This is a genomic window from Bartonella sp. TT110JLCBS (assembly GCF_042193405.1).
Taxonomy (GTDB): domain Bacteria; phylum Pseudomonadota; class Alphaproteobacteria; order Rhizobiales; family Rhizobiaceae; genus Bartonella.
The window spans coordinates 1-57,671 of the sequence record NZ_JBHILT010000005.1 but is presented as its reverse complement, the minus strand read 5'-3'; the positions used below and the strand labels follow the sequence as shown (position 1 = coordinate 57,671).

Below are 57,671 nucleotides of genomic sequence, written 5' to 3'. Positions count from 1 at the left end.
CAGCTGCATGTTTTTGAAGATTATCCCAAATATTGAGTTTTTGAAGCATGCGTATTGCAGGCATCATAAGAGCAGTTGTTCGTAACTCATCTGTATGAGCAGGGGGCCCAACAAGAAAAACAGAAAGCCCCTCATGTGCAAGACTCAGCGCAGCTAACATTCCGACAGGACCTGCACCAATAACAGCAATATCTTTATGCTCGTTCTTTTCAAAGATCACAACTGTTTGAACCTTTCTCCATTGATAAAATATTTTAATATTTCCAAATGATCACTCTCTTTTTATTATATGAAGCTCTTCTATTATTATAGTATGTAATAAATAATGCGATATAAAAAAGTAACCTTTTTATGATTTTTTATGCCGGATTATATCATCGGTAAAAAATGGCGTATTAATAGATGGATGAAGACTTTAAAAATGAGGATAAGAAAACCTTGAAACGTAAACTAACAAAGAAAATCAAAACAAATGCTAAATTATTACGCCATAAAAAAGTAACAATGCCACAAGCAAAGGCCTTTTCCGTTCATTTACTAACAGCTTCGGGATCATTTTTAGCATTTCTTTCTCTTATATCAGCCTCTCAAAAAGAATGGACAGCTATGTTCTGTTGGCTTGGGCTTGCCCTTCTCGTTGATGGTATAGATGGACCAATTGCACGCAAACTTGATGTTAAATACGTTCTTCCAACATGGTCTGGAGAGCTGTTAGATAATATTATTGATTACGTGACTTATGTTTTAATTCCTGCCTTTGCACTCTATCAAAGTGGTTTCATGGGGGTAGGGTTATCATTTTCATTGAGTGCAATTATTGTTATTTCATCTGCTATTTATTATGCAGATACTAGTATGAAAACCAAAGAAAACTTTTTTAAAGGATTTCCTGTTGTTTGGAATATGATGGTTTTTACGCTTTTTGTCGTCAGACCAGGAGAGTGGATTACTTTTATCATTATTGTTTTATCGGCGATTATATCTTTTTTACCAATTTATTTTATCCATCCAGTAAGAGTTCTTCGTTTACGTAGAGTTAATTTTCCCATTTTTCTCTTATGGTGTGTTTTTGGTGTTTCTGCCTTCTTTTATCAACTAGAAGCTCCAAATTGGGTTAAAATAGGAATCTCGGTAACAGGAATTTATATATATTGTATTGGCGCAATCATGCAAATATTTCCTCAACTTGGGGCAAAAAATATAAAAAAAACAATAAAATAGTTGTTTTTAAAAGGGTGTAAGATGCAAATTGACTTTGGAGCAGGTGATGATATTTCTTTTACGAAAGAAGGATGTGCTGGTATTATAAAGCTCACGCGTCCTTCAGCATTAAACGCTCTTAATCAACGAATGGTTTCAGCTTTAAAAAAAGCTCTCAGAACATGGGAAACAGATGATAATGTTTTTTGTGTCTTAATTGAAGGGGAGGGACGTGCTTTTTGTGCTGGTGGAGATGTTGTAGAAATCTATCATATGGGGAAAAGTGCCTCTGCTTGTCAATACTTTAGGGAGGAATATAGCTTGAATGCTTATATCAAACATTTTTCAAAGCCCTACATTTCTTTCTTAAACGGTATTTGGATGGGAGGAGGGGTAGGTATTTCTCTCTATGGTTCGCATCGAATTGTTACAGAAAATACAGTTTTTGCTATGCCAGAAGGTGCGATTGGCTTTTTCCCAGATGTAGGTGCAAGTTTTTTCTTACCATCTCTTCCCAATCATTTTGGCATCTATCTTGCATTAACGGGCGCACGCATAAAGTGGGGAGATTGTTTAAATTTAGGATTAGCAACACATGCCGTTCCTGAAATTGAATTCGATATGATTAGAAAAGCTGTTATTGAGCAAGGAGACCCCACTTTAGCTTTAAACGAGCAAGCAATTACAAAAGACTATGAAACGAGTCATGAAATACGTTATATTATTAACAGTTGTTTTAGTGCCCACAGCTTAGAAGAATGTCTTGAGTTGCTACATAAAAAAAGCAATGAAGATGTTTTATTTGCTAAAGAATGTTATGATATTTTGCAGTCACGTTCTCCGACAAGTTTAAAAGTTATCTGGAAACAAATGAAACAAAATTCATCTCAAACGTTGGAAAATTGTATGAAAATTGAAAACCGCATAGCGCATCATATGATTCATTCACATGATTTTTATGAAGGTATACGTGCTATGTTAATCGATAAAGATAAAAGACCTCAATGGCAGCCAGATAAACTTTCAAATGTGACAGATGAAATGGTAGATTCTTACTTCCAACCTGTTGAACAAGAGTTATTATTGTGAAAAATAATTCTCACAAACAGATTTCAAAAATCAATTTAATCTATAACTGTTACTTACGGTTTTTGGCACTTATTTGCTTAGTCCTAGGTATTTTTTATTGGATACGCCTTGTGGGGGTCTTTCCAGGTATTTTATGGCGTTTTGACCTTATGCCTTGGCAGTGGCAATTTGCATCAGCTATATTGGCCATTCTCTATCCTATTGCTTTAATTGGTCTTTGGATGTATTCACTATGGGGCATTATTTTATGGTGTGTTGCCGCATTGATTGAAACAATAGCAATATATTATTCCGATTTTATTTATCAGCCTTTTGTACCATTATTTCATGGAATATTATTTTTAGCTTTTATTATCTTACAAATTATGATGATTTTTTTAAAAAAAGTAAAAAAATAAAAAACCATAAAGATTTTTCAATCTTAAAAAGTCATCAAAAAGTTTTTTAAGTAATAAGTAAAAGATATTCACTTCAATTGCCAAACTTCTACTCTTTCTAAAAAAAGTTCCATAATATATATTATGCGATAATATGATACAATTTACTTTTTACTTTTAAAATAAAATTTGGTCTTTAAGGAATATTCCTTAAAGACCAAAAATAGTGATAACGAAATTACGTATAATAAAATAAGGAAAATTATTGCATTATTTTACAACGTTTCATACGTGCAAGATCACTCAAAACAGCATTACGATTGTTTAAAGCCGAAATTTCATTACTTTCACTGGATTTAGTATCCATAAAAAACAAAGCAGGTACAAATACAACACTTGCCGCTGCTAAAGCCACGTTTTTATTTCTTGCTTTAGAACGCTCTGCAATTGTATCATTAATCTGACGTTTATTAGCAAAAAACTCCCGTTGAATATCGGCACAACTCATTGATCCGTCATGTAATGTTGTCGTTGCAATATTTTTTTCTAAACGCCCCCCACATGCTGTCAAGGAAACCGCTAAAACCACAATACATACACCCCGCTTAAAATTCTTATACATAAAAGCCTCATTTTTGACATAAAAAACACTAAATATGTCAAAAATGAAATAAAATAAAGGATAAATTTAAAAGTATTTTATTTAACTTAAAATATTGCGCATAATAAGCTTATGCATCTGTTTCAAAAGTTAGACCTTGATATGCAGGTTTTACATAGGATGGGACGTAATTTATAACCTTATTGTAATCCAGTGATCTGTCCATATGTGTGAGTATTGCTTGTTTTGGCTTTAAATATTCTATCCACTGTAATGCTTGATCAACAGAAAAATGACTCGGATGGGATTTAAATTGAAGAGCTTCAATGATGAGAACATCCAAATCCATTAATTTGGATAAAGTTTTTTCAGGAAATTCACTAACATCTGTACAATAGGCAACATTCCCAATCCGAAAACCTAAGGAGTGAATGTTTCCGTGGTGTTGTAAATGTGTATTGATGCTTATTGCTCCCCCCTGCCCTTGAATAATAAATTGGCTATCTTCATTGATAAGATGCTCTTTTAAAATGGGAGAATAAGATGAATCTTTTGGTGTTTGAAAACAATATCCGAAAGCGTTTTTGAGATGTTCTAGTGTAAATCTGTCGGCATAGATATCTATTAAACATTTTTGTGCAAGTGCATAGCTGCGTAAATCATCAATACCGTGGATATGGTCAGCATGAGAATGCGTGTAAAGAGCAGCATCAAGATGGTTCACATGCGCATCGATCATTTGTGAGCGAAAATCTGGACCCGTATCAATAACGATCGTTGTTTTGTCTCCTGATGGTTTAATACGTTCAACTAATAAAGAACTTCTGTAGCGTTTATTTTTAGGGTTATTCGGATCACATGTTCCCCAATCACCATTGGGGCGGGGCACTCCTGGAGAGGGACCACAGCCTAATATTGTAAATCGGTACTGATCACACATATCTTTTGCCTTATTTCATTTTGCTAAATAAACGAAAAGCGTTACGGGTTGTTATTTGGGCTGTTTCTTCAATACTTAAGCCAATTGTTTCAGCCAAAACAGCTGCCGTATAGCATACAAAAGATGGTTCATTTGTTTTGCCCCGATGGGGACTAGGTGCTAAGAATGGAGCATCTGTTTCCACTAACAAATGCTCATGGGGTACAATTTTTGCTATTTCACGGATTTCAAGTGCGTTTTTAAAAGTAAGAATACCTGAAAAAGAAATATAACCACCAAGTTCAATTCCTGCACGAGCAAGTTGCATTCCAGACGAATAACAATGAAGGATAAAGGGAAAAGCTCCTTCTTTTATCTGTTCACGTAATATTTTCTCCATATCATCATCTGCATTGCGTGAATGGATAACAAGAGGAATCTGTGTTTCTCGAGCAGCAATGATATGTTCTTGAAAAACTTTCTTTTGCTCTTCTGGTGTAGAATAATCATAATGATAATCAAGTCCCCCCTCCCCAAATGCAACAATTTTAGGGTGACTCGAAAGCTGTATAAGCTCTTTGGCTGTAATATTTTGCTCTTCATGCGCATGATTGGGGTGTGTACCAACAGAACAAAAGACTTGATCATAATTTTGCGCAATGGCTAACAGCTTATCTAATTTATGAACATGGGTTGAAATTGTTATCATACGTTTAACGTCAGCATCTAAAGCACGCTGGATAACATTATCCAAATCCTGTGAAAAATCTTCAAAATCAAGATGACAATGCGTATCAATCAACATGATGAATATCTTCTTTCTTCAAGATATAACGAGGAAAAATCGGTTCTGGTGGTGGAAGATCAAGTCCTTCTTGAATTTTTGAATGGCTTATATGATACAACAACCGATCATCTTCAGCAATCGCAAGGCTATCAAGAAGTTTTGCTGCTGATTGGGGTATGAAAGGCAAAAGCATTATTCCTATTCGCCGCAAGATTTCTACAGTTATATAAAGAACTGTAGAAAATCGCTCTGGATCATTCTTACGTAAACTCCAAGGTTGTTCATTGGCAAAATAGCGATTGGCATCTGCTACAATTGAAAAAATAGCTGAAAGTGCTAAATGCATACTATAAGAAGACATTGCTTGATGTATAGTTTCAAGCACTTGAAGAGATTGTTCTAAAAGCTGTTTATCTTGAACTAAAAATGAAGCTGGTAGCGGAACTTTTGCATCACAATTTTTGGCAATCATAGATAAAGAGCGCTGTGCTAAATTACCAAGATCATTAGCAAGATCAGCATTAATACGGTTCACAAGACTTTCATGGCTATAACTACCATCTTGTCCAAATGGTACTTCACGGAGAAGAAAATAACGGACCTGATCAAGACCATAATGATCAACCATTTCAAAAGGATCAACGACATTTCCAACAGATTTTGACATTTTTGCACCACGATTAAGTAAAAAACCATGGGCAAAAATATTCTGAGGCAAATCAATCCCAGCAGACATTAAAAATGCCGGCCAATAGACTGCATGAAAACGAATAATATCCTTACCAATAATATGCGTATTAGCAGGCCAAAAATCACGTTTTGTTGAATTTTCATTGAAAAAACCAATTGCTGATAAATAATTCGTAAGCGCATCAACCCAGACATACATTACGTGCTTTGGATTATCAGGAACAGCAATGCCCCAATTAAAACTTGTGCGTGAAATAGAGATATCTTTTAATCCCGATTTGATAAAACTTATAATTTCATTACGCCGCTCAAGTGGCAAAATAAAATCAGGATATTTTTCATAATATTCAAGAAGAGCCTTTTCATAACGAGAAAGTCTAAAAAAATAACTTTCTTCTTCATTCCATTCAACTGGAGAGCCTAATTCCTTCTCGCGACGGATGTTGTCTGCTCCAACTTCTGTATCTTTCTCTTCATAATAGGCTTCTTGGCGAACCGAATACCAACCCGTATAACGGTCGAGATAAATATCGCCATTTGTCTCCATCTTTTTCCAAATTTCTTGACAAGCTTGATAATGGCGCTCTTCTGTCGTACGGATAAAATCATCGTTAGAACAATTTAATACTGCAAGCATTTTTTGAAACACAGCACTATTACGATCTGCAAGTTGCTGAGGTGTCATGCCCAATGCTGCTGCCGTTTGTTGCATCTTTAGACCATGCTCATCGGTACCAGAAAGAAAAAATACATTTTTTCCGTTTAATCGTTGAAAGCGGGCTAAAACATCACTTGCAATGGCACTATAGGCATGCCCAATATGTGGAGCACCATTAGGATAAAAAATAGGAGTTGTTATGTAATATGTGTCACGCATGTCATACTCATTGTAAAACGCCATAAATAAAAGATACAATGACATAACGTCTGTTCATCACATTGTCACGGAAAAACTAATCCTCGTGAATGATCTTATGAACTCTAAAAAGCACGTTAATCACAAACTGCTTCTTATCGAGATTAAACACTTGCACTTCCTCTATTTCTTGATGAATCTCTTGCCACTTTTGCGCATATTTTTTTGAGAGAAATAAATCTCCTTTTTCAATGAGCATGATAGCTTTTTTTTGAATTTTATCAAGAATTTCATTACAAAATTGTTGAAATTGGAATATGGAAGAAGCAGATGAAAATGTTTGTGCAAGAGTGTGTACAATCGTTGCATCACAAACAGGTTTTTCTAAGAGAGCATCTATCGTTTTAATAATTTCAAGACCGCCGTGGCAAATAAGTAAAGCAGCTTTTCGAGGACTGCCTTTGGATTTTTTAATAATCGTTTTCATAGTTTTCTCATCAGGTAAATCCTGATGGGCGAAAATATGTGTAATGACTTTTTTCATTTCATCGTTATTCAACGGACGAAAAGAAATTTTTTGACATCGTGAATGGATTGTTGGAAGCAATTTTCCTAAAGAGTGCGCGATAATAATAAATAACGTTTTTGTAGGGGGTTCTTCAAGTATTTTGAGAATTGCATTTGCTGCATTTCTATTCATATCATCTGCAGAATCAATAATAACAATACGCCATCCATTGTCTTGCGATGTTCGGCTTAAAAAATGCATAATATCACGGATATCATCAACGAGTATTCCTGTTTTAAACTTTTGCGTTTTTACATCAAATCGACGTGAAATATACAAAAGACCAGGGTGACTTCCTTGTGTAATTTGGCGCCATGAGGTAGAATAAGGATCGGGTTTCAAGAAAGAACTCTGTTGAAAACTTAAAATATTCCAAGCAAGATGAAAGGCTAATGTAGCCTTTCCAATCCCATATTCTCCTTCAAATAATAATGCATGATGCAAACGCTCTTCTTTAAGCATTTGTGTCAAAAAATGACGAATATCCTCATGACCAAAGATAACATTGTTCTGGGATGGTGATAAAATTGTATCAATATCATCATATTGGTGTAAGATATTTACGTTACTCATGAAAGCTGATCCAACAATACCTGATGACAAATATTTTTTATTTGATGAGCAATAGCTTCCACTGAGCCAGTGGCATCAATGATTCGAAATCTATGGGGTTCTTGTTTGGCCAGTTGAAGAAAAGCTTGACGCCTTTGTTCTTGAATTTCCAACTGATCTTTTTCAAAATAATCAATTTCTTCTGTTTTTTTTCTTCGCAAATTTGCACGCTTCATACCCCATATTGCTGGCATATCTAATAAAAATGTTAAATGAGGCATGATATCATTGAGTGCAACATACTCTAAAACAGAAAGAACAGAAGAACTGACTCTATTATTGAGTCCTTGATAAACGCGTGTAGAATCAATAAAGCGGTCACATAAAACGATTTTACCTTTTTGCAAAGAAGGTGCGATAACTTCATGAAAATGGTCAGCGCGTGCCGCTGTAAACAAAACAGCTTCAATCAATGGTCCATACTGTTGTATCTTCCCTGACAATAAAATATGTCGGATTGCTTCTGCTCCTGCCGTTCCTCCTGGTTCTCGTGTTGTAACAACATCATAACCTTTGTGAGAGAGATACTCAGCAAGCAAAGAAATCTGTACTGTTTTTCCTACTCCCTCCCCTCCTTCGAATGTAATAAAATAACCTGACACGTATGACCTTAACCTTATTAGCGCGTAACTATAAATATTTCCGTAACCATCCAATTGTTATTTCATAGAATGCATTTTTTACTTTTGCAAAGAAGCTTCCTTCCTGAACATTCATTCCGGCAAAAACTGGTTTTTCCAGAAGAACCTTTTTATCTTCTAAAATTTGAATAACGCCAACTGATTGCCCAGAAATGATGGGAGCTTTCAATGGACCATGATATTTAATTTTTGCTTTAACATTTACTTTTTTTTCATTTGAAAGCATAAAACTTATTGGTGTTTTAACAATGAGTGGAACAAAATTTTGCTTACCACCATAAACAGAAGCACGACCAACCGTTTCTTCTTTTGTGAAAATCGTTTTGAGATCAAATGCCGTCATTCCCCATTGAAGAATGCGTTCTATTTTTTTTGTATATTTTTTTCCATCTTGCAAACCATTGATTGCTAAAAAAAGACGTCGATGATTTTTAGAAATGGTAGCAACCATTGAAAAACCTTCTTTTTTACTGTAGCCAAAACCAAATCCTTCTACACCAATTTCCTTAGAAATAAGAGGGTTTTTGTTACGTTGAAAAATATTATTCCACGTAAAATGAGGTTCACGATAAAGTGCATAATAATCTGGATATTCCTGAGTAATGTAACGTGCTAATATAATCATATCATGCACTGTTACAAATTGTCCCTCTTCGGGAAGCCCTGTTGCATTAACAAAATGACTCTGAGATAATCCAATCATTTTAGCGCGCTGATTCATCAACTTTGCGAAATGAGCTTCATCTCCTGATATGCCTTCAGCAAGAATAATAGCAGAATCATTTCCATTGACAATAATTAAACCACGCAACAGATCAGAAACACTGATTTCTGTTTTTATTTTTGCAAACATAGTGGTTGTACCAGAAGGTGCTCCACCCTTGCGCCAAGCATTTTCACTGACCTTAAATTTCTGCGTACTTGTTAATAATCCTTTTTTTAATTGATGAAATACAACTTCTGCTGTCATCAATTTTACTAATGAAGCAGGAAAAAAAGGAATAGCACTTTGTTTTTCATAGAGTACTGTCTCTGTATCATCATCGAGTAATAACAATTGGGATGCGGGAGTTTGAAAATCTTGCGCTCTCCCCCACGTATTAAATGCCAATACTCCCCATAATATCAATAAGATCCTTAATGCTGTATACATAGCCGCTCCTCCCATCTAAAGATCAGCTTAAAGAACCTACTATATAGGAAAAAACTTTTTGATTTCTGCAAATTAAGAAATTATTTACAACTCACAAAAAGATTTTATTTTCATTTAGCGTTAGAAAAAATAATATGACACGCTTTTTATCTTCCATGTAGGTTCAGTTTAACATTTTAAAGTATGAGAGACAAAAGATTTTTTCCTATTTTTATTGATAGTGTTTTGATTTGTTTTGATAAATTATCATTTTAAAATTGAAGCTAACTCAAAATACTATAAGATTCTCTCATCCCCTCCTCTCATATTGAATTCATTAAAAATCGCTTGCTTACGCGTCATAAGCAAGGTTGGTATATGCGTAAAAATTATTAAAGAAGAGAGTAAAATATTTCTTATAAACCTCTCAAATGTTAAGGATTATCGTAAAATATTGGGGGAAAAGTGTATGTTGGTGTCTGTTTATATCTTCATAAGTGTAAAGATAGTGATACCTAAAGGTTTTATAATGACACCATTCATGGGCATTGTTGTAAAATAAACTTAAGAGTATTGAGGATATATCTCCTTAAAATAAGTGCTTGAATGGGCAATGCAAGTGTATTTTTTTTTGAAGCGCTCTACTTTACATGGGGCACTTTAACCCCATTTAAAGAACGTGATAAACAAAAGTATGAGACTGTGCATAATCTCTATCATAAAATATTGCTGTAGGTGTTTTAGAAAGCTGTAAAACCGAATCAAAAGGAAATATTCTTTAACTTTTTAAGCTTTTTATTCTTCCCAAATTAAATTGTATAGCTGTTCGCTTTAAGATGAAAGCTTTACAATAAATCCGCAACTTTTTATCATTTTTTATTTGAAAATTATATTGATTAAAAACCAATGCATTTTTTCTTAAAACAGTTGTAGCCAATTTGCTTTTGTCTTCTTGTTTAGTTTATTTATAGAAGCAACTTGATCGAATGGTACCGGCTTATCAACCATGATAGGACCAACTTCTGGCAATTTCACTGCAACAGTTTTATTGCGTTGTTCCTGTTCAACAGTAGCTGTTTTAGCTAATTCTTTTTTGTTTCCTGTATTGCGCTGCTCTTTTAATAAAACAGTTTCTCTTTTTTTCGCAACATTTTCCGATGCTAATGAATATGGGGCAGCATTTCCAGGAGTATAAGAGGCCATTAAATATGCACCATCATAATAGCCAACAGGTGCTTCAGCAATATATTCTACTTTAACATCTGCGACCCCCCTATCGACATAACCAAGTATTGTTGCAGCTTGCCTTGATAAATCAATGATTCTGTCTTTCATAAAAGGTCCACGATCATTCACTCTAACAATGATTGAAGACCCATTTTTCAAATTAGTAACACGAGCATAGCTAGGTAAAGGCATTGTAGGATGAGCGGCAGTCAAAAGATTCATGTCATAAATTTCACCATTGGCAGTTAAACGCCCATGAAAGTCTGAACCATACCATGAGGCTTCGCCAACACGTTTATAAGTCGGATCATTTTGAGGATAATACCACTTTCCTTTTATTTGATAAGGTTTACCAACAATCGCTCGCCCACGCTTTTTTTCTTCCGATTGATTCTTCTTATTAGATACTTGTTGAGGTAGTACAGAAGTGTTTACGTTAATTGGTTTATTATGATAAGAATCTTTTATTGAAAACTGCATAGTTTGGCTTGCGCAACAAGACACCAATGTCTGAGAAATGACTATCATAGAAAATAATTGAAGTGTTGGTTTAATCATAAAAGTAAATTTCTTTTTTCTATTTGAAGGCATCTATTCAGTCCACTTATTTCTGTTAAGCACTACTGTAAAAACCACGTCACGTTTTTTTGTACGCAACGGAAGAGTTTACGCTTTTAAATGATTCCCCTCGCGCATATACCACTCTTGAATTGCCCCTTTTATCAAGAAATTAACACATTGTTAACCTTTTTATGATTTTCATAAGAAATAAATGTACTATAGTTGATGTTAAAAAGATTAAAAATTAAATAAATCAATATCTTATAGAAAAGTTCTTTCATAATATAAGTGTGAATAAGTGGTGATTTTAGCAACTGTTTTTCGAATTATGTAATGCAGTGGATATTAAAAAACACCCTCTGATTAAGAAAATTAGAAACCACATGTGCTGCTAACGCAGATACAACCCTATCGTAAGCTTAATGCTCTTTTCTGTTGGACAGAAGACAGCATAGCATCGCTTTATTCCAAAACAGCTGATAGAAAATGACAGGCTATAGAATCAATAAAAAACTTTAAAAAGAATCAAAACAAGAAAGATTTTTAAATTTTTGATAGCCTATTGATACTAATTTAAAGTTGGTGAGCGCGCAGGGATTCGAACCCTGGACCTACTGATTAAAAGTCAGTTGCTCTACCAGCTGAGCTACGCGCTCTCATACAAGCTATCTAGTTTGCACACTATCTAATTTGCAGAAAGTGAAGGGAACATACGGTTGACTTTTCATTTGGTCAACACCTTTTGAAGAAAAATATTATTATTTTCTTCAGTTATCAATAATTTTTCGTTTTCGCCCCTTTACTTCATCATTGTATAAGTACTCTTTAATCTTCTTTTTGAAGTTTCAATAAAGGAAAAATTTCACTGCAAAATATTGCATAGATTCGAAGCGTTAAAATTATGAGAAATACCCCTCTTCCCTTCACATGGGGTGTTGAGCATAATGGATAGAGAAGGAAAAATACTTTTTACTATAATATTATTTTATATCTTTATATTTTAGTGTTCAATATTTCAAATATGAATACAGCTTTATAAGATATATATTGATTTATAATAATTTATCATTTTCTCACTTGAGTGAGACGTCTCAAATACTGTAAGCTTCTCTTATTTCAAATCTTTTTTATATTGAAACAATAAAAAGCATTTTCTTGACCGATAAAAGTGAGAGAATAAAACTATAAAAAAATAAAAATGCCTTTTATGTCTCTTTTCAATAACCAAAAATTATCGCAACATTAGGATTCATGAAAATAGTATATAGCGGTTAACACGTTAGACTTGAAAATGGAACAATAAGCAACAATGGCACTTTGAGAGTATGATTTTTATTCATGCATAATGAATATATAACGAAAGCCAATTTATCCTATAAAATAAAGTAGATATGAAGCAAAAATTTAGTCTCATTGAAAATATCCCGAATGACTATAAATTGTGCTCACTATTAGAGCTGTAGATAATTTTACTAAGAATAAAAAAGCAGAAATAATATGCAGTATGCAAAATGATTTTAAGTGTTTTGAATATATATAATGCCTTCTAGTTAACTTTTTTATATAAAAAATTACAAAATACGTAGATATATTTTTAGAAGAAAAGGATAATACTAATCACAAAATTTAGTGTTGGATAATTCAGTCAGAACTATAAAGTATATTTATACATTATTTAATATTAATGTAGATATACAGTATATAAATAATAATTTAAATATATCTATAAATAAACATATTGATTTATTAAACGATAAGATCAAAAACAAAGAAAATAATTTTGATTTGGCGATAAAAATTGTAAAAGTGTTATATATATTTTTTTTACTTTACACATTTTTTATTATTTTGATTGGAATGTTGAATGCTAACATGTAAACAATATGAATTACTCTTGTTTATTCATAACCATATAAAAGAAACTGGTGTTCCTCCTTCTTTTGAAGAAATGAAAAATGCATTAGAACTTTCTTCAAAGTCTGGTATTCATAAGCTTATTATAGCCTTAGAACAACGAGGTTTTATACGTCGTTTGCCCAATCGGGCTCGTGCAATGGAGGTGATTCGGCTTCCCGAGAAAATAACATTTAGTCTTTCTTTAGCACGTAAAATTTCTCCCAGTATGATAGAAAAAAATAAAAGAGAAATATCAAAAAGTTTGAGTCACTTTGATGAAGAAGAAAAAAAAAATATCACCATTCCTATTATGGGACGTATTTCTGCGAGCGTACCCGCCTCTGCTATACTGCAACAAATAAACAGCCTTTCTCTCCCACTCGATATGGTTAATACAGGTGAGCACTACGCATTAGAAGTGAAAGATGATTCTATGATGGAGGCTGGTATCCTTGATAAAGATACGATCATTGTGAAACGTCAAAATACAGCAATAACAGGTGAAATCATTGTTGCGTTTATTGATAAAAAAGAAGCCACATTAAAACGTTATCGACGCAAAGGAGCTTCTATTGCATTAGAAGCCGCAAATCCTCATTATGAAGTACGGACATACGAATCCGACCGTGTAGAAATACAAGGCAAACTTACCGGACTTATTCGCAAATATTAAAAAATAAACCTTATAGTACGCGATAGATATCGCAATAAGAAGCTGTTGAGTATTTTTTTATTGTGTCACATGCAATTGACTTCTTCTCCACAGCCAAAGAAGTCCCCAATTCGGTTTATAAACAATCCAGATCCTTATCAAGCGGGTTTCTACTTTCCCTTCCCTCCATGTCCTTCACTTACACCAAGCTTGACAAGTAAGCTTTAAAATATTCACCACGTACTTTGTAAAAGAACTTGAATGCTTTGAAGGAAGCAGCCTTATATCCTCCTCCTCAATGACAGAGTTTTACGATATAATAGGAAAAAATTGTATGCATGCATAAAAACACATAAAATTTTGTAGAAAAAAATCAAATAACTTTGTAACAGATTGTATTGCATAGGTATAAAAATAAAGAACATTATTTTTAAGTTAGTAAAAGCGTAACTCAATCATTGATAGTAATTGTAGGATCATCATGGTCGCACCTCGTATTAGTTTTGTCTCCCTCGGATGCCCAAAAGCACTTGTTGATTCTGAGCGAATTATTACAAGCCTTCGCTCTGAAGGGTATGAAATTTCACGTCAACATCAAGGGGCTGATGTCGTTATTGTGAATACCTGTGGTTTTCTTGACTCTGCTAGAAAAGAATCACTCGCTAATATTGATGAAGCTCTCAAAAAAAATGGAAAAGTTATTGTAACAGGGTGTCTTGGTGCTGATCCTGATGTTATTCGCCAAGCATACCCTAATGTATTGGCCATTACAGGACCACAAGCTTATGAAACTGTTATAGAAGCTGTTCATACGGCAATTCCTCCCGTTCATGATCCTTTTCTTGATTTAGTTCCTCCCCAAGGTATTCGTTTAACACCTCGCCATTACGCCTACTTAAAGATTTCTGAAGGATGCTCTAACCGGTGTAGTTTTTGTATCATCCCTACACTGCGTGGTGATCTCACTTCACGCCCCATCAGCGATGTTCTTCGCGAAGCTGAAAAACTTGTACAAGCAGGTGTAAAAGAACTTTTGGTTATTTCACAAGATACGAGTGCTTATGGCATTGATCTTAAATATCTCGAGAATTCTTGGAAAGATCGCACAATCAAAACGAAATTTTTTGACCTTTGTCGCGAACTGGGCGATATGGGAATTTGGGTACGTATGCATTACGTTTATCCTTATCCCCATGTTGATGAAGTTATCGAGCTTATGGCTGCAAAAAAAATTCTCCCTTATCTGGATATACCTTTTCAGCATGCATCACCAATTGTTTTGCGTCATATGAAGCGTCCCGCACTTATGGAAAAAACAAACAGAAGAATTGAAAAATGGCGGAAAATATGTCCAGATCTTACTTTGCGATCAACGTTTATTGTTGGTTTTCCTGGTGAAACGAATGAAGATTTTAATATACTCCTAGAATGGCTAGAAGAAGCAAAAATTGAACGAGCTGGGTGCTTTAAATATGAAGAAGTAAAAGGAGCCGTTGCAAATAATTTGGGATTAGAAAATATTCCTGAAGACGTAAAAGAAAACCGCTGGCATCGTTTTATGGCAAAACAACAACAAATTTCTACGCATCTTTTAAAGAAAAAAATTGGAAAAAGACTCCAAGTGCTTATCGATGAAAGTCAAGGAAAAATTGCTAAAGGGCGTAGTCAATACGATGCTCCAGAAATAGATGGTGTTGTCCATATATCATCACGACGTCCACTGCGTGTGGGTGAATTTGTCACCGTTAAAATCGAACAATCGGATGCTTATGACCTTTATGGTATCGCCGTTTAAAAACTTAACCCCTTCTAGGTTCTAAATGACGAAGACTCCTATCAGAGTCGGTTTATAAAAAAGTGACTTCTCACAATAAAGCCCGATCACTTATGTGACTCACTTCATGAGAATTTACCGGAAGTCCTTACCCTGAATATTCGCTATACATTCTAAAAGTGTAATAAAATTTATATATTCTCTTAGTATACTACTCTAAATGATAGTGTTTTATGGTACAACAGGATAAGATAACATTCATACGGCTCTCTTCATCTTTAATTAAAGAATAAACCGGATAGTCACACTATTTTTCCGTTTTTAATATTTCGATAGTCATTGGTTCGTGAAAGAAGGCTTTTTTCAATTGTGTTTTCTACACACAAGAATTCCACTTGTTATATGCAAGGGAATGTTTATAGATGTAATATAAGAGAATTTGAACTAAAATATTTTATAGCTAAATTGCAAAACAATAAATTATCGTATTGTCTATGCTGCTGAGGAAGATATGGAAAATTTTTCTCAAGCAATGCAATTCCCGATTATTCTTATAAATCAATATATTGATTTATAAGAATAATTTGCTTTTTTGCATGTTGAATGAGAGTCCCGAATATCGTAAGATTCTCTCATTTCAGACCTGTTTACATTGAATCAATCAAAATCATTCGTTTGTACGTTACAAGCGGGATGAATGTGTGGATAAAAATTATTAAAGAAAGAACTAAAAATGGTTTTTATGAATCGTCTTAAGTGCCAAGGGTGTAGTGACCCACGAGCTGGCAAAGTGTGTTGATGATGCTGGCTTACTCCTTAATAAACGTAAAGATGGAGGGCTTTATGGATTTCATGGTATCGCCTTCACAGATGCCATCATGAAGTGGGCTTGGGTGCTCTTTGAGAGATGTCTCTTTAAGGAAGCGTCTTATTAAAATCTTTGAACTTATTTTTAGAGTATCTAATTTTTATTAACACGCTTTAAAGTCAAAGAATTTCTTATCAAGCAAATGACTTGGGCGTACATTTGTTAAAGCGCGAATCATCGTATCTTTACGTCCTGGCATTTGTCTTTCAATGTTTTTCAGCATTTCTTTCATTGCATTACGTTGTAAGCCATCTTGACTACCGCAAAGATTACAAGGAATAATTGGGAATTTCATTGCTTGAGAAAATTTTTCCATATCTTCTTCAGCAGCATAGACAAGAGGACGTAATACAAAAAGATCACCTTCATCATTTTTAAGTTTACCAGGCATAGCGGCTAATCGTCCACCATGAAACAAATTCATGAAAAACGTTTCCAAAACATCATCACGATGATGACCTAAAACTAATGCAGAACATCCCTCTTCACGGGCAATACGATAGAGATTACCACGTCGTAATCGAGAACAAAGTGAACAATATGTCTGCGACTCTGCCAATTTATCTGTAACAATGGAATAAGTATCCTGATATTCAATACGATATGGAACTTTATAAGAACTTAAAAAGTCTGGCAGAATATGCTTAGGAAATCCTGGTTGCCCTTGATCAAGATTACAGGCAAGAATTTCAACGGATAAAAGACCACGCCACTTTAAATCTAAAAGAAGCGCTAATAAACCATAAGAGTCTTTTCCGCCCGATAAAGCGACAAGCCATTTTTTTCCCGTAGAGAGCATAGAAAAATCATCCAAAGCCTGCCGCATATGACGCAAAAGCCGTTTGCGCAATTTATTAAATTCTACGCTTGAAGGAGCAACCCGAAATATTGGATGACAATCATCTGCTTCTCTTTCCAAAAGATCATCTCTCTCTTTGTTTTCCTCTATTGTCTGATATTCAACTGAAACATCATTCATAATACCATATCCTGCACAAGTAATAGCTCGTTTTGCAAAGACAGAAACAAATATAAAGTAAACTTACAGTTATGTTTTTTGAATTTATAAAAATTAGATACATAAAAAAGAAATGGAACTATATAAGTTTATCGCTATAAAACATAGCAATAAACTTAATATAGAACCATTCACAAAAAATACTTGTTAACTCCAAAGATTACAAAAAACACAATATTTTAAGTTATAACCATATGAAGAGAGAAACAATTTTTCTCATAAAAAAATTATCGAGAATAAAATTCAACAACCAAATTAGGTTCCATTTGCACAGCATAAGGAACATCTGCAAAAGCAGGAATACGTGTAAAGGTTGCTTTCATCTGTTTATGATCTGCTTCAATATAATCAGGGACATCACGTTCTGCCAATTGTACAGATTCTAAAACTAAAACAAGTTGTTTTGATTTTTCCCGAACCTCAATAACATCACCGGGCTTACAACGATAAGATTGAATATTTGTGCGCCGCCCATTTACGTTAACATGACCGTGATTGATAAATTGGCGAGAAGCGAAAATCGTAGGTACAAATTTTGCACGATAGACAACAGCATCCAAACGTGACTCTAACAGACCAATAAGATTTTCACCAGTATCACCCCGTCGACGAGCAGCTTCTTCATAAGTTTTATGAAATTGTTTTTCTGAAATATCTCCATAAAACCCTTTCAGCTTTTGTTTAGCGCGCAACTGCACCCCATAGTCAGAAAGTTTTCCTTTACGACGCTGTCCATGTTGACCTGGACCATAATCACGACGATTGACGGGAGATTTTGGACGACCCCAAATATTTTCTCCCATACGACGGTCAATTTTATACTTTGTTGTTTCGCGTTTACTCATCGCATTTCCTTTAAAATAAAACACGAGATCTTAAGACCCCAAGGAAACGCGCCCTCCTCTGCCTTTAAACACTAAAGACTGACAGAATACCTTAACATATCAATATGCGAAGTTATCCACGGGACACGTCAATTAATGCCATTTTCTTGAAAGAAAAAGCTGAAATAGCTTTATTGATCTTGTATCCCAAAGTCAACTCTTTTCATGATTTTTAAGCCAAATCCTTTTAACAAGCGCTCCGTTGAAGAAGTGACATTTTTTGATGTTAGCAACACAAAATCTTGATATTTCTTTACAGATTGCTGATGTATTTTTTCCGACAATGGTAATAATGATCTGGTATGTTTAGCGATAGCTTTTGCTGGATTAATCCATTTAACGGACCATAAAGCTTGTTCACGAAAGAAGTTAATCAAAAAAGGATAATGTGTGCAGGCTAAAACAATAATATCAGTATATTTGCCATTTTTTTCTACAAAACATGGCAAGATTTCTTTCTTTATCTCTTCCGCATCGATAGATTTTCCCCGTAAATAATCTTCAGCAAATCCAGCCAGCTTTTTACTTCCCACAAGCTGAACATGACACTGTCCAGCAAAAGAGTTAATTAATTCATTTGTATAAGCACGTTTAACTGTTCCTGGAGTCGCTAATACGGAAATAAAACCAGATTTTGTTTGTTCTGCAGCTGATTTAATTGCAGGAACCGTTCCTACAAAAGGGACATGAGGAAAATTCTGTCGTAAATCTGCTATCATCAGTGTAGAAACAGTGTTGCAAGCAATCACACATAAAGCAGGATTGTAGCGTGTCAAAAGATTTGTAAAAATCTTCAAAATATGGTCTTTCAAAACATTTTCTTCCCAATTGCCATAAGGGAATCCCGCATCATCAGCCACGTAAATAAATTGCTTTTCAGGGATAAGGACACGCACTTCCCTTAAAACAGTTAAACCACCAATACCACTATCAAAAAAAAGAACAGGCCGTTCATCCATTAGTTTTCACACTTGTTTTTAATTTTTTTACGATCACGTTCTTCAGGTGCTCTACTCCCCCGTGGATATTGTGGCGAAAAATGATCTAAAGAAGATATAATGCCTCGCAATAAACGAACCTCAGGTTCACTAAAGTTAGCGCGCGTAAAAACAGAGCGCAAATTTGCAAGCATTACTTCTTTGCGTTCTGGGGGTCTAAAATACCCACGGATATTCAAAGCCTCTTCTAACTGAGATAAAAAACCATGAAATATTGTTTTATTTGCAGGTTCCATCTCTGCGGCACGAAATGCCGTATCGCTGACATTTTCTAGACCTGTTTTCATCCATTCGTAAGACATTAAAAGAACCGCTTGCGCAATATTAAGTGACGCAAAAGCAGGATTAACTGGAAAAGTAATAATTTCATCAACAAGGCTGATTTCATCATTTTCTAGTCCCCATCTCTCTCTTCCAAAGACAATACCTGTTTTATGTCCGATACTTTCACGCTGACGTAATACGCTTGCTGCTTCGACAGCACTTTTTACAGTTTTGAAACCACATCTTTCACGTGCTGTTGTGGCAAAAACATAGTGTAAATCTGCAATTGAATCACGCAATGTGTTAAAAATCACAGCGTTGTTAATGACATGATCAGCTTTACTTGCAGCAGCTCTAGCTTTTTCATTTGGAAACATTTCTCGAGGATTAACTAATCGAAGCTTAGAAAGCCCAAAATTCGCCATTGCCCTTGCGACCATACCAATGTTTTCAGGAAGCTGCGGTTCAACTAAAATAATAATGGGACCATTTGTTAAATTTTCACGATTCCTATTCGTTCCAGCCATCAATTTTACCTAGTTTCACTTAAACTATCTCCCTCTCCACTATTTTTACGAAACCTTTTTCACAATACCCTAATGCTTGTTTAATAATAAATTATAGACAATGTTATCTTTTTATTCAAAAATAATCGCTTCTAAACCTAATAATAAATTTTAAAAGCCATTAAAGTGAACGATGGAATTTATAACAATTTATATAAGATATCGTAGTGTTTTTTACATCAATTTTATCTTTTTTAATAGGAACAGCCACTATAAATCATAATCTCAGTTGAATTATGAAATCATAAATCCTAAAAAAGGGATATGCACTTTATTCCCAAACTTTTTCCTGCAAAGCTTATCCGTCGTTATAAACGTTTCCTTGCGGATGTTCAACAAGATGATCAGCATGTCCTCACCGTGTCTGTACCTAATACAGGATCAATGCTTGGATTAACAGCTTCCAACTCTAATATTTGGCTTTCTTATCATAACAACATCAAACGAAAATATGCCTATCAATTAGAAATTGTTGAAGCCGATAATACTTTGGTTGGCATTAATACCGCTGTACCCAATAAACTTGCACTAGAAGCAATTCAAAATGGATTACTACCAGAATTAAGTGGGTATAAAACAATCTTAAAAGAACAACGCTATGGGATACAATCACGAATTGACTTTCTTTTACGTGATAACATTCTTCCTGATTGTTACCTAGAAGTTAAAAATGTTCATTTTATTCGTCAAAAAGGATTAGCAGAATTTCCTGATACCGTGACAAAACGTGGTGCACGTCATCTTGAAGAACTCATAGGAGTCGTACAACAAGGAAAACGAGCTGCGATGCTTTATATTATTCAAAGAGAAGATTGCGCCGCTTTTACAATCTGTCATGATCTTGATCCACTCTATGGACGTAAGTTTGATTTAGCATTAAAATCAGGGGTAGAATGTTATGCTGTAAAGTGTCATGTAAGTGTAGAAGGCATTTTTCCGATTCAGAGAGTACAAATAGAAAATAGAAGAAACAATGACTGAGTATATCGAATATAATAAAATCCCTTTAAAATTTAATGGAAAAATCCGCATTTTCGATGATTATGCTTTTGCTAAAATGCGTGAAGTTGGTCGTATTGCTGCAGAATGCCTTGATGCGCTTACAGATATTATTAAGCCGGGCGTTACTACGCAAGAAATAGATGATTTTGTATTTATTTTTGGTGCTAAGCGAGGAGCACTTCCTGCTGATCTCAATTATCATGGATACAGCCATTCATGCTGTACATCTATCAATCACGTTGTCTGCCATGGCATTCCCAATAAAAGACCTTTGCAAGAAGGTGATATTGTAAATGTTGATGTAACCTTTATCCTTGATGGTTGGCATGGAGATTCAAGTCGAATGTATCCTGTTGGAAAAATTAGACGTGCCGCAGAACGCTTACTAAAAATAACCTATGAAAGTCTTATGAAAGGTATCGCTGTCGTTAAGCCTGGAGCAACGACGGGCGATATTGGTGCAGCCATTCAACAGTATGCAGAATCTGAACGCTGTTCAATTGTGAGAGACTTTTGCGGACATGGTATCGGCCAGCTTTTTCATGATGCTCCCAATATCCTCCATTATGGAAACCCTGGAGAAGGAGTCGAATTAAAACAAGGTATGATGTTTACAATTGAGCCTATGATTAACCTTGGTAAACCACAAGTTAAGATTTTATCTGATGGTTGGACTGCCGTTACCCGTGATCGCTCTCTGACCGCACAATATGAACATACGATCGGTGTTACAAATGAAGGGTATGAAATATTTACACAATCTCCTAAAAATATTTTTTATATTCCAAATTCGCATACCTAACGCACTGTAGAGACTTTATGACTAAAAAATTAAATCAAAAGGAAGATACTCAAAGTAATCACTTTGCATTAACATCGAGTTCTCCACTCACCCCAATATCAGAAAGAAAAAATGAAGAGCCTAAGAAAAATGCACAGCTCCATAAACATTATCAAGGACATCGTGAGCGTCTTCGGAAACGTTATTTAAAGTCAAAAGGAAATGCAATTGAAGATTATGAATATCTTGAATTATTACTTTTTCGCACAATCCCCCGCGCAAACACAAAACCCATAGCTAAAAATTTGATAGCGCGTTTTGGTTCATTAGCTGATGTGTTAGGAGCTGATATTCACCGACTTCAAGAAGTTCAAGGATGTGGTCCCGCAACTGCAATCGATTTAAAAATTATTTCAGATGTTGCTGGGCGTCTTGCTCGTGCGCAATTGTTTAAACGCGATATTTTTTCATCATGGGATAAAGTGTTAGCTTATTGTAAAGCCGTTATGGCTCACGAAACCCGTGAACAATTTCGTATTTTATTTCTTGATAAGAAAAACGGCTTGCTTGCTGATGAGGTGCAACAAACTGGAACCATTGATCATACCCCTGTTTATCCTCGTGAAGTTATTTCTCGAGCTTTAGAGTTATCCGCATCAGGACTTATCTTAGTCCACAATCACCCTTCTGGCGATTCCACCCCCTCTGATGCAGATATAACAATGACATATAGATTAAAAGACGCAGCAAATGCATTAGGCATTATTATCCATGACCATCTTATTATTGCACGAAATAACCATACAAGCTTTAAAGCGTTAAAACTTATATAAATCTTATGGGATAAAAAAGACTTTATTCAATGATAAATAACGAATCAATTTTCTAAATCAATATCTAATATAGCCATTGAGAAATTATAGGATAGCTCATTTTCATCTTCATCTCGATAGATAATGCCTAAAAACTCATCTCCCATATAAACCTCACAAGAATCACTCTTTTTAGGCCGTGCTCTGACTTGCAATGCTGAGTTTTGGAATATATTTTTAAAATAATTATCAAGTTTTTTTATTTCATCAGCATTCACTATGCTCTCCTGTTTTTTGAAACGATTAAAATAATTGCGTGTCGCGCAAATAAGACACTCTTATGATTCTGTAAAGTCAGTAAAAAAGCATAATCTGAATATTTACTTAATGTTACATATATTTACAACGTTCTTTATACATTCATAAAGAACGTTTACAAAAAGAGTCTATCATTATTAAATATACCCGTATAGATTAAAAAATGGCAAAAAAACTGTATATTTTTAATAATTTTACTTTATCTCCAATTTTAGAATCTGTATTTAGAATGCATATTCGTAAGAATAAATTGATCAATAATTTATAATTTTGTTCCTTTTATAAAAAATACAAATAAGAATATTTTTTTATTTAAAACTACATTTTTTAGCAAAAAATATTTATTACATCATTCAAAAATAATTCTTTTTAATAAACTTTAAAGTATAATTATCTAATCTTAGAATAATTACATCTCTGAAAAATATACAAAATAAGCTAATAAGAGTTTATTTTTCTTTTCATTCTTTATAAAAACTTATGTCATAAAAGAAATATTTTTAAATAAGTTTTTTTAATTTATACGAGATAAAAATATTGGGTATTTCTGTAAATTCTAAAAGCTATGAAGAATTCTTATTTTATAGGATAACGAGAAAGAAAATCGATAACACCTTTTTTATAAACTTTATCGCCTACCGCAAGCATATGATCTCGACCAGGAATTGATAAAGCTTCACCACAAGGCAGCAAGGCTGCCAATGGCTCTGCAGCGCCGCCAATTTCATCTAATGAACCAACGGCAACAAGTGCTGGTTGTTTGATTTTGTAAACTTCAGATGCCGTTAGCTCCTGTTTTGATGTGATAATACACGCAGCCAAAGCACGTCTATCGCTTTTCGTTTGATCTGCAAATTTACGGAACATTAAACCACGCGTATTGGTAATGGTAGAAATATCTTCTGCTAAAAGAGCCTCAGCAACAGGCTCCCAATTTCCCGCTCCTGTTACCATGCCAATACCTAAACCACCAAAAATAACGCTGTTCACATACGTTGGATGCAAAAGAGCCATAAAAGCACTAATACGAGCCCCCATAGAATATCCCATAACATGGGCTTTAGATAACTCTAAATGCTGTAGTAACTTTACTGCATCTCCAGCCATAGCTTGAGGTGTATAAAAGACAGGATCATAACTTTTAACTGAATCTCCGTGACCGCGATTATCAAGAGCAATAACACGATATCCTGCTTCAGTGAGAATACGAAACCAACCCGTTGCATACCAATTCACCCGTGCAGAAGATCCAAAACCATGGATCAACAAAATAGGTGCACCTTGCCCTTCTTCTCGATAAGCAAATCGCAAACCATCATATTCAAAAAAATGAATATCTTCAGCTGTCATTTTTTATTGCACTCTCCACAAAGTACAGGATGAATAACACGTTGCCCTTTTTGTATCTGTTTTTCAGAAACTTCACCAGCATTAATCTCAAGTGCAAAAGCTGCAGGAACTTCAGATGAAATGATGTTTGTTGAAAATGGAGAAGTATTTTCAATAATTGATACAATAATTCCCTCAGAGTTTAAGAAAATCATATCTAAAGGTAAAGGCGTATTTGCCATCCACATAAAAATTTTCTGCTCATCTCCCGATTGAGAACTTTTTAGCTGCTTAAAGAGCATTGCACGATCGCGTGGAAAATCAGTTCGATACATTAAACCAGCTTCTGCTTGAGATGGCGTAAAAGCAATCTCTACCTTATAAGAAACTGTACCTTGCTTTGTATGTATTTCTAAAGGAATTGGATGCACAGGAATCTCTATGGGCTCCTTTGCTACAACAACACGCATATTTAACATAAAAAGCATCACCAATAAAACAATATGCCCCTTTTTAAAAGGCTTTAACATTCTTGTCTCCACCACAGAAAAATTTTAAATTTTGTTTCTAAAATAAAAAGTACCAGAGTTTAAAAGTCAAAAAACAAGAGGATTGCTTCCTTGTTATTTTCTAGTTTCTTTCAACGTAATATGCGCCATTTTCTTCATTTGGTTTATGGATTCACGAGAGCCATATTTTCTTTAAAAATCTACTTCTATAGCAATTTATGAAATAATAACCTTTAAAAATATAGAAAACATACTGATTTCACTCGCGAAATTTAATGCGTAGCTAAAGGAATACCTATATCCGGATAAATCTCTGCTGTCATTAAACCTTTTTCTCCTTTACCAAAACGTACAAGAACAACTTGACCCGAACGAAGCTCTGCTAGACCAAAACGGCGCAATGTTTCCATATGAATGAAAATATCTTCTGTCCCTTGCCCACGGCTAAGAAAACCGTATCCTTTGTCACGATTAAACCATTTAACAATTGCTCGTTCTAGTCCACTTTCTGGAGTAACAACAACATGGGTACGGGCTGGAATTTCTGATGGATGAATTGCTGAAGAACAATCTATAGATTTCACCTGAACGCACTTTAACCCTCGTTCAGTTTTTTCCACAGCACAAATGACTTTAGCTCCCTCCAAAGCTGTTTGAAAACCATCCCTTCGCATTACTGTAACATGCAATAATATATCAGGGAAATGAGGTAAATCAGGTACAATAAATCCATACCCCTTACTACCATCAAACCACTTAATGACACCACTGATTTCGATAATCTCCCCACAAGCACCTATACTCTCCTCAGATGGGGAACAATCCTTTAATGCATCCTTACTCGTCATAATAACGTGATCCTGTAGCTTATAAATTGTACGATATTGATTCTCTAGGTTTAAGTAAACATTGCTCTTGTATCAACACGCAAGCCCCAAGATAAGATTTCCCCATATTGTCGTATCTTCTATGTTAATGTCAGAGAATATTAACATGAATATTTATAAAACTATTTGATTGTACACTTTACATACCTTACAAGGTGTGCCCTACAAAAGAGGTCATATAAAAGTTTTTTTACATAATGATATTTTCATTAATGTGTAACTTGCATGATGAAGAAGTTCAATATAAGGTGAAAAAACGACAATTCAATTAAGGAAAATGCGCAATGCAATTGAAAAAAGTCCTTACGATAATCGCAGCATTTATGGCATTTACAGCAAATGTTTATGCGAGTGAACCTATTAAGATTGGTGTTTATCTTCCATTAAGTGGTCAAAATGCATTTGGAGGTCAGCTTGAAATTAGAGGTATAGAATTAGCCCATAAAAAAGTTCCAGAAATTTTAGGCCGTAAAGTGGAACTTGTTATTATTGATAATAAGTCTGATAAAGTAGAAGCGGCTAATGCTGTTATGCGTTTAACAGCAAGTGAAAAAGTGAGTGGAATCATTGGTAGCTATGGTTCTTCGCTCTCGTTAGCAGGTGGTGAAATATCTGAAAAAGCAAAGACTCCAACTATTGCAACGTCCTCAACAAGTCCTCTTGTTACACAGGGTAAAAAATATTACTTTCGCGCTTGCTTTATTGATTCCTATCAAGGAGTCGGAATCGCAACTTATGTAAGCCAAACTTTACACGCAAAAAAAGCCGCTATCCTTAAAGATATTTCAAGCGATTATGCCATTGGTCTTGCAAGTTATTTTACGCGTGCTTTCAAAAAATTAGGTGGTGAAGTTATCTCAAATCTAAATTATAATTCCGGAGATCAAGACTTTTCAGCTGTTCTTACGCAAATTATTGCACAAAAACCTGATATTTTATTCATTCCATCTTACTTTTCTGAAGGTGCTATCATCATGAAACAAGCACGAGAATTAGGAGCGAAGTTTCAAATTATGGGTGGAGATGCTATGGATAATCCAGAAACCATTACGATTGCAGGAAAAGCAGCAGAAGGTTTCTTACATACAACACTTCCCTATAGTGAGGATATGCCAAATATGTCAGTAGCTGCGCAAGAATTCACAAAAGAATGGAAAAAAGCATACCCTGACAAAGAGCCAAATATCAATTCTGTTTTGGGATACACGAGTTATATGATGTTCATGAAGGCTATTGAAAATGCAGGTAGCGCTGATCGTGAAAAAATTACTATCGCACTTAGCCAATTAAAAGATTTTCCTACCCCCTTTGGGGATATGTCAATGGATGAAAATCATAATCCTAAAATTCCTATTGGTATCATTAAAATACAGGATGGAAAACGTGTTTATTTAGAAGAAGTTAAACCTGCTTTTTAATTAAAAAGTTGTACTTATTAAAATGCAAGAATTGGTTGAGGATCTTTTTCTCAACCAAAAACTTAGAAATTTCTTATTGTCCTATGTAAATTAACAAATGTGGAAGGATGAGAGATGAGCACTGAAATGTTCATCCAGTACTTTTTTAATGCACTGGCATTGGGATCTCTTTATGGGCTTATCGCTATTGGCTACACCATGGTCTACGGTATACTGAGACTCATTAATTTTGCTCACGGTGATATCTTTATGCTGGGAGCATATTTTGTTTTCTTTTCCACAATTAGCTTTATGCCTGCTTGGGCAGCAATTCTTCTTTTGTTCCTCGCGGCTCTTATTTATTATTCGGTCTTTATAGGGTTTAAAAGGCGTCCTCCAATTTATTGGATTGCTGCTTTTTTAATTCTTACGTTAGGATTTATTTATTATTTTAAAATTTCCCCACAAGATTTTACCCCAATTTGGCTTTTAGCTCTTTGTTTTTCCATTTTTATTACAAGTGCTGTGGGTGTGGCAGTTGATCAATTTGCCTATAAACCTCTACGCCATGCTCCGCGTATTTCGGCACTTATCGGTGCAATCGGTGTTTCTTTTTTTATTGAAAATCTTGCTACTGTACTCTTTAGTGGTGTTCCGAAAGGTGTACAACAGCCAGATTTTCTTGTAACACCATTTTTATGGCATCTAGGATCAGGAGCAGATGCTATCATCAGAATTGCTCCCATGTCTCTGATCGTTCCTTTTGTGTCATTAATTCTTATTTTATTACTATTATGGATTATCCATAAAACAAAACCGGGTCTTGCTATGCGCGCAATCTCCCATGATATTGAAACAACACGTTTGATGGGTGTGTCTGTCAATAAAGTTATTGCGTTTACATTTGGAATAGGCTCAGCTCTTGCCGCCATAGCGGGCATTATGTGGTCTTTACGTTATCCTCAAATTCAGCCTTATATGGGTGTTCTTCCTGGTCTCAAAGCATTTATCGCTGCTGTTATCGGAGGTATTGGTTCGATACCAGGTGCAATGTTGGGAGGATTATTATTAGGGTTTATTGAAATTATGATTATCGCATTTTTCCCCGCGCTATCTGGATATCGAGATGCCTTCGCTTTCATTTTATTAATTCTGATTCTATTAATATTGCCCACAGGATTAATGGGTAAAAGAAATCAGGAGAAAATCTAATGGCAAAGTCAGCGACAACTGTTTTATCGTGTATAAGTGTTTTAGTTCTCATAGGTTTTTTATTTTATGCTGATAGCCATTTTAATGACTATACGCTTCGTATCATCAATCTGATTGCTATTAATGCGATATTGGCAATTTCGCTTAATTTGATTTACGGTTTCACAGGTATGTTTTCTCTTGGACATGCTGGATTTATGGCTATTGGTGCTTATGTTTGCGCAATTTTACTTCTTTCCCCTGAACAAAAAGAAATGATGTGGATTCTTGAGCCTATTGCTGAACCATTATATCATTTACAGTTACCTTTTTTTATCGCTGTTGTTGTAAGTGGTTTGTGTGCTGCTGTTGTAGGTTTATTGATTGCCTTACCAATATTGCGTCTTGGTGGCGATTATCTTGGAATTGCAACATTAGGTTTTGCGGAAATTATTCGCATTGTCATTACGAACGCCACATCGCTCACAAATGGCTCTTTGGGAATCAAAGGAATACCTCAAAATGCAACATTATGGTGGAACTATGGTTGGCTAGCATTTACAGTTCTCTTTATTGTTCTCTTACTGCAAAGCAATACTGGTAACGTATTACGGGCTATTCGTGATGATGAAATAGCTGCGAAAACTATGGGAATTAACGCTTTTTTCTACCGTAGTTTTTCTTTTACTGTTGGAGCGTTTTTTGCAGGTATAGGTGGCGCATTAATGGCGGCTCTTATTTCAACCATTGATCCAAAAATGTTTAATTTTCTTTTGACTTTTAATATTTTGATGATTGTTGTTGCTGGTGGTCTGGGTTCAATTACAGGGAGCATTATTGGCAGTATTATTATTACAGTCATGCTTGAATGGCTTCGTATTATTGAAAGTCCATTTGACTTAGGTTTTATACATATTCCAGAAACCCCAGGACTTCGTATGGTTGTTTTTTCTCTTTTATTGCTGGTAATTATCTTGTTTTGGAGAAAAGGATTGATGGGACAACGAGAATTCTCATGGAATGGAATTTATAGCTTTTTGACACGCAAAAAGCTTTCTAATACTGAGGGAAAGCTATGAACGACACCATCCTTTCACTCAATAATGTTGTAATGCGTTTTGGCGGATTAGTTGCTGTAAATAATGTTAATATGGCAATTAAACGAGGGAGTATTACTGGATTAATTGGTCCTAATGGTGCTGGAAAAACAACAGTTTTCAATATGATTTCTGGTTTTTATGCTCCTACAAGCGGCAGCATTCTTTTTGATGAGCAAAAAATCTCTGGAGCGTCTCCTTATATCATCTGTAGACGCCATATTGCCAGAACATTTCAAAATATTCGTCTTTTCTCAGGGTTAACGGTTTTGCAGAATGTTATGGTAGGAGCGCATGTTCGACAAAAATATCCTTGGTTTTCTTCAGCTCTATTTTTTTCAAAAGCAATGAAAGAAAAGAAGGAAGTTTATAAAAATTCCTTGGAGCTCCTTGAACAGCTACAACTTGATCACCTTGCCAATCAATCGGCAACAGCATTGCCTTATGGTGTGCAACGGCGTCTAGAAATTGCACGCGCGTTAGCTACAAAGCCCAAATTGCTTCTTCTTGATGAACCTGTTGCTGGCATGAATCCACAAGAAAGTGAAGATCTTAGAAAATTCATAGCAAAAGTGCAAAAAGACTTTGATCTTACAATTCTTCTTATTGAGCACGATATGAAAGTGGTTATGGGGCTTTGCCAACGTATTTTGGTTATGGAATATGGCTGTTGTATTGCCAATGGTACACCAGATGAAATTCGTAATAACCCTAAAGTTATTGAAGCTTATCTTGGCGGAGATGTTTATGGATATTCTTAAAATAAAAAATCTTTACGTTCATTATGGCGCCATTAAAGCTGTCCAAAATCTTTCTATGTCCATAAAGCGGGGCAGTATTGTTACTTTAATTGGAGCCAATGGTGCGGGAAAAAGCAGTATTGTACGTTCTATTACAGGACTTAATCGCTCTGTTTATGGAGAAATTACCTATAATGGAAAATCTATTATTAAAAAATCACCAGAAGAGATTTTGCGATTAGGGATTGCTCTAAGTCCTGAAGGACGACGTATCATGCCCCATCTTACTGTTTTAGAGAATCTTCATCTAGGCGCTTATATTCGTCACGATAAGCAGGGAATTTCCCGCGATATTGAATGGATATTTGATCTTTTTCCACGCCTCCGTGAAAGAGCAAAACAGTTGGGAGGAACAATGTCAGGTGGTGAACAGCAGATGGTTGCTGTGGGCCGTGCACTTATGAGCAATCCTGATATGGTCATATTAGATGAACCCTCGTTGGGGTTAGCACCACTTCTTGTTCGGGAAATTTTTTCGATTATTCGAAAAATTAATGATATGGGAAAAACTGTTCTTCTTATTGAACAAAATGCATTTGCTGCACTTTCCATCGCTGACTATGCTTATATTTTAGAGGTAGGGCATATTTTATTTCACGGTGAAGGCAAAACTATGCTTTCTGATCCGCGTGTTAAAGAAGCCTATCTTGGTGGATAAAGGTTACAAATTCAGAAAATAGAGTTCTCCCATCCTCTTTTTTAAAGCATTTCTCTACTTAATGAGAACTTCTTTTTTGTGAATTTTGACTATTACATCCACCATTTTTCTGCGCTGAATATTCCTGCTTCTTGTTCAATAATGTGCGCTATCTGAAAAATCACTTCTTCAGAAAAAGGTTTACCAATCAATTGCAATCCTAGCGGTAAACCATTTGATGATAGACCAGCAGGAACAGAAATTCCTGGTAACCCAGCCATATTAACTGGTACCGTAAAAATATCATTAAGATACATTGCTACAGCATCATTTTTTATTTTTTCATCACCAATACCAAAAGCAGATGTTGGTGTTGCTGGTGTCAAAATCGCATCAATGCCTGAAGCAAAACATTGATCAAAATCACGTTTTACGAGTGTTCTTACTTTTTGAGCTCTTAAATAACAGGCATCATAATAACCAGATGAAAGGACATAAGTCCCAACCAAAATACGCCGCTTAACTTCATTACCAAAACCAACAGAACGCGTATTTTCATACATCTCAATGATGTCTTTTCCAGGCACGCGTAAACCAAAACGCACACCATCATAACGCGCTAAATTAGAAGAGGCTTCTGCAGGAGCTATAATGTAATAAGAAGGTAGAGCATATTTTGTATGGGGCAAAGAAATATCCTTAATCTCAGCACCTGCTTCTCTTAACCAATTTATTCCTTTTTGCCAAAGCTCAATAATTTCTAGAGACATTCCATCCATATGATATTCTTTTGGAATACCGATTTTCATTCCTTTGATTGATTGACCAAGATAACTTTCATAATCAGGAACTGGTAAATTCACGGAAGTAGAATCTTTTTCATCAAAAGAGGCCATTGATCTCAGTAAGATAGCACAATCACGAACATCTCTGGCAATAGGTCCAGCTTGATCAAGGGATGAAGCAAATGCAACAATGCCCCACCGTGAACAACGTCCATAAGTTGGCTTTATTCCTACAGTGCCAGTAAAAGCTGCTGGTTGACGTATTGAGCCACCTGTATCGGTTGCAGTTGCACCAGCACAAATTTGTGCAGCAACAGCGGCAGCAGATCCTCCCGAAGAACCACCGGGTACGAGTTTTTCCTCCGAGCCTTTTTTTCTCCATGGGCTAATAACAGGGCCATAATATGATGTTTCGTTGGATGAGCCCATAGCAAATTCATCCATATTAAGTTTTCCTAACATCACTGCACCATCTTGCCATAAATTAGCCGTGACAGTTGATTCATAGTGCGGTTTAAAACCATCAAGGATATGTGAACAGGCTTGCGTATGAACACCATAGGTTGCAAAAAGATCTTTAATCCCCAAAGGAATTCCTTCTAAAAGCCTCCCCTGCCCTTTCGTCAAACGTCCATCTGATTCAGCAGCCATTTTTCTTGCCTGTTCTGCTGTTATTGTTACATAAGCATTCAAAGTTGGATTCGCCAACTCTATTGCTTGTAAATAAGCTTCCGTTAATTCTGTTGCTTTGAGATTTTTCTTTGTTAGAGCATCACGAGCTTGCGCAATTGTGAGAGTTGTTAAATCAGTCATATTGGTTCTCAAATTTCAAAAATATAAAAAGTTACTCAACAATTTTTGAGACAAGAAAAAAATTTTCTTCTGTAACAGGGGCATTGGCTACAATATCTGCTGCTTTATCGCCATCTGTCACACTATCTTCACGCATTCGTAGAGTCATCGGCATCACAGATGTTAATGGCTCAACTCCACTGACGTCAACTTCATTCAATTGCTCTACAAAACCTAAAATAGCATTAAATTTTTTTGTCACAGATTCTATCTCATCATCGTGGAGGGCAATCCGCGCTAAATGTGTGATCCGCTTGACGGTCTCTTGATTAACAGACATACTCTTTACGCCTTTCTGCTTCTTTGTTTTTTATTGATCTTTATTCTGGCTATACAAGGCTGATCTTGCAAGTGCAAGAATATTAGATAACATGAATAAAGAATATAACCATTAAATCTGAAACATTAAAAAACGTATTATACCCTTATGACTGTTATTAATATAAACGAAGTTATGACACATCTTTTGCCTGGACAAACAATAGCAGGCTTAGATTTAGGGACAAAAACGATCGGAATTGCAATTTCTGATATGGGATTGACTGTCTCGAATCCGCGTCCTGTACTACAGCGAAAAAAATTTACAGAAGATGCTTACACACTTATTAAAATTTTTGACCGTGAAAATGTAGGCGTTATTATCATTGGCTTACCTCTTAACATGAATGGAAGCAGTGGCTCTCGTGTTCAAGCAACCAGAGCTTTTGTGAGCAATATGAAAGCTTATACAAAAATTCCATTTGTTTTTTGGGACGAACGTTTATCAACAATTGCAGCGGAACGGTCTCTTTTAGAAATGAATGTATCGCGTGCTAAAAGAGCAAGCCGTATTGATTCGGCAGCCGCCGCTTTTATATTGCAAGGTGCTCTCAATAGAATTCAAAATTTTAATCACATGGAAGGATAGAGGACATTGAGCAAATGCCCTGCATTATATCGTGCAATAAGCATCCCGTAGGAAGATCTCCATTGCCCTCCAAGGCGGCTTTCCATATAGGCATTTGCAACATGTTCTATGTCTGTAGAACGTAATGCTGCTGCAGCTGCTGCATAGGCTACCTGTTCAACAAAAAACCTTCCTGCTCCCTCATTTGCTGATGCCATATCACCTGCTGACTTAATAATTTCAATTGCTCGGGGTCCTGCTGGTCCAATATCAAGAGCAATTTTTTCCAACAATTTCTGAAACAATCCCGGAGCTTTTTCAGCAATAAGAATGGCATCCTTTACCAATTGATTAGCAAAACTATTTCTCACAATCCGCGCAGGCCCATTATGCAACATTTGTGATAATGGATTATTCTCTATAAAACTTTCAATACCAAGTTGTGCAATAATTTCACCAATAATAGGCACAACCAATTGACTTACATGATAAGCAATAATAGGTGTCATAATGCGGGCAAAAGCTGCTTCAGAACGGTCATTTGCTGCATTGTCAAATGCTCTTGCTAAACGCAAAACCAATGCTTGTGAGGCAGCTATATCTAATGCAATATCTGCAAAAATACGTTCTGTCAGTGGTGGTAAAGGCTGATTGGGCATTTTTTTCCGGAAAAAATCCATACCAAATTGAAGAGCCGCTCGCAAAACACCTGCCGATATGACAGATTGATCAAAACGCATCATTGTCTCGATATCTTTAATAACTTTAAGCCCTTCTCCAGCATTTCCCAAAAGCCAGCCATAACTGCCTTGAAAATCAACAACCCCTTCTGGCGTTAACAGTTCTCCAGAACGCTGAATTAAATGACGAATCGATATAGATCCATTTAATGCGCCATTTTCTTGTATGCGTGGAATAAAAAAACAACTTAAATGACCATCTAAATCTGCACTAACAAGATATCCGTCAGCGGTAGGATTAATAACGTTGGTTTTTACAACATTTAAACGATATAGATCACGTTCCATACTTTCATCGAAAGAAATTTTCTTAACACTTGGAAAATTGAAAGCGTATTTTTCAATATCGTCAAATGCACAAGTTAGAGAAGCAGCCTTTTTATGATGAATAGGCTTTGATGAAGAATCATATTGGCGTGATAAAAGTACATTTTGCCATTTTTTGAAGAGCTCAATATCACTAATTAAAACAGCAATAGCTGCACTCGTTATGATAACTTCATTCAAATGTCCTGTTTCTAAACCAGCAGATAAAGCTAAACGAATCGCACGCGCTTGATAGCGTACTCCATTTTCTGAGCTTGTATTTTCCCAAAGCGAGGTAACCAAACCTGCTTGTCTAGAATATTGTTGAAGAGCTTGATAGGAAGAATGGATCTCTAATCTTTCTGTTGGTTGCCCCCATTCATCATTATAGCATAGTAAAGGCTTATAATGATTCGCTAAGCAAGAAAGTTTCCATGCTTCTCGACTCGCGGCAAAATCCCCTATTTCTTCAAAACTTGCTAACAAAAACTTAGGCAAAGTAGAAGCAATACGAAACATAAGCGTATCGCTAAGAAATGTATTTTTTCGACGAGTATTTTGCACAGATACAGCACTCATAGGTATATTCCTACATTCAAATCATTCATATCATAGACTATTTGTCTTTTTAGAGTTAAGAAACATTTATCATATTCAAACAAATGCTTGTTTAACTTGTTTAGAGAGAGATAAAGAAGAATGCTATGATGCAAGATAATTTTTTCCCACTTTTCCCTCATCAACATCTTTTAGCTATTAAAGATCTAAGTGTACAAGACCTTAATACATTGCTTGATCGTGCAGAAGCAAATGTTATCCTTTCTAACAAAATTGATAAAATAAAATCTACTTTGCATGGACGGACTCAAATTAATCTCTTTTTTGAAGCCTCTACGCGAACACAATCTTCTTTTGAATTAGCGGGTAAAAGGCTAGGTGCACACGTGATGAGTCTTGCGATTGGCAACTCATCTGTAAAAAAAGGAGAAACATTACTTGATACAGCTATAACTCTCAATGCGATGAAGCCAGATATACTGGTTTTTCGCCATAACAGTGCGGGAGCAGCGGCTTTATTAGCACAAAAAGTTGATTGTTGTGTTATTAATGCAGGTGATGGTGCTCATGAACATCCAACCCAAGCTTTATTAGATGCTCTAACCATTAAAAGGGCAAAAGGTCGTATTGAAGGATTAACTGTTGCGATTTGCGGAGATATCTTACACTCACGTGTTGCCCGTTCCAATATCCTGTGTCTCAATGCTTTGGGTGCTCGTGTTCGTGCTGTTGCTCCCTCAACACTCTTACCCGCAGAAATCGCTCATATGAGTGTTGAGGTTTTTAACACGATGAAAGAGGGTCTTAAAAATGCTGACGTTATCATGATGTTGCGCTTACAGCATGAACGGATGACAGGCTCTTTTATTCCTTCTACGCGTGAATATTTCCATTATTTTGGCTTACATAAAGAAAATTTAGCCTATGCCAAAAATGATTCTATTATTCTGCACCCTGGACCAATAAACCGTGGTGTAGAGATTGCATCCGATATAGCAGATGGACCACAAAGTATGATTCAGACACAAGTAGAAATGGGAATTGCAGTGCGTATGGCGGTCATGGAGGCTTTATTAGATTCACGCGCAAAGATCAGTGGAGAAAAAAAATGATAAAACCAATTGTTTTTCAGAATGCTCGTATTATTGATCCTTCGCGCGCAATCGATGAAATTGGTACAGTTATTGTTAAAAATGGACGAATTATAGCCGCTGGAAAAGAAGCTCTGAATCAGGGAGCTCCTGAAGAAGCAGAAATTATTAACGCACAAAACAAAGCAATTCTCCCTGGTCTTGTTGATGCACGCGTTTTTGTTGGAGAATTAGGGAATGAACATTGTGAAACAATTGCATCAGAAAGTTACGCGGCCGCAGCTGGTGGTATTACTTCTTTTCTTATGATGCCAAACACGCATCCAGTTATTGATAATGTAGCACTCGTTAAATTTATTAAGCATACAGCACAGGAAATATCATCGGTCAATATTTATCCCGTTGCTTCAATCACACAAGGTTTTAACGGACAAGAAATAACCGAATTTGGTTTGCTCAAAGATGCAGGAGCCGTTGCCTTTAGTGAAGGAAAAAAAACACTTCAAAATTCATCTGTTATGCGGCGTGCAATGACTTATGCACGTGATTTTGATGTTCCATTGATACATGAAACGCAAGATAAAGATCTTACAGGGCAAGGTGTGATGAATGAAGGACTGCTTTCCAGTTGGCTTGGTCTTTCTGGCATCCCTCGCGAAGCAGAAGTTATCCCACTTGAAAGAGATCTGCGATTAGCAGTATTAACGCAAACACGTTATCACGCCGCTCAAATATCAACAGCACTCTCTGTTGATGCACTCCGTTTAGGTAAAAAACGCAGTGAGAAGATTTCAGCGGGTGTATCTATTAATCATTTATCTTTCAATGAAAATGACATTGGACAATATCGCACCTCTTTTCGCTTAATGCCCCCATTGCGTACAGAAGAAGACCGTATAGCAATGATTGAAGCAATAAAGGATGGGACTATAGATGTTATTGTCTCTTCTCATGATCCTCAGAGTATCGACAAAAAACATTTACCATTTAATGACGCGGCAGTTGGCGCTATTGGTATGGAGACCTTATTGAGTGCAGCTTTACGCCTTTATCATGATGAGAGCCTATCTCTTCTACGGATAACGGAACTTTTGTCAACGGCACCTGCAAAGCTCTTTGGACTCAATGCAGGAACACTCAAAAAAGGTGCTCATGCAGACCTTATTGTGGTTGATCTTGAAGAACCATGGGTTGTTTCGAAAGAGAAGCTCTATTCACGTTCAAAAAATACCCCTTTTGAGAATGCACGTTTTCAAGGACGCGTGCTCCAGACTTTTGTGAAAGGGAAAAACGTTTTTAAACTTGATCAACAAACTTAATGAGATTCTTAATGAATAAAGCAGAAATATTTTTTCAGTCCACTCCATGGTTTATTTTCCTCATATCTTATCTCATTGGCTCAATCCCATTTGGTCTTCTTTTTACGAGATTAGCCAAACTCGGAGATGTAAGAACTATCGGTTCCGGCAATATTGGAGCGACAAATGTTTTACGAACAGGAAATAAAAAAGTTGCTGCTCTGACACTTCTTTGTGATATATTGAAAGGGGCTGTTGTTATTTTCGTTATAAAGTTTTTTAGTGATCCGCTAGACAATAGTATCCTTGTTTCTCTAGCAGGTTTTTTTGCTTTCTTAGGACATCTTTTTCCCGTATGGCTTAAATTTAAAGGTGGCAAAGGTGTTGCTACCTATCTAGGTGTTTGCTTAGGGACCTACTGGCCCGCAGCAATTATTTTTATTATTGTATGGAGTGCGATTTTTCTCCTCACACGCTATTCTTCATTATCCGCACTCGTTGCTGTTACGATCACGCCGATATTTGTTTTTTATTTTTCCGATTCTTATTTCTGTTGTATGCTGATTGCGATGAGCATATTTGTATTCATAAAACATTATACAAATATCGGTAGATTATTAATTGGGGAAGAAAGTAAGATTGGTACGCAAAGCGGAGATAAATAAAGGAATCCTACTTACTGATCATCAACGTCTAAGCTGGTTACGGTTATTGCGCAGTGAAAATATTGGAGCTGTTAGTTTTCGCAATCTCATTGATCATTATAAAACAGCAGAAAATGCTCTGGCAGCACTGCCAGAGCTTAGTAGAAAAGGTGGTGGTTCTGCATCTATTAAAATAGCAAGCTTAGAAGATGCAGAAAAAGAAATACAAAAAGCTAAAAAATTAGGTGCTCGATTTATCGGTATGGGAGAACCAGATTATCCAGCTTTTCTTAAGGTTACAGAAGCCCCTCCGCCGCTTATTGCTATCAAAGGTAATGTTTCAATTTTTCAAAAAACTTCTATTGGAATTATAGGTTCTCGAAATGCTTCAGCTGCTGGAAAAAAGCTTACGGCTCAATTTGCACGTTTTCTTGGAGAAGCAGACTTTGTAACAATTTCTGGGCTCGCTCGTGGAATTGATAGCGTTGCGCATCAAGCAAGTTTAAAAACAGGAACTGTTGCAGTCATGGCTGGAGGAATTGATCATATCTACCCTCCTGAAAATAAAAAGTTGCATGAAGATATTATCGCCAACGGTGGAGCCATCATCAGCGAAATGCCCATTTCTTGGAAGCCGCGTGCTATCGATTTTCCAAGAAGAAACCGTATTATTGCAGCTCTATCACTTGGTCTCTTGGTTGTAGAGGCCGCCCTGCGCTCAGGGTCCTTAATTACCGCACGTCAAGCAGCTGAAATGGGACGGTTAATTTTTGCCATTCCCGGTTCTCCACTTGATCCAAGATCTGTTGGTACAAACAATCTTATCAAAGACGGTGCTCTACTCACCACACATCCTTCTGACATTATAGAAACACTTACGCCACTAATTTCACCGATTCCCAATTCCCAACTCAATTTTTTTGAGGAACCATCCTCTTTACAACTTGAAAAGGAAAATTTTAATTTAGCAGATGAAAAAAACAGCAGCCTCTCTTTAGCAGATGATGATGCAGCACGTGCAGCAGTTCTCTCCGCTCTTTCAACAACGCCAATCGACTTAGACACACTCAGTATCCACTCAGGTGTTTCACTCCCAACTCTCTACCTTTTGTTGGTAGAACTCGAGCTTGCTGGAAAGCTTATTCGACACTCTGGTGGTTGTGTGTCATTGTCGAATCTTGATCTTCCCCAAGAGCCTCAGCACTATTAATAATGCTTTGCCCTTCTTTGGCAACCATATCCAAAAGCAATGCTAAAAGCGGACTATGCGCCTGACGCGCCATCTGATTCATTTGCTTTGACATGTCTGTAATATATTGGATAACTTTTAAATGATTTATAAACATAATCCTCTATCCTTGAGCATTTCCCCTCCTACCTCTCAATAGACGTTATCTTAGTATTTCGCCGTATGTTTTTGTAATAACAGTGGAAAATAAATCGTGTAATTCTATATAGGGTGTACTCTAATAATGACAATCATAAGTTGTACAATATTCATGTTTTTTATATGGCTAATATTTTTTTATGTGCTCTTAAGCAATTGGCATTAGCTATTCGCGTAAAAGGCGTTTATAAAAAAATTTTTATTTCAATATTTGGGTAAAATTATGAATATCGTTATCGTTGAATCTCCAGCAAAAGCAAAAACAATTAATAAATATCTTGGATCTCAATACAAAGTTGTCGCATCATTTGGACATGTTCGTGATTTGCCTGCAAAAGATGGTTCTGTTTTACCGGATCAAGATTTTTCTATGAAATGGGATATAGATTCTGCTGCCGCTAAACGTTTAAATGAAATAGCAAAAGCCGTTAAAGAAGCTGATAGCCTTATATTAGCAACAGACCCTGATCGTGAAGGGGAAGCTATTTCATGGCATATTCTGGATGTTCTTCGTCAAAAAAAAGTTTTAAAAGATAAACCTATTAAAAGAGTTGTCTTCAATGCCATCACCAAAAAGTCTGTGCTTGATGCTATGAATAATCCACGTGATATTGATACATCCCTTGTCGATGCTTATCTTGCACGTCGTGCTCTCGATTATCTCGTTGGTTTTACACTTTCACCTGTTTTATGGCGTAAACTCCCTGGTGCACGTTCGGCTGGTCGCGTTCAATCGGTTGCTTTGCGTATTATTTGTGACCGGGAATCAGAAATAGAACATTTTATCAAAGAAGATTATTGGTCTATTACAACACAGTTAAAAACCATCCGAAATGATAGTTTCCAAGCAAGATTGACGATGTTTAATCAAAGGAAGATTGGCAAGCTTGATATTCAATCTCAAGAACAAGCAGATCAAATTCGCTTTATGTTGGAGAAAGCGCAATATCATACACTCAGTGTTGAAGCAAAACCTACAAAAAGAAATCCTTTTCCTCCATTTACAACCTCTACACTACAACAAGCAGCTTCTTCAAAACTAGGTTTTTCAGCTTCTCGCACTATGCAAATTGCCCAAAAGCTTTATGAAGGCATTGAAATTAATGGTGAAACGGCAGGGCTTATTACTTATATGCGTACCGATGGTGTGCAGATAGCACCTGAGGCTATTGATTCAGCAAGAAAAGTTATTCATGAAACTTTCGGAAAAGACTATATTCCTGAAAAGCCACGTTTTTATTCAACAAAGGCAAAAAATGCACAGGAAGCACATGAAGCGATCCGCCCAACAGATTTTCAACGCAATCCTAGTCAAGTCCGTAATTTTCTCGATAGCGATCAAGCAAAGCTCTATGAGCTGATATGGAAGCGTGCCATTGCCAGCCAAATGCGCTCTGCTGAAATTGAACGTACAACTGTTGAAATTGAAGCACAGCAAGGAGAAGAGCGTGCAAATCTACGGGCAACAGGATCTGTTGTTCGTTTTGATGGCTTTATTTCCGTCTACACGGATCAACGAGACGAAGAAAATAATGAAGAAAATGAAACAACACGTTTACCACAAATAAATACTGGTGAAGCACTTACAAAAGAAAAAGTTGAATCTGTACAACATACCACAGAGCCCCCTTCTCGTTATTCTGAAGCTTCATTAATTAAAAAGCTTGAGGAGTTAGGAATTGGTCGTCCTTCAACTTATGCCTCCACATTAGCGACATTATGTGACCGTGGATATATTGTCATTGATAAACGGAAACTTATTCCTGATGCTAAAGGACGTATTGTTACGGCCTTTCTTGAAAATTTCTTTAATCGCTATGTAGAATATGGTTTCACAGCAGATCTTGAAGAAAAGCTGGATCTTATCTCTGACGGCAAACTTTCTTGGAAAGACGTCTTAAGAGATTTTTGGGATGGATTTAATGCATCTATTAGCAATATCCAAGAACTCCGTATAACCAATGTCCTTGATGTTTTAAATGTAACATTAGCACCTCTCGCCTTTCCTGAACGCGAAGATGGAAGTGATGTGCGTTCATGTCCTCTTTGTAAAAATGGTCAATTATCATTAAAACTCAGCCGTTATGGCGCTTTTGTTGGCTGTTCTAATTATCCCGAATGTAAATACACACACCAACTTGGTACAGATACTGGAAAAGAGAATGAATTTGTGCGCAATGATGAACCTGTTATACTTGGTATTGACCCTGTAACAGGAAAAGACATCTCTCTTCGCAATGGCCGGTTTGGTCCCTATATTCAACTTGGTGAAAGCAAAGAAGTTAAGCGTGCAGGACTACCAAAAGAATGGCAGGCAGAAAATGTAACTTTTGATAAAGCCTTGGCTTTACTATCTCTTCCCCGTGAAATTGGCATTCATCCTGAAACTGGAAAAACAATCACGGCTACAATTGGACGATATGGTCCCTATCTTAGTCATAACGGAAAATCTGCGCGCCTTCTTCATGCAGATGAAGTTTTTGATATTGGTATCAATCGCGCTGTTACAGTATTGGCAGAACAACAAGAAAACAAAACCAAGCAAAGCAGAACAACACCTGAAGCATTGGCAACATTAGGAGAGCATCCGGAAGGAGGAACCATTACCGTGCGCAACGGGCGTTATGGTCCCTATGTCAATTGGGGTAAAATTAATGCAACATTGCCAAAAGATAAAGATCCCATTAGTGTAACATTTCCAGAGGCACTAGAACTTATATCGGCTAAAGCATCGAGTAAAAAAACAACTTCAAAAAGAGCTTCTTCTAAAACAAAAGCAAAAATAAAAGAGACATAAATTTTGGCTAAAGGTGAAAAAAACATAAAATCTCTCTCTTCATTCAAGGGAAAAAATTTTCCCAATAAGGAAGAAATCCTTTCCTTTATAAATGAGAATCCTAACCACTCAAGTAAACGAGAAATCGCCAAAGCCTTTAACTTAAAAGGCGATTCTCGGGTTTGGCTGAGAGATATATTACGTGAGTTAAAAGATCAAAATCTTATATCTAAACAGCACAAAAAGAAAATAAACAAAGGAAAATTACCCCCTGTTGCTTTAGTCAAAATTAGCGGACGTGATAAAGATGGAAGTTTTATTGCACAACCTCTTGAATGGGAAGATTCTCCAAAGCCTAATATTGAAATACACTCTTTTCATCACATAAAAGGAAGTAGCATTGGTGTTGGAGATCATATTCTTGTAAAAGTTTTTCGAAATAAAAATTCTGAAAGCTCAAGCCCCCCTTATACGGGACGAATTATTCGTAAAATTGATGTATCTCCCAAAAGCGCATTTGCTGTTGTACAAAAATTTGAAAATAATCAATGGCGCCTTGATCCTATAGACCGCAAAACCAATGAGCTCATTGTTGAAATGTCTCCAGAAATGAAGATTCAAATTGGTGATCTCGTTGAAGTCGAAATTAAAAAAAATACTGGTTACGGATTAAAGAGCGCAAAAATAAAAAATGTTTTAGGGCATATTAAGAGTGAGAAAACACTCTCAATGATAGCGCTTCTTTCGAAAGGAATTCCTTATATTTTTCCTGAAAATGTTCTTGAGCAAGTTAAACATATCAAAGCTGCCAATATGGATAATCGTGAAGATTGGCGACAATTACCATTTATTACAATTGATCCACCAGATGCAAAAGACCATGATGATGCAGTTTATGCAACCAAGGATAAAGACCCAGCAAATAATGATGGTTGGATTATTATTGTGGCCATTGCAGATGTTTCTTACTATATCAAAACAGGAAGCGCTTTAGATAAAGAAGCATTGAAACGTGGAAATTCTGTTTATTTTCCCGATACCGTTGTGCCAATGTTGCCTGAACGCCTTTCTCATGATTTGTGCTCTCTGCGTGAAGGAAAAGAACGACCGGCTTTAGCCGTTCGTATGGTTTTTGATGCAAACGGTAATAAACGAAAACATAGTTTTCATCGTATTATGATGCGGGTGAGAGCCAAACTCTCTTATCAAGAAATGCAATTAGCAAAAAAAGAACATCTCAATGAAAAAAGTGCGCTCCTGCTTGAGAATATCTTACACCCCTTATGGGAAGCCTATGCATGCCTTAAAGCTGCGCGAAATCGTCGCCAACCACTAGAATTAGAAATAACAGAAAAAAAGATTATTCTTGATCAAAATGGATGCATAAAAGATGTTGTGAGTGAAGAACATCTAGAAGCACATCGTTTAATTGAAGAGTTTATGATACAAGCCAATATTGCAGCTTCTGAAACATTAAAAGAACATCATCAACCTTTCATCTATCGTATTCATGATAAACCCTCTCTTGCCAAACAAGAAATATTACGGAATTTTCTTCAAAGTTTAGGGATATCACTCGCCCGAAGTGCAGAACTGACATCAGCACGTCTGAATAGAATTTTAGAAAAGGTTGCTCATACTCAACAACAAGAACTCGTCAATCAAGTTATTTTGCGTTCACAATCACAAGCAGAATACAACCCTAAAAATAGCGGCCATTTTGGTTTAAATCTGCAGAATTATACACATTTTACATCACCAATCCGTCGTTATGCTGATCTTATTATTCATCGAGCACTCATTAAAGCTCTCAAATTAGGAAATGATCAATTAACAGATACACAAGAACAAAATCTTGCAGAAATTGCTACGCAAATTTCTTTATACGAGCGCCGTGCAATGATGGCTGAAAGAGAAACGATTGATCGACTTGTTGCTCACTATTTAACAAATAAAATTGGACGTATTTTTACAGGTCGCATCTCCGGAGTTACAAAAGCAGGCCTTTTTATCTCACTTGATAAACTCAATACAGATGGTTTTGTCCATATTTCTACGCTTAAAAATGATTATTATCATTTTGATGAAGCACAACATGTTCTTGTAGGACAGCGTAGCCATAAAGGCTATCAGCTCAGTGATGTTGTAGAAGTAAAACTTATAACGGTACAACCTTTTGCTGGTGCTTTATGCTTTGAGCTCTTAACAAAACCTCGTCCAATAAAATTTTCACCGACATCCTACCATAAAAACAAATTAAAAAAACAAAAGCATCCTTTTTATGGAAGAAGAAAATATTAATAAAAAATAAAATTCTTGTTTTACTATTAAACAGAATATAAACAATAATATAATAATACCTTTAAGATAATAAAATACCTATTATAGGTAGTGTTTATATTATTTTATGTATATAATTTTCTTTCTTTATTATATAATAATACATATGTTTTATTTTATATCTATAGTAATTGTATAAAAATATTGCAGAGTTTTTATACTCAAGAGGTGAGAAAATCTGCAAAAGGAAGCTTGGGCTTTTTTCATTTCAGGACACCTTTTTATTATTCGAATAAACAAAAGTATCTTAAGTCATTCTCATGAAAAAAAGCTTTTGACTCTCAAAATAATTCTTTGCGTGCCATTATTGCAGCTATTGCAACCATTGGCACTGTTGGAACAGCATTGGGAATGGGAACACAACTTGTCTCTTTTCTTATGGCAGAAAAAGGACTTTCCAACAGTACGATCGGCTATAGTGGAACAGTTGGTGGAATAGCCATAATTATTGCAGCTATTTTTACGTCTCGAATTGCCTTATGCTTAGGCATCGCTCAAACAATATTACTTATGATGGCGATAGGATCTTTAAGTTTTTTAGGATTCTATTTTTTTGATTCCATATGGGTTTGGTTTATTTTAAAGTTTATATTACATTTCAGCATGACAGTTATGTTTATCCTGTCAGAGTTTTGGATCAACAGTTATGCTCCCCCCAAAAAACGCGGTTTGATCCTTTCTATTTATGCTATTGTCTTAGGATTAGGGGTTATAATAGGTCTAACGCTGCTAGCAAAAGTGGGAACACAAGGATTTATTCCTTTTGCTGTTGGATATAGCCTTATTATACTTGCTACTATCCCAATTCTTGCCGCTTGGAAACTAAGTCCAGAATTTCAAAAAAATCAATATATGCCATTTTTTCGTTATCTTTTTCACGTTCCAAGTGCAATGATGGCGGTCCTTGTTTACGGGGCCATTCAAATGGGCGTATTAACTCTTATAATACCCTTTAGTTTATCCATTGGTTATAATGAGAATGAAGCAGCACATTTTATGGCAACCCTTGCACTTGGGAATATTTTCCTCTTAATTCCTATCAGCATTATAAGCGACTACGCCAAAGATCGACGCTACCCACTGATGAGTTGCGCTATTCTAGGTTTATAGGAACTTTTATAGTACCATGGATTCTTCAATATCCATGGGTTTTGATGCTTGATTTGTTTTTTCTAGGTGGTGTATCAGCGAGCCTTTATACAATTGTTCTTGCACATTTAGGAGCCCGTCTCAAGGGGCAAGAACTTGCAGCTGCTAATTCTGCTTTTATTTTTTGTTATGGAATTGGTATGCTCATCGGACCGACCTTTATCGGAAAATCCATGGGTATCTTTAAACCCTTCGGTTTTTCAATAGCCATGGCTGTTTTTTTCGGTTTATATGTCATTTTGGTGTTTGTCCAACTTATGAGAAAATTAATCAGCTCTTGACTTTTTCGAGAACATCCGTACTGTTGCTGGAAAATCTGATGACTTCAGAAATAGGTTTTGATAGCAAGATAATATTTTTTCAGTATAAATAAGGTTCTTACATTATGGCTAAAGCAGCAACCATTAAGATCAAGCTTTTATCAACTGCAGATACTGGTTTTTTCTATGTTACAAAGAAAAACAGCCGTACCATGACAGATAAAATGAGCAAGCGTAAATATGATCCAGTTGTAAAAAAGCACGTTGAATTTAAAGAAACAAAAATTAAATAAATGAATTTATCATTGAATTGATAAGTTTTATAGTCCAAGAGAAATGTGGAAGTATTGCCTTCGGGGTTATTGTCTGAGGGTTGTTTTTCTATTTCTTTAAAAGTTTATTTTGAAATTTATATGACCTTAAATTTGTATGTTTTGTCCCGATTTGGATAAGTTGATTTATTGTTTAAGTTGCTTACATATATCCTGCATGAGTATTTGATTGTCGTGGTATTTAACAAAAATTTTGTCGTTAAAACGAGATGGTGTTTCGTGATATGAATAAAAATTTCTTGAAAAGATTATAAGCAATACTAAATAAAATGCGTTATAATAAAAAATAGCAGTTTTTTATTTCATGAAAAATTTTTTTTCTCATTTTAATCTAAGAGGCTTTAATCTAAAAGTTATCGGTTTCAGTATTTTTGTTTCTGCTAGTATTCTTATGATTATGTCAACTTATTTTAAGCAGACTCAATCGTTATCTCAAAAAGAAAAAATTTCTTCTCAAAGCTCTGTGGAAGGAAATGCATTAATCATTGATGGCGATACCATCATGATTTCTTCAATTAAGATTCGACTGGCTGGAATTGATGCTCCTGAACTTCACCAATTTTGTGGAAAAAAGGAGGCACGCTACCCTTGTGGGATTGAAGCAAAAAAATATTTAGAACAACTACTAAAAAATCAAACAGTTACATGTCTCTGGCATAAAACAGATAAATATCGCCGTATCCTTGCAACATGTAAAACAAAACAAGTTGGCAATATTAACGCAACGCTTGTACATAATGGTTGGGCTGTAAGTTATTATGAATACCCCAAAGAAGAGCAAGAAGCTAGAAGGAAAAAGAAAGGAATATGGGCATCAAGTTTTCAACGACCAAAAGAATGGCGCAAAGCGAATCCGCGCACAGAATAAGAAAAATACTCTTTAATTTTATTTACCAATGAAACAATGTAGCCCAATTATCAAACTTGAACAAAAGATCTATTCCTGTCGTGTTTGTATCCAACAACCCCATTATTTTCCTCCTCTTCCTCATGAACCAAATCCCGTCGTTTATTTATCCAATACGGCTTTGATTGCAATTGCAGGACAAGCACCAGGATTGCGTGTTCATGAAACTTCTATCCCTTTTAATGATCGTTCTGGTGAAAGATTGCGTAATTGGCTGGGTGTTACGGAAGAAGAATTTTATAATAAATCTCTCTTTGCTATTGTTCCTATGGGATTTTGTTTTCCAGGTTATGACAAAAATAAAGCTGATTTACCACCAAGACGTGAATGTCGAGAAATATGGCATGAAAAGATATTTCAAGCTATGCCTCAAATAAAGCTTGTTCTTGCTATTGGCCGTTATGCGCAAAAGTGGCACATTACAGAATTAAAACATAAAACCGTTTCTGCAACTGTTGGTGATTGGAGAAATATCCTTTCCATTCCTCAACCTCGAGGCTATAATGTTATGCCTTTGCCTCATCCATCATGGCGAAATACTTCTTGGTTACAGAAAAATCCATGGTTTAATGATGAGCTTATTGTATATTTGCGTTGTTTAGTGCGTAAATTTTTATAAATTAAAAATATTGAGAATAAATTATGGACCGTCTTGACCGAAAAATTTTACATCTTTTGCAAGAAAACGCAACACTTTCTGTCGCTGATATTGCTAAAAAAGTTGGACTTTCGACCACGCCTTGCTGGCGTAGAATTCAAAAACTTGAAGAAGATGGTGTTATTCAGCGTCGCGTTGCCGTTCTTTCTCCAGAAAAAGTAAATGCGCATGTCACTGTTTTTGTTTCTATTCGCACAAATACCCATAGTCATGAATGGTTTAAGCGTTTTTCAAAAATTGTACAAGAATTCCGTGAAGTCATTGAATTTTACCGAATGAGTGGAGATATTGACTATTTATTGCGTGTTGTTGTTCCCAATATTGAAGCTTATGATCTTTTTTATAAAAAATTAATTTCTAAAATTGATATCCGTGATGTCTCATCTTCTTTCGCAATGGAACAGATTAAGTATACAACGGAACTTCCGTTGAATTATATCAAATTACATGAAAAGGTAAATGAGCAAAACTCTTAAGGCTTTTTTATATCTATCTCATTATCTTTTAGGCGTTCAAACTTTCTTGTTCCAAAACTGCCATTTGTGCATGTGTTAAAACAGCGGCTTTGACGATACCAGCTGCCATAGCTGCTCCTGTCCCTTCACCAAGACGCATTCCAAAATCTAGAAGTGGTTCTTTACCGATTTTTTTTAAGAGTTTACGATGGGCTTTCTCAGAAGAAACATGTCCAACAAGGGTATGATCAAGAGCTTTTGGATGCATTTTATAAAGGATCGCTGCTGCTGCAGTTGCCACAAAACCATCTAAAATGACTGGTATTTTTTCCATTCTTGCTGCTAAAATAGCACCAACCATAGCTGCAATTTCACGTCCTCCTAAGCGACGCATAATTTCAAAAGGATCATTAAAATGCTCCTTATGCAAAGAGACTGCTGTCTTAACCGCTGCTATTTTACGCTGATAAAAATCACCCTCCGATCCCATACCATTTCCTGTCCACTCTTCAACTTCTCCACCAAACAATGCTAAACATAAAGCTGAAGCTATTGTTGTGTTTCCAATCCCCATTTCACCAATACATAAAAGATCTGTTCCGCCAGCAATGGATTCCATTCCAAATGCCATTGTAGCAGCCGCACTTCGCTCATCCATTGCGGCATCTTTCGTAATATTCATTGTTGGATATTCCAATGCTAAATCAAATATCTTTAATCCAAGATCATAAGCTATACAAATTTGGTTGATAGCAGCACCACCAGATGCAAAATTTTGTACCATCCTTTGTGTCATAGATTGTGGAAATGGTGTAACATTCTCTTCTACAATACCATGATTTCCAGAAAAAATAGCGACCAAAGGTCGCGTTACGATAGGTTTTTCTGTACCCTTCCATCCCGCATACCAAACAGCAAGATCTCCCAGTTTCCCTAATGCTCCTTGCGCTTTTGTTAAGTTTTTTTGCCTTTTCTTTGCCAAAATCATAGAAAACTCATCAGCAACAGGTAAATTCGTAAGCAAAGCACGAAAATCATCAAATGGACTAACGGTCATGAGAATACCTTTTAAAATCTACAATGTTTAATGAAAATCACGTCATATATACAGGATATGAATAATTTATTGCTTTTTTAAACAGTGCTTTAAAAACGTTAAATATTATGAAAGCAATAATTTTTATATTCTATTTTCTCATCAAATAACGAACATGCAAAATATTATCAATATCTTATTACTATCTTTACACATCACCCCTAACCTATTCTCCTATTAAATAGGAGAAATAAGCGTGTTGTGTAATATATGAATCCTAATGTTCTTTCTATAACAAAAGTTATAAGTTTTTAAAAACTTATACAATTGAAGTCATCAAAATCATCGTAAAGAAAACAAAGCGCAAAAAATCTTAACTTTAACATAGGTTAATTGTCAGGCTGTTATTAAATGAGAGCATGAAAAGCTTCTTTCAAAATAGATATATCTGCATTTTGTTTTGTTGCATCATTTGATAATATTTGTCGCCATCGACGTGCCCCCTCTCGCCCATGAAATAAACCAATCATGTGACGTGTCACGTGAGAAAGCCGCCCTCCCGATGCAATATGTCGAGCCGCATAATCACACATAACCTCAATAAGATCACTTTCACTCAGATTATTTTGCGCCTCACCATAAAGTTCAAAATCAATATGTTTTAACAAAGTTGGATCATGATAAACTTGGCGACCAACCATAACAGCATCACAGAAAATCAAATGCTCTTTGATCTCATCAATCCATTTAATTCCACCATTTATCCCAATGAATTTATGAGGGTATTTACGTTTCAATTTATAAACCCTTTCATAATTAAGGGGCGGAATATTACGGTTTTCTTTTGGACTCAATCCTTTTAGCCATGCCTTGCGTGCATGTATCCAGAGCGCATCGCATCCAGCATTCCAAACCTGATTAGCCAAAAGATCTAATGCTAATTCTTCATCTTGTTCGTCCACTCCGATCCGACATTTGATAGTTACGGGTATCGTAACCTCTCGTTTCATCGCTTCCACAGCATTTGCCACAATGTCTGGATGTAACATCAAACAAGCTCCAAATACACCTGCTTGAACACGATTTGATGGGCAACCGACATTGAGATTTATTTCATTATAGCCAAAATCTTCAGCAATCCGTGCAGCTTCTGCCAACTTTTTCGGATCTGCTCCCCCTAATTGTAATGCAACTGGACATTCTTTATGGCTAAAAGCCAACAATTGATCTCGAACACCATGAATGACAGCATCTGCGACCATCATTTCCGTATAAAGAAGAGCTTTTTTCGTTAAAAGACGATAAAAAAACCTACAATGTCGGTCTGTCCAGTCCAACATTGGTGCGACTGCAAATTTTACAGGCGATGGAAGATTGTAAAATATCATGAGGCGACTACTCTCATATCCCCATAGCTCTCTCTTTATACATAGAAAAATACTTACTTTTATTTTACAGAAAGTGTTATTCTTTTATACGATCACGCGTATAATAACAGCCTCTTTCTATCAATTGTTTCCTTCAATTGATAGAAAAGTTTATTACAATCAATCATAATAAAATACAATATCGCACTTCTTATAGAATCATGTTCAGATATATGAACATGAAAGAAGAAGATTTTCACTGTAACATAAAAAACTTATTTACAAGTCCTTCTTAAAATCCCCATTACGCCTCTATCCTTACATGATTTAGCACAGCGTTTAAGACAATAAATGATAAATTAAAACATTATACAATTTTTTATGATAGGCTTAATTTTCTTTAGAATATTCCAACTTATTGTGCAAAAAACACGATAGAAAGTATTTTTATCTCCTCCTTAAGATAAAGGACAAAACTTCTTATTCATATGAATCTAATTATAAAACATTTTCTCTCAATGCGTTCTTTATTAGATTTCACTTCATAGGATAGACAAATTTTACCCTAAATATTCAACCTAATTTTGCCATTGTATGGTTGTTGCAAACAAACAACTAAGATGAGGGTATAGACGAGCATTATTTTTTAACATGTGTGAATGTACCTTATATCAATATCTCTTGGAGAAAAATATTCTACAATATTGCAAATAAAATCTGTAAAATTAAATGATTATAAATGTTGTTCAATCTCTTTTTGGCTCTGCATATAGGAAGAAAGAGTATCAACCTCTTGCTCATTAAAGAGAAGTCCAAGTTTTGAACGACGCCATAACACATCTTCACATGCTTTAGCCCATTCTTTTTCCATCAACCATTTTACTTCTATTTCATAAAGCCCATGTCCAAAATCTTTTCCTCTGTCCGCCTTACCATTTGCAAATATCACTAAGGCTTCTGTGCCGTAGGAGCGTGCAAGTCTGCGGTGTGTAAAGGCATCTAAATCTGGCATTAAAAAAGCAATTTTATTTTCAATTACATCTAATTTATTATAGTGAAAATCCCCCCCTGGAAGGGGTGCATTAGCTGTCCATGACGCTCCCTTTTTACCAAGTGCTTTTTCAACAAATTTCATCGCATCTTCAGCCAACTTACGATAAGTTGTAATCTTTCCACCATAAAGATTAAGAATCTTTGGTGCACTTCCTGTTCCCATTTCTCTTAAAACATAATCGCGCGTAATTTCTTGTGCTTTTGAAGCTCCATCATCATAGAGTGGACGAACTCCAGAGTAAGACCAGACAATCGTTTCAGGTAATACTGGTTGTATGAAATATTCACTGGCTGCTGCGCAGATATAGTTTATTTCTGTATCAGTAATATGAGCATCAGCTGGATCTCCCTGATAGTTACAATCTGTTGTTCCAAGCAAGGTAAACTCTTCTTCATACGGAATAGCAAATATAATACGCCCATCACCATTTTGAAAAATATAAGCACGATCATGCGTATAAAGCTTGGGAACCAAAATATGAGAACCTCTAACAAGCCGTATTGGTGTGTGTTCTTTACAATCTAATACGCTTGACAAAACACGATCAATCCAAGGACCTGTCATATTCGCGACATAAGAAGCTGTGACATTATATTTTTTACCGTTTAATTTGTCTTGAAGAAAGACACGCCATTTTTTGTCTTCTCTTTTTAAAGAGAGAACTTTTGTCCGTACTTTTATATCAGCTCCCCACTTTTCTGCATCACGAGCATTGGCAATGACTAAACGCGCATCATCTACTCTTGCATCAGAATATTCAAAACCTCTCTGATATTCTTTTTTCAGTGTAGCGCAAAACTTTTTTGAAAAATTAATCGTTTTACTGCGCCACAATTTCTGATTCCAGCTCCCTAAATAATCATAAATAAAAAGTCCAAAACGCAACATCCAAGCAGGGCGCAATTCTTTATGATAAGGAAGAAGAAAACGCAAAGGGCGTACAATATGTGGCGCTATGCGTAAAATGATCTCGCGTTCTTTGAGTGCCTCACGAACAAGTTTGAACTCATAATGTTCAAGATAACGAAGACCACCATGAATAAGTTTTGTTGATGCACTTGAAGTCCCTGATGCAAGATCTTTCATTTCAGCTAATCCCACTTTAAAACCGCGTCCAGCTGCATCTCTTGCCAATCCACACCCGTTTATCCCTCCCCCAATGATAAACAGCTCATAATGCATTGTGGTTTTCATAATTTCACTTTTCATTATTCAATTTTGTTTCACTGTCCTCAATAAAGCAACAATAAAAAACAATACAAGTGTTCTTCGTTGTATTATCAACGTACTTTTTCCTAAAATAAACACGCACAAAAAGCTTTTGATACCCTTATACATCAAAAAAACATTTGACAAATTAAAGAGATGATTTTTTATCCTCTAGGCAACATAATCTTTGCAAATGTACATCATATGAAAGCTTTTTAGAGAAAAATTAATGTTTTTTCTCATTTGAGAATACACACTATAGCTAAATGCTTTATTGCACATAGAGAACGCTTTTCATATAGTTCACTCAATGACACAATAGAAAATGTAAAGGTATACAGATGACTCATCAACCTCAAAACTCGAAAATAACAGTTATTTCAAAAATTTTAGTCCCAGTTATGTTGAGTATTTTAACCTTTTCACCTTCTTTATCAAACGCAACATCACAGCAAAAAGTAACCAATCATTTAAGCTTAGAAAAACTTAAAGCACAACTTTTAGAAGATTCTAGCTTTTTATCTAAGCTTAAAGAAACAATGGCTCCGCATACTGATTCTCAGCATATTCAACAAATTGTCAGAGAGTATCTTCTTACTCATCCAGAAATTTTGATTGAAATGCAGCTTATCCTTCAAGATAAGCTGGGAAGACAGAATGAAGATGAAAGTCAAAGCTCAATTATTCATTTATTAGAAAAGGAAATTTTTCATTCTCCTCATGACGCTGTTTTGGGGAATCCAAATGGTAAAAAAGCACTTGTTGAGTTTTTTGATTACAATTGTAAGTTTTGTAAAAGTTCCTATTTATATATAGAAGACTTGATAAAAGAATCCCCAGATCTACGGGTTATTATCAAAGATTTACCAATTTTGGGATCTGATTCTATGGCTACCCATATCGTTGCCTACGCATTTCGAAAACAATTCCCAGAAAAATATCCTCAGTTTCACAAAACACTTTTAATGCATCAAGGGCGCGCAAATGAAGCTAAAGCTATAAAAATAGCTGTTTCATTAGGAGCTGATGAAAAAAAACTCCGTAATGCAATAAAAGATCCTAATCTGCAAAACGCTTTTAAAGAAAATATTCAAATTGCCTCTACACTTCATATTACGGGAACGCCTTCTTACATCATTGGTAATAAAATATTCATCGGCGCAGTCAGACAAGATATTTTAAAACAAGCGATAGATAATACACAGTAAATACCTGATCAGTTTTAGGCAGAATACTGTAAATGAGGTAATTTTATGCTTTCTCTTTTTTGACAACAGGCTTATAAGTGCAATTTTGCGTAAAGCGGATACGAGTTCAAAATTGCAAAATATAATGACTTAAAGGAAATAAATATCTTTAAAGCCTCAAAAGATATGATCCCTAATCTAGAAATATTCGATCATAAAATGAGATAATGACGATCTTCATTGATCAAGGAGTTAGAAATAAAATGGCAATAAAAAAAGTGGATTCGGCAAAAACCGCAATTGATACGAAAATTATTCGTGATCTTGCTGAAATTTTGAATGATACAAATTTAACGAACATTGAAGTTGAACAAGGGGAGATTCGTATTTGTATTTCCCGCCAAAATACCTTAACTTCTTCTGAGCAAGCAATCTATGCTCCTGTTTCTACTCCCACTTTTTCTGTAACATCCTCCCCAGTTCCAACAACTGAATCTCCTCTACAACCTATTCAAGAAGATAAATCAAAAAACACTATAACCTCTCCAATGGTTGGAACAGCTTATCTTGCACCTTCACCAGGCGCGCAACCTTTTGTAGAAGTAGGACAAAATGTTTCTGAAGGGGAGACATTACTTATTATTGAAGCCATGAAAACAATGAATCAAATTTCATCACCACGCTCAGGCACGGTAACCACTGTTCTTGTCAAAGATGGCCAACCTGTTGAATTTGGTGAACCACTTATTATTGTTGAATAAAGCGAGGGGCAACCATGATTCGAAAAATCCTCATTGCTAATCGGGGAGAAATTGCTCTTCGCGTTTTACGTGCATGTAAAGAACTTGGCATAAAAACCGTTGCTGTTCACTCTACCGCTGATGCAGATGCAATGCATGTTCGTCTTGCTGACGAAAGTGTTTGTATTGGCCCTCCTCCCGCTCGCGATTCTTATTTGAGTATTCAGCAAATTATTGCTGCTTGTGAAATTACAGGAGCTGATGCTGTTCATCCAGGTTATGGCTTTCTTTCTGAAAATGCAAAATTTACAGATGTTCTAGAAGCCCATGATATTACATTCATCGGTCCAACAGCTACTCATATCCGAATCATGGGCGATAAAATCGAAGCCAAGAAAACCGCCCAAAAACTTGGTATTCCTGTCGTTCCAGGTTCAGATGGAGCAATCACAGAAGAATCAGATGCTTTACGCACTGCTCGAGAAATTGGTTATCCAGTTATTATAAAAGCTTCTGCCGGTGGTGGTGGACGTGGTATGAAAGTCGTTCATTCTGAACAAGAATTTTCTATAGCTCTCAAAACAACGCGTTCAGAAGCGAAAGCTGCTTTTGGTGATGACGCTGTTTACATAGAAAAATATTTAGAAAAACCCCGTCATATTGAAATTCAAGTCATAGGTGATGGTGCGGGCAATGCTATTCATTTAGGAGAACGCGATTGTTCACTTCAACGACGGCATCAAAAAATATGGGAAGAAGCTACGTCACCTGCACTTAATGAAACTGAACGGCAAAAAATTGGAAGTATTGTTGCAAACGCCTGTGCCCAACTTGGATATCGTGGAGCTGGTACTGTTGAATTTCTCTATGAAAATGGCGAATTTTATTTTATTGAAATGAATACGCGTTTACAAGTCGAGCATCCTGTAACTGAAGCAATTACAGGTATAGATTTAGTCCATGAACAAATCCATATTGCATCAGGCTGCAAGCTTTCATTGACACAAGATGATGTCTGTTTTTCTGGTCATGCCATTGAATGCCGTATTAATGCAGAAGATCCTATTAATTTTACGCCATCACCTGGAACCATTACACATTTTCATACCCCTGGAGGTTTAGGAATTCGTGTTGATTCAGGCGCTTATTCAGGTTACCGTATTCCTCCTTACTATGATAGCATGATTGGAAAGCTGATTGTTCATGGACGTACCCGTTTAGAATGTATGATGCGTTTACGGCGTGCTTTAGATGAATTTGTCGTTGATGGAATAAAAACTACACTACCTCTTTTTCGCGATCTTATTAATAATCAAGATGTTGCTGATGGTAATTATAATATTCACTGGTTAGAAAAATACCTTTCTCATCAATCAAAGTCTTCAGATTCGTAATTCGAGAGCAAAATGGTGCTTCTTTTATAAAAGATTCTATAAGATATCAACATAAGGATAGTTCTAATCTTGCTGTAAAAAGTGGTAAAAGAGGAAATAAGTTGGTTATTTTTTATTTGTTATATAGTTTTCACTTAATATGCACAAAATTTTATAATTTTCTGTTTTCCTTTTTGTTAGTTTGTGCTAACTCCTACATGGTTACGCCCTTATAGCTCAGTTGGTAGAGCACCTGATTTGTAATCAGGGGGTCGGGAGTTCGAGTCTCTCTGGGGGCACCATTTTATTTCTTAAACATATTGAAATATATAGATTTTTTCTTTAAATAGCCATTTTCAGACCACCTTTTAGACCACCTTCTACAGTTTATATAATTTTACCTAATTTGTTCTTATTTGCTCCTTATTTTTCTTTGGAGTGAAGTCTAAGGTCTCTTTTTTTCTCCATCTCACTGCTCTCCCTAGCTTATATGGCTCCAGAAACAATCCCTGAAGCACCCAATTGCGAATCGTTGTTGTGGATACACTAAAAAGCTGTGCACACTCACGTGTCGTTACATATCTATCTCCATCATCAAATATCATCTCATTACCTTTCTCTTTTTTATGTTACTTAATCCCCTCCTCGTCCTATAGGACGAGGAGATAAAATCAATTGTTTAAAACTAAGCCGCTTTCGTGACAGGCTTCTGCAAACTCGGATCATAAGCTCGCAACAAAGAATCCATTCTATGGGGCAGCTCTGAATCTCCAAAATCCGTTAAAACTGCTAGAATCTTTGTAATATTTGGAATTTCATCTTGAAGTTTTAAAATCAAAGCTTTTTCTACTACGCTCATGATGTCAACCAAGTCACTACAGTCTTTGTCATCTACGTATTCACAATTGACAAACTGAGACAACGCTATCCACAAATCACATAAAAAGTCGATACTGGTATTCATTGCACACCCCCAAAGATTTGTTCTCTCAAACAAGCCAATCCTCTGGATGTGATTTTCGTTGAAGGCAGCACCTTTTCTGTACCATCCGGTCTTTGAATGGTAATAGCAGGACAGTCCATAAATCCTTTCTTTATCTTATCCTGATAAGGTAACAGAGGTGCCCCTGGAGCCCGTCGATATACCCAGTCATGTTTACGCAAATAATCGGTTAAGTCCTTTGGTCGTACCTCTAACATCTTTGCTGCTTCTATCAAACCGAACAGCCCATCAGAACGCTTTAAACCATCAAGTGCTTTTGCCTTTGGTTCTAATTTAGCAATGATATTGTCTTTCCGCTCGTTTTCATCTTTTAAATGCGTTAAGACACCAAGCATTAC

56 protein-coding genes, 2 tRNA genes and 1 pseudogene (1 of these 59 running past the window's edge) are annotated in these 57,671 nt (G+C 35.8%); 31 read left to right on the top strand and 28 right to left on the bottom strand.

Features of this window, described 5'->3' with window-relative positions; translation table 11 throughout:
• On the bottom strand, positions 1-220 hold the 5' portion of the coding sequence (locus ACFILW_RS03650) for a UbiH/UbiF family hydroxylase (protein WP_375685192.1). The gene continues 1,007 nt to the left of window position 1, outside the view; 220 of the gene's 1,227 nt are visible here — the first part of the coding sequence; it begins with the start codon at positions 218-220; the stop codon falls past the left edge of the window.
• Positions 221-402: 182 nt separating this feature from the next.
• Here ACFILW_RS03650 and pcsA point away from each other — a divergent pair, with 182 nt between their 5' ends.
• The 3 genes from pcsA to ACFILW_RS03635 are packed head-to-tail and all read left to right on the top strand — an operon-like array spanning position 403 to position 2,687.
• A complete protein-coding gene (gene pcsA / locus ACFILW_RS03645) occupies positions 403-1,221 on the top strand; it encodes a phosphatidylcholine synthase (RefSeq protein WP_375685191.1) in 819 nt (272 codons plus the stop codon).
• 21 nt (positions 1,222-1,242) lie between these two features.
• A complete protein-coding gene (locus tag ACFILW_RS03640) occupies positions 1,243-2,289 on the top strand; it encodes an enoyl-CoA hydratase/isomerase family protein (protein ID WP_375685190.1) in 1,047 nt (348 codons plus the stop codon).
• Positions 2,286-2,687 (top strand): DUF6163 family protein, encoded by a 402-nt coding sequence (locus ACFILW_RS03635; RefSeq protein ID WP_375685189.1) that lies wholly within the window; start codon positions 2,286-2,288, stop codon positions 2,685-2,687. The genes ACFILW_RS03640 and ACFILW_RS03635 overlap by 4 nt, the downstream gene beginning before the upstream one ends.
• A 241-nt stretch (positions 2,688-2,928) precedes the next feature.
• Here ACFILW_RS03635 and ACFILW_RS03630 read toward each other — a convergent pair whose 3' ends face one another.
• The 9 genes from ACFILW_RS03630 to ACFILW_RS03590 form a co-directional block, all read right to left on the bottom strand.
• Positions 2,929-3,288: a hypothetical protein gene (locus tag ACFILW_RS03630; protein ID WP_375613428.1), complete on the bottom strand. Its 360-nt coding sequence runs from the start codon at positions 3,286-3,288 to the stop codon at positions 2,929-2,931.
• A gap of 109 nt (positions 3,289-3,397) precedes the next feature.
• Positions 3,398-4,207, bottom strand: a complete 810-nt coding sequence (locus ACFILW_RS03625) for an MBL fold metallo-hydrolase (RefSeq protein WP_375623207.1) — start codon at positions 4,205-4,207, stop codon at positions 3,398-3,400.
• 10 nt (positions 4,208-4,217) lie between these two features.
• Positions 4,218-4,991, bottom strand: a complete 774-nt coding sequence (locus ACFILW_RS03620; protein ID WP_375685188.1) for a TatD family hydrolase — start codon at positions 4,989-4,991, stop codon at positions 4,218-4,220.
• Complete coding sequence (metG, locus tag ACFILW_RS03615) at positions 4,981-6,540, bottom strand: methionine--tRNA ligase (protein ID WP_375685187.1); 1,560 nt, start codon at positions 6,538-6,540, stop codon at positions 4,981-4,983. Before metG ends, ACFILW_RS03620 begins: the two co-directional genes overlap by 11 nt.
• Before the next feature lie 76 nt (positions 6,541-6,616).
• Positions 6,617-7,660 (bottom strand): DNA polymerase III subunit delta', encoded by a 1,044-nt coding sequence (locus ACFILW_RS03610; protein WP_375623200.1) that lies wholly within the window; start codon positions 7,658-7,660, stop codon positions 6,617-6,619.
• The gene (tmk, locus tag ACFILW_RS03605) at positions 7,657-8,301 is read right to left on the bottom strand and encodes a dTMP kinase (RefSeq protein WP_375665572.1); all 645 of its coding nucleotides are present in this window, start codon (positions 8,299-8,301) and stop codon (positions 7,657-7,659) included. The genes ACFILW_RS03610 and tmk overlap by 4 nt, the downstream gene beginning before the upstream one ends.
• Before the next feature lie 28 nt (positions 8,302-8,329).
• The gene (locus tag ACFILW_RS03600) at positions 8,330-9,493 is read right to left on the bottom strand and encodes a D-alanyl-D-alanine carboxypeptidase family protein (RefSeq protein WP_375685186.1); all 1,164 of its coding nucleotides are present in this window, start codon (positions 9,491-9,493) and stop codon (positions 8,330-8,332) included.
• An 897-nt stretch (positions 9,494-10,390) separates the two neighbouring features.
• Positions 10,391-11,290 carry a septal ring lytic transglycosylase RlpA family protein gene (locus tag ACFILW_RS03595; RefSeq protein ID WP_375623194.1) on the bottom strand — a complete coding sequence of 300 codons (900 nt, stop codon included), beginning with the start codon at positions 11,288-11,290 and terminating at the stop codon, positions 10,391-10,393.
• Between the two features lie 550 nt (positions 11,291-11,840).
• Positions 11,841-11,916, bottom strand: a tRNA-Lys gene (locus ACFILW_RS03590).
• Between the two features lie 1,208 nt (positions 11,917-13,124).
• Between ACFILW_RS03590 and lexA the strand changes: the two genes are divergently transcribed.
• The 3 genes from lexA to ACFILW_RS03575 all read left to right on the top strand — a co-directional run bounded on the left by lexA (position 13,125) and on the right by ACFILW_RS03575 (position 16,517).
• Positions 13,125-13,829, top strand: a complete 705-nt coding sequence (gene lexA, locus ACFILW_RS03585) for a transcriptional repressor LexA (protein ID WP_375623192.1) — start codon at positions 13,125-13,127, stop codon at positions 13,827-13,829.
• Positions 13,830-14,289: 460 nt separating this feature from the next.
• The gene (gene rimO, locus ACFILW_RS03580) at positions 14,290-15,603 is read left to right on the top strand and encodes a 30S ribosomal protein S12 methylthiotransferase RimO (protein WP_375646098.1); all 1,314 of its coding nucleotides are present in this window, start codon (positions 14,290-14,292) and stop codon (positions 15,601-15,603) included.
• Between the two features lie 749 nt (positions 15,604-16,352).
• Positions 16,353-16,517, top strand: a complete 165-nt coding sequence (locus ACFILW_RS03575; RefSeq protein ID WP_375623188.1) for a hypothetical protein — start codon at positions 16,353-16,355, stop codon at positions 16,515-16,517.
• Positions 16,518-16,553: 36 nt separating this feature from the next.
• Here ACFILW_RS03575 and ttcA read toward each other — a convergent pair whose 3' ends face one another.
• The 4 genes and pseudogenes from ttcA to ACFILW_RS03555 form a co-directional block, all read right to left on the bottom strand.
• Complete coding sequence (ttcA, locus tag ACFILW_RS03570) at positions 16,554-17,429, bottom strand: tRNA 2-thiocytidine(32) synthetase TtcA (protein WP_375685185.1); 876 nt, start codon at positions 17,427-17,429, stop codon at positions 16,554-16,556.
• A 266-nt stretch (positions 17,430-17,695) separates the two neighbouring features.
• Positions 17,696-18,313 (bottom strand): 30S ribosomal protein S4, encoded by a 618-nt coding sequence (gene rpsD, locus ACFILW_RS03565; protein WP_273722651.1) that lies wholly within the window; start codon positions 18,311-18,313, stop codon positions 17,696-17,698.
• Between the two features lie 170 nt (positions 18,314-18,483).
• The gene (gene murI / locus ACFILW_RS03560) at positions 18,484-19,311 is read right to left on the bottom strand and encodes a glutamate racemase (protein WP_375623183.1); all 828 of its coding nucleotides are present in this window, start codon (positions 19,309-19,311) and stop codon (positions 18,484-18,486) included.
• Positions 19,304-20,141 (bottom strand): annotated as a pseudogene (locus ACFILW_RS03555) (RNA methyltransferase). The gene murI and the pseudogene ACFILW_RS03555 overlap by 8 nt, the downstream one beginning before the upstream one ends.
• A 303-nt stretch (positions 20,142-20,444) precedes the next feature.
• Here ACFILW_RS03555 and sfsA point away from each other — a divergent pair.
• From sfsA to radC, 3 genes are read left to right on the top strand one after another with little or no spacing between them, the layout of a single operon-like run.
• Complete coding sequence (sfsA, locus tag ACFILW_RS03550; RefSeq protein ID WP_375623181.1) at positions 20,445-21,161, top strand: DNA/RNA nuclease SfsA; 717 nt, start codon at positions 20,445-20,447, stop codon at positions 21,159-21,161.
• Entirely contained in the window at positions 21,154-21,984 is an 831-nt protein-coding gene (gene map, locus ACFILW_RS03545; RefSeq protein ID WP_375623179.1) for a type I methionyl aminopeptidase, read from the top strand. The genes sfsA and map overlap by 8 nt, the downstream gene beginning before the upstream one ends.
• A gap of 17 nt (positions 21,985-22,001) precedes the next feature.
• Entirely contained in the window at positions 22,002-22,796 is a 795-nt protein-coding gene (radC, locus tag ACFILW_RS03540; protein ID WP_375623177.1) for a DNA repair protein RadC, read from the top strand.
• Positions 22,797-22,840: 44 nt separating this feature from the next.
• Here the strand turns inward: radC and ACFILW_RS03535 are convergent, their stop codons facing one another.
• From ACFILW_RS03535 to ACFILW_RS03520, 4 genes are all read right to left on the bottom strand, one after another.
• Positions 22,841-23,053, bottom strand: a complete 213-nt coding sequence (locus tag ACFILW_RS03535; RefSeq protein WP_375623175.1) for a DUF3126 family protein — start codon at positions 23,051-23,053, stop codon at positions 22,841-22,843.
• A gap of 616 nt (positions 23,054-23,669) precedes the next feature.
• The gene (locus ACFILW_RS03530) at positions 23,670-24,443 is read right to left on the bottom strand and encodes an alpha/beta fold hydrolase (protein ID WP_375623173.1); all 774 of its coding nucleotides are present in this window, start codon (positions 24,441-24,443) and stop codon (positions 23,670-23,672) included.
• Positions 24,440-24,952 (bottom strand): DUF192 domain-containing protein, encoded by a 513-nt coding sequence (locus ACFILW_RS03525; protein WP_375646102.1) that lies wholly within the window; start codon positions 24,950-24,952, stop codon positions 24,440-24,442. The genes ACFILW_RS03530 and ACFILW_RS03525 overlap by 4 nt, the downstream gene beginning before the upstream one ends.
• 251 nt (positions 24,953-25,203) lie before the next feature.
• On the bottom strand, positions 25,204-25,779 hold the full coding sequence (locus ACFILW_RS03520; RefSeq protein ID WP_375623169.1) for a cold-shock protein: 576 nt from the start codon (positions 25,777-25,779) through the stop codon (positions 25,204-25,206).
• A gap of 323 nt (positions 25,780-26,102) precedes the next feature.
• Between ACFILW_RS03520 and ACFILW_RS03515 the strand changes: the two genes are divergently transcribed.
• From ACFILW_RS03515 to ACFILW_RS03495, 5 genes are all read left to right on the top strand, one after another.
• Positions 26,103-27,236, top strand: coding sequence for an ABC transporter substrate-binding protein (locus tag ACFILW_RS03515; RefSeq protein ID WP_375685184.1), 1,134 nt, complete (start codon positions 26,103-26,105; stop codon positions 27,234-27,236).
• 114 nt (positions 27,237-27,350) lie between these two features.
• Positions 27,351-28,427 (top strand): branched-chain amino acid ABC transporter permease, encoded by a 1,077-nt coding sequence (locus ACFILW_RS03510; protein WP_375685183.1) that lies wholly within the window; start codon positions 27,351-27,353, stop codon positions 28,425-28,427.
• On the top strand, positions 28,427-29,485 hold the full coding sequence (locus ACFILW_RS03505; protein WP_375613416.1) for a branched-chain amino acid ABC transporter permease: 1,059 nt from the start codon (positions 28,427-28,429) through the stop codon (positions 29,483-29,485). The genes ACFILW_RS03510 and ACFILW_RS03505 overlap by 1 nt, the downstream gene beginning before the upstream one ends.
• Positions 29,482-30,264: an ABC transporter ATP-binding protein gene (locus ACFILW_RS03500; protein WP_375623162.1), complete on the top strand. Its 783-nt coding sequence runs from the start codon at positions 29,482-29,484 to the stop codon at positions 30,262-30,264. The genes ACFILW_RS03505 and ACFILW_RS03500 overlap by 4 nt, the downstream gene beginning before the upstream one ends.
• Positions 30,251-30,961, top strand: coding sequence for an ABC transporter ATP-binding protein (locus tag ACFILW_RS03495; protein WP_375623160.1), 711 nt, complete (start codon positions 30,251-30,253; stop codon positions 30,959-30,961). Before ACFILW_RS03500 ends, ACFILW_RS03495 begins: the two co-directional genes overlap by 14 nt.
• Before the next feature lie 92 nt (positions 30,962-31,053).
• On the opposite strand, the gene gatA is transcribed toward ACFILW_RS03495, so the two are convergent.
• Together gatA and gatC are read right to left on the bottom strand one after the other, a co-directional pair.
• On the bottom strand, positions 31,054-32,538 hold the full coding sequence (gene gatA, locus ACFILW_RS03490) for an Asp-tRNA(Asn)/Glu-tRNA(Gln) amidotransferase subunit GatA (protein ID WP_375685182.1): 1,485 nt from the start codon (positions 32,536-32,538) through the stop codon (positions 31,054-31,056).
• A 31-nt stretch (positions 32,539-32,569) separates the two neighbouring features.
• Positions 32,570-32,857 carry an Asp-tRNA(Asn)/Glu-tRNA(Gln) amidotransferase subunit GatC gene (gene gatC / locus ACFILW_RS03485; RefSeq protein ID WP_375646104.1) on the bottom strand — a complete coding sequence of 96 codons (288 nt, stop codon included), beginning with the start codon at positions 32,855-32,857 and terminating at the stop codon, positions 32,570-32,572.
• A gap of 147 nt (positions 32,858-33,004) precedes the next feature.
• On the opposite strand from gatC, the gene ruvX reads away from it, so the two are divergent.
• Positions 33,005-33,484, top strand: a complete 480-nt coding sequence (ruvX, locus tag ACFILW_RS03480) for a Holliday junction resolvase RuvX (protein WP_375685181.1) — start codon at positions 33,005-33,007, stop codon at positions 33,482-33,484.
• Here the strand turns inward: ruvX and ACFILW_RS03475 are convergent.
• Complete coding sequence (locus ACFILW_RS03475) at positions 33,469-35,088, bottom strand: acyl-CoA dehydrogenase family protein (RefSeq protein ID WP_375685180.1); 1,620 nt, start codon at positions 35,086-35,088, stop codon at positions 33,469-33,471. The genes ruvX and ACFILW_RS03475 overlap by 16 nt on opposite strands.
• A gap of 125 nt (positions 35,089-35,213) precedes the next feature.
• On the opposite strand from ACFILW_RS03475, the gene ACFILW_RS03470 reads away from it, so the two are divergent.
• The 4 genes from ACFILW_RS03470 to dprA are packed head-to-tail and all read left to right on the top strand — an operon-like array spanning position 35,214 to position 39,310.
• Positions 35,214-36,179: an aspartate carbamoyltransferase catalytic subunit gene (locus ACFILW_RS03470; RefSeq protein ID WP_375623149.1), complete on the top strand. Its 966-nt coding sequence runs from the start codon at positions 35,214-35,216 to the stop codon at positions 36,177-36,179.
• Positions 36,176-37,477 (top strand): dihydroorotase, encoded by a 1,302-nt coding sequence (locus ACFILW_RS03465; RefSeq protein WP_375623147.1) that lies wholly within the window; start codon positions 36,176-36,178, stop codon positions 37,475-37,477. Before ACFILW_RS03470 ends, ACFILW_RS03465 begins: the two co-directional genes overlap by 4 nt.
• Before the next feature lie 11 nt (positions 37,478-37,488).
• Complete coding sequence (gene plsY, locus ACFILW_RS03460) at positions 37,489-38,121, top strand: glycerol-3-phosphate 1-O-acyltransferase PlsY (protein WP_375623145.1); 633 nt, start codon at positions 37,489-37,491, stop codon at positions 38,119-38,121.
• Entirely contained in the window at positions 38,078-39,310 is a 1,233-nt protein-coding gene (gene dprA, locus ACFILW_RS03455) for a DNA-processing protein DprA (RefSeq protein WP_375623143.1), read from the top strand. Before plsY ends, dprA begins: the two co-directional genes overlap by 44 nt.
• Here the strand turns inward: dprA and ACFILW_RS03450 are convergent.
• On the bottom strand, positions 39,240-39,446 hold the full coding sequence (locus tag ACFILW_RS03450) for a hypothetical protein (protein ID WP_005773510.1): 207 nt from the start codon (positions 39,444-39,446) through the stop codon (positions 39,240-39,242). The genes dprA and ACFILW_RS03450 overlap by 71 nt on opposite strands.
• A 264-nt stretch (positions 39,447-39,710) precedes the next feature.
• Between ACFILW_RS03450 and topA the strand changes: the two genes are divergently transcribed.
• From topA to ACFILW_RS03410, 8 genes are all read left to right on the top strand, one after another.
• Positions 39,711-42,284 carry a type I DNA topoisomerase gene (gene topA, locus ACFILW_RS03445; protein WP_375646113.1) on the top strand — a complete coding sequence of 858 codons (2,574 nt, stop codon included), beginning with the start codon at positions 39,711-39,713 and terminating at the stop codon, positions 42,282-42,284.
• A 3-nt stretch (positions 42,285-42,287) separates the two neighbouring features.
• The gene (rnr, locus tag ACFILW_RS03440; RefSeq protein ID WP_375685179.1) at positions 42,288-44,564 is read left to right on the top strand and encodes a ribonuclease R; all 2,277 of its coding nucleotides are present in this window, start codon (positions 42,288-42,290) and stop codon (positions 44,562-44,564) included.
• A gap of 333 nt (positions 44,565-44,897) precedes the next feature.
• Positions 44,898-45,713 carry an MFS transporter gene (locus tag ACFILW_RS03435; protein ID WP_375685178.1) on the top strand — a complete coding sequence of 272 codons (816 nt, stop codon included), beginning with the start codon at positions 44,898-44,900 and terminating at the stop codon, positions 45,711-45,713.
• Positions 45,714-45,757: 44 nt separating this feature from the next.
• Positions 45,758-46,033 carry a hypothetical protein gene (locus ACFILW_RS03430; RefSeq protein WP_375685177.1) on the top strand — a complete coding sequence of 92 codons (276 nt, stop codon included), beginning with the start codon at positions 45,758-45,760 and terminating at the stop codon, positions 46,031-46,033.
• Between the two features lie 104 nt (positions 46,034-46,137).
• Complete coding sequence (gene rpmG / locus ACFILW_RS03425) at positions 46,138-46,305, top strand: 50S ribosomal protein L33 (RefSeq protein WP_004864083.1); 168 nt, start codon at positions 46,138-46,140, stop codon at positions 46,303-46,305.
• A 343-nt stretch (positions 46,306-46,648) separates the two neighbouring features.
• Complete coding sequence (locus tag ACFILW_RS03420) at positions 46,649-47,212, top strand: thermonuclease family protein (RefSeq protein WP_375623131.1); 564 nt, start codon at positions 46,649-46,651, stop codon at positions 47,210-47,212.
• A gap of 28 nt (positions 47,213-47,240) precedes the next feature.
• Positions 47,241-47,870 carry a uracil-DNA glycosylase family protein gene (locus ACFILW_RS03415; RefSeq protein ID WP_375623129.1) on the top strand — a complete coding sequence of 210 codons (630 nt, stop codon included), beginning with the start codon at positions 47,241-47,243 and terminating at the stop codon, positions 47,868-47,870.
• 23 nt (positions 47,871-47,893) lie between these two features.
• Entirely contained in the window at positions 47,894-48,385 is a 492-nt protein-coding gene (locus tag ACFILW_RS03410) for an Lrp/AsnC family transcriptional regulator (protein WP_375665598.1), read from the top strand.
• A gap of 28 nt (positions 48,386-48,413) precedes the next feature.
• Here the strand turns inward: ACFILW_RS03410 and cobT are convergent, their stop codons facing one another.
• The 3 genes from cobT to glpD all read right to left on the bottom strand — a co-directional run bounded on the left by cobT (position 48,414) and on the right by glpD (position 53,030).
• Positions 48,414-49,421 (bottom strand): nicotinate-nucleotide--dimethylbenzimidazole phosphoribosyltransferase, encoded by a 1,008-nt coding sequence (cobT, locus tag ACFILW_RS03405; RefSeq protein ID WP_375665599.1) that lies wholly within the window; start codon positions 49,419-49,421, stop codon positions 48,414-48,416.
• Positions 49,422-49,807: 386 nt separating this feature from the next.
• Positions 49,808-50,788: a tRNA dihydrouridine(20/20a) synthase DusA gene (gene dusA, locus ACFILW_RS03400; protein WP_375665600.1), complete on the bottom strand. Its 981-nt coding sequence runs from the start codon at positions 50,786-50,788 to the stop codon at positions 49,808-49,810.
• A gap of 712 nt (positions 50,789-51,500) precedes the next feature.
• Complete coding sequence (gene glpD, locus ACFILW_RS03395; protein ID WP_375623121.1) at positions 51,501-53,030, bottom strand: glycerol-3-phosphate dehydrogenase; 1,530 nt, start codon at positions 53,028-53,030, stop codon at positions 51,501-51,503.
• A 341-nt stretch (positions 53,031-53,371) separates the two neighbouring features.
• Here glpD and ACFILW_RS03390 point away from each other — a divergent pair, with 341 nt between their 5' ends.
• The 4 genes from ACFILW_RS03390 (at position 53,372) to ACFILW_RS03375 (ending at position 56,632) form a co-directional block, all read left to right on the top strand.
• Positions 53,372-54,238 (top strand): DsbA family protein, encoded by an 867-nt coding sequence (locus ACFILW_RS03390; RefSeq protein ID WP_375623119.1) that lies wholly within the window; start codon positions 53,372-53,374, stop codon positions 54,236-54,238.
• Between the two features lie 242 nt (positions 54,239-54,480).
• The gene (gene accB / locus ACFILW_RS03385; protein WP_375623117.1) at positions 54,481-54,978 is read left to right on the top strand and encodes an acetyl-CoA carboxylase biotin carboxyl carrier protein; all 498 of its coding nucleotides are present in this window, start codon (positions 54,481-54,483) and stop codon (positions 54,976-54,978) included.
• A gap of 14 nt (positions 54,979-54,992) precedes the next feature.
• Complete coding sequence (accC, locus tag ACFILW_RS03380; protein WP_375685176.1) at positions 54,993-56,351, top strand: acetyl-CoA carboxylase biotin carboxylase subunit; 1,359 nt, start codon at positions 54,993-54,995, stop codon at positions 56,349-56,351.
• A 205-nt stretch (positions 56,352-56,556) separates the two neighbouring features.
• Positions 56,557-56,632, top strand: a tRNA-Thr gene (locus ACFILW_RS03375).
• Positions 56,633-56,731: 99 nt separating this feature from the next.
• Here ACFILW_RS03375 and ACFILW_RS03370 read toward each other — a convergent pair.
• The 3 genes from ACFILW_RS03370 to ACFILW_RS03360 form a co-directional block, all read right to left on the bottom strand.
• On the bottom strand, positions 56,732-56,935 hold the full coding sequence (locus tag ACFILW_RS03370; protein WP_375685175.1) for a helix-turn-helix transcriptional regulator: 204 nt from the start codon (positions 56,933-56,935) through the stop codon (positions 56,732-56,734).
• An 80-nt stretch (positions 56,936-57,015) separates the two neighbouring features.
• Positions 57,016-57,294: a hypothetical protein gene (locus tag ACFILW_RS03365; RefSeq protein WP_375645044.1), complete on the bottom strand. Its 279-nt coding sequence runs from the start codon at positions 57,292-57,294 to the stop codon at positions 57,016-57,018.
• On the bottom strand, positions 57,291-57,671 hold a 381-nt coding region (locus ACFILW_RS03360), incomplete at its 5' end, for a phage antirepressor KilAC domain-containing protein (RefSeq protein ID WP_375671470.1). The genes ACFILW_RS03365 and ACFILW_RS03360, both read right to left, overlap by 4 nt.

Bases quoted from the DNA above. Each gene is read 5' to 3' on its own strand.
- pcsA (WP_375685191.1), top strand. From the start codon at position 403: ATGGATGAAGACTTTAAAAATGAGGATAAGAAAACCTTGAAACGTAAA.
- ACFILW_RS03640 (WP_375685190.1), top strand. From the start codon at position 1,243: ATGCAAATTGACTTTGGAGCAGGTGATGATATTTCTTTTACGAAAGAA.
- ACFILW_RS03630 (WP_375613428.1), bottom strand. From the start codon at position 3,288: ATGTATAAGAATTTTAAGCGGGGTGTATGTATTGTGGTTTTAGCGGTT.
- ACFILW_RS03625 (WP_375623207.1), bottom strand. From the start codon at position 4,207: ATGTGTGATCAGTACCGATTTACAATATTAGGCTGTGGTCCCTCTCCA.
- ACFILW_RS03620 (WP_375685188.1), bottom strand. From the start codon at position 4,991: ATGTTGATTGATACGCATTGTCATCTTGATTTTGAAGATTTTTCACAG.
- metG (WP_375685187.1), bottom strand. From the start codon at position 6,540: ATGCGTGACACATATTACATAACAACTCCTATTTTTTATCCTAATGGT.
- ACFILW_RS03610 (WP_375623200.1), bottom strand. From the start codon at position 7,660: ATGAGTAACGTAAATATCTTACACCAATATGATGATATTGATACAATT.
- ACFILW_RS03600 (WP_375685186.1), bottom strand. From the start codon at position 9,493: ATGTATACAGCATTAAGGATCTTATTGATATTATGGGGAGTATTGGCA.
- ACFILW_RS03595 (WP_375623194.1), bottom strand. From the start codon at position 11,290: ATGCCTTCAAATAGAAAAAAGAAATTTACTTTTATGATTAAACCAACA.
- lexA (WP_375623192.1), top strand. From the start codon at position 13,125: ATGCTAACATGTAAACAATATGAATTACTCTTGTTTATTCATAACCAT.
- rimO (WP_375646098.1), top strand. From the start codon at position 14,290: ATGGTCGCACCTCGTATTAGTTTTGTCTCCCTCGGATGCCCAAAAGCA.
- ttcA (WP_375685185.1), bottom strand. From the start codon at position 17,429: ATGAATGATGTTTCAGTTGAATATCAGACAATAGAGGAAAACAAAGAG.
- rpsD (WP_273722651.1), bottom strand. From the start codon at position 18,313: ATGAGTAAACGCGAAACAACAAAGTATAAAATTGACCGTCGTATGGGA.
- murI (WP_375623183.1), bottom strand. From the start codon at position 19,311: ATGGATGAACGGCCTGTTCTTTTTTTTGATAGTGGTATTGGTGGTTTA.
- sfsA (WP_375623181.1), top strand. From the start codon at position 20,445: ATGCACTTTATTCCCAAACTTTTTCCTGCAAAGCTTATCCGTCGTTAT.
- map (WP_375623179.1), top strand. From the start codon at position 21,154: ATGACTGAGTATATCGAATATAATAAAATCCCTTTAAAATTTAATGGA.
- radC (WP_375623177.1), top strand. From the start codon at position 22,002: ATGACTAAAAAATTAAATCAAAAGGAAGATACTCAAAGTAATCACTTT.
- ACFILW_RS03530 (WP_375623173.1), bottom strand. From the start codon at position 24,443: ATGACAGCTGAAGATATTCATTTTTTTGAATATGATGGTTTGCGATTT.
- ACFILW_RS03525 (WP_375646102.1), bottom strand. From the start codon at position 24,952: ATGTTAAAGCCTTTTAAAAAGGGGCATATTGTTTTATTGGTGATGCTT.
- ACFILW_RS03520 (WP_375623169.1), bottom strand. From the start codon at position 25,779: ATGACGAGTAAGGATGCATTAAAGGATTGTTCCCCATCTGAGGAGAGT.
- ACFILW_RS03515 (WP_375685184.1), top strand. From the start codon at position 26,103: ATGCAATTGAAAAAAGTCCTTACGATAATCGCAGCATTTATGGCATTT.
- ACFILW_RS03510 (WP_375685183.1), top strand. From the start codon at position 27,351: ATGAGCACTGAAATGTTCATCCAGTACTTTTTTAATGCACTGGCATTG.
- ACFILW_RS03505 (WP_375613416.1), top strand. From the start codon at position 28,427: ATGGCAAAGTCAGCGACAACTGTTTTATCGTGTATAAGTGTTTTAGTT.
- ACFILW_RS03500 (WP_375623162.1), top strand. From the start codon at position 29,482: ATGAACGACACCATCCTTTCACTCAATAATGTTGTAATGCGTTTTGGC.
- ACFILW_RS03495 (WP_375623160.1), top strand. From the start codon at position 30,251: ATGGATATTCTTAAAATAAAAAATCTTTACGTTCATTATGGCGCCATT.
- gatA (WP_375685182.1), bottom strand. From the start codon at position 32,538: ATGACTGATTTAACAACTCTCACAATTGCGCAAGCTCGTGATGCTCTA.
- gatC (WP_375646104.1), bottom strand. From the start codon at position 32,857: ATGTCTGTTAATCAAGAGACCGTCAAGCGGATCACACATTTAGCGCGG.
- ruvX (WP_375685181.1), top strand. From the start codon at position 33,005: ATGACTGTTATTAATATAAACGAAGTTATGACACATCTTTTGCCTGGA.
- ACFILW_RS03475 (WP_375685180.1), bottom strand. From the start codon at position 35,088: ATGAGTGCTGTATCTGTGCAAAATACTCGTCGAAAAAATACATTTCTT.
- ACFILW_RS03470 (WP_375623149.1), top strand. From the start codon at position 35,214: ATGATGCAAGATAATTTTTTCCCACTTTTCCCTCATCAACATCTTTTA.
- ACFILW_RS03465 (WP_375623147.1), top strand. From the start codon at position 36,176: ATGATAAAACCAATTGTTTTTCAGAATGCTCGTATTATTGATCCTTCG.
- plsY (WP_375623145.1), top strand. From the start codon at position 37,489: ATGAATAAAGCAGAAATATTTTTTCAGTCCACTCCATGGTTTATTTTC.
- ACFILW_RS03450 (WP_005773510.1), bottom strand. From the start codon at position 39,446: ATGTTTATAAATCATTTAAAAGTTATCCAATATATTACAGACATGTCA.
- topA (WP_375646113.1), top strand. From the start codon at position 39,711: ATGAATATCGTTATCGTTGAATCTCCAGCAAAAGCAAAAACAATTAAT.
- ACFILW_RS03430 (WP_375685177.1), top strand. From the start codon at position 45,758: ATGCTTGATTTGTTTTTTCTAGGTGGTGTATCAGCGAGCCTTTATACA.
- rpmG (WP_004864083.1), top strand. From the start codon at position 46,138: ATGGCTAAAGCAGCAACCATTAAGATCAAGCTTTTATCAACTGCAGAT.
- ACFILW_RS03420 (WP_375623131.1), top strand. From the start codon at position 46,649: ATGAAAAATTTTTTTTCTCATTTTAATCTAAGAGGCTTTAATCTAAAA.
- ACFILW_RS03415 (WP_375623129.1), top strand. From the start codon at position 47,241: ATGAAACAATGTAGCCCAATTATCAAACTTGAACAAAAGATCTATTCC.
- ACFILW_RS03410 (WP_375665598.1), top strand. From the start codon at position 47,894: ATGGACCGTCTTGACCGAAAAATTTTACATCTTTTGCAAGAAAACGCA.
- cobT (WP_375665599.1), bottom strand. From the start codon at position 49,421: ATGACCGTTAGTCCATTTGATGATTTTCGTGCTTTGCTTACGAATTTA.
- dusA (WP_375665600.1), bottom strand. From the start codon at position 50,788: ATGATATTTTACAATCTTCCATCGCCTGTAAAATTTGCAGTCGCACCA.
- glpD (WP_375623121.1), bottom strand. From the start codon at position 53,030: ATGAAAAGTGAAATTATGAAAACCACAATGCATTATGAGCTGTTTATC.
- ACFILW_RS03390 (WP_375623119.1), top strand. From the start codon at position 53,372: ATGACTCATCAACCTCAAAACTCGAAAATAACAGTTATTTCAAAAATT.
- accB (WP_375623117.1), top strand. From the start codon at position 54,481: ATGGCAATAAAAAAAGTGGATTCGGCAAAAACCGCAATTGATACGAAA.
- accC (WP_375685176.1), top strand. From the start codon at position 54,993: ATGATTCGAAAAATCCTCATTGCTAATCGGGGAGAAATTGCTCTTCGC.
- ACFILW_RS03370 (WP_375685175.1), bottom strand. From the start codon at position 56,935: ATGATATTTGATGATGGAGATAGATATGTAACGACACGTGAGTGTGCA.
- ACFILW_RS03365 (WP_375645044.1), bottom strand. From the start codon at position 57,294: ATGAATACCAGTATCGACTTTTTATGTGATTTGTGGATAGCGTTGTCT.